General features: G+C 45.9%; 44 protein-coding genes, 1 other RNA gene and 2 pseudogenes (2 of these 47 cut by a window edge). 31 read left to right on the forward strand and 16 right to left on the reverse strand.

The window, feature by feature from the left end; translation table 11 throughout:
- From COU47_03430 to COU47_03445, 4 genes are all read left to right on the forward strand, one after another.
- Positions 1-1,538: the 3' portion of an oligoendopeptidase gene (locus COU47_03430; GenBank protein ID PIR69395.1), read on the forward strand. It extends 280 nt beyond the left edge of the window; 1,538 of the gene's 1,818 nt are visible here — the last part of the coding sequence; the start codon falls outside the window, past its left edge; the stop codon is at positions 1,536-1,538.
- 76 nt (positions 1,539-1,614) lie between these two features.
- The gene (locus tag COU47_03435; GenBank protein PIR69396.1) at positions 1,615-2,136 is read left to right on the forward strand and encodes a hypothetical protein; all 522 of its coding nucleotides are present in this window, start codon (positions 1,615-1,617) and stop codon (positions 2,134-2,136) included.
- 22 nt (positions 2,137-2,158) lie between these two features.
- The gene (locus COU47_03440; GenBank protein PIR69397.1) at positions 2,159-2,395 is read left to right on the forward strand and encodes a hypothetical protein; all 237 of its coding nucleotides are present in this window, start codon (positions 2,159-2,161) and stop codon (positions 2,393-2,395) included.
- Positions 2,392-3,582 carry an oxidoreductase gene (locus COU47_03445; protein PIR69398.1) on the forward strand — a complete coding sequence of 397 codons (1,191 nt, stop codon included), beginning with the start codon at positions 2,392-2,394 and terminating at the stop codon, positions 3,580-3,582. The genes COU47_03440 and COU47_03445 overlap by 4 nt, the downstream gene beginning before the upstream one ends.
- 35 nt (positions 3,583-3,617) lie before the next feature.
- Here COU47_03445 and COU47_03450 read toward each other — a convergent pair whose 3' ends face one another.
- A complete protein-coding gene (locus tag COU47_03450) occupies positions 3,618-4,055 on the reverse strand; it encodes a hypothetical protein (protein ID PIR69399.1) in 438 nt (145 codons plus the stop codon).
- Between the two features lie 96 nt (positions 4,056-4,151).
- On the opposite strand from COU47_03450, the gene COU47_03455 reads away from it, so the two are divergent.
- The gene (locus tag COU47_03455) at positions 4,152-4,985 is read left to right on the forward strand and encodes an amino acid aminotransferase (GenBank protein PIR69400.1); all 834 of its coding nucleotides are present in this window, start codon (positions 4,152-4,154) and stop codon (positions 4,983-4,985) included.
- A gap of 180 nt (positions 4,986-5,165) precedes the next feature.
- Here the strand turns inward: COU47_03455 and COU47_03460 are convergent, their stop codons facing one another.
- Positions 5,166-5,414, reverse strand: coding sequence for a hypothetical protein (locus tag COU47_03460; protein ID PIR69401.1), 249 nt, complete (start codon positions 5,412-5,414; stop codon positions 5,166-5,168).
- A 20-nt stretch (positions 5,415-5,434) separates the two neighbouring features.
- On the opposite strand from COU47_03460, the gene COU47_03465 reads away from it, so the two are divergent.
- The 3 genes from COU47_03465 to COU47_03475 all read left to right on the forward strand — a co-directional run bounded on the left by COU47_03465 (position 5,435) and on the right by COU47_03475 (position 10,535).
- On the forward strand, positions 5,435-8,452 hold the full coding sequence (locus tag COU47_03465; protein ID PIR69402.1) for a hypothetical protein: 3,018 nt from the start codon (positions 5,435-5,437) through the stop codon (positions 8,450-8,452).
- A gap of 71 nt (positions 8,453-8,523) precedes the next feature.
- Complete coding sequence (locus tag COU47_03470) at positions 8,524-9,624, forward strand: endolytic transglycosylase MltG (protein ID PIR69403.1); 1,101 nt, start codon at positions 8,524-8,526, stop codon at positions 9,622-9,624.
- Positions 9,625-9,626: 2 nt separating this feature from the next.
- Positions 9,627-10,535, forward strand: coding sequence for a hypothetical protein (locus tag COU47_03475; GenBank protein PIR69404.1), 909 nt, complete (start codon positions 9,627-9,629; stop codon positions 10,533-10,535).
- Positions 10,536-10,565: 30 nt separating this feature from the next.
- On the opposite strand, the gene COU47_03480 is transcribed toward COU47_03475, so the two are convergent.
- On the reverse strand, positions 10,566-10,784 hold the full coding sequence (locus COU47_03480) for a hypothetical protein (protein ID PIR69405.1): 219 nt from the start codon (positions 10,782-10,784) through the stop codon (positions 10,566-10,568).
- 53 nt (positions 10,785-10,837) lie between these two features.
- Between COU47_03480 and COU47_03485 the strand changes: the two genes are divergently transcribed.
- Entirely contained in the window at positions 10,838-11,920 is a 1,083-nt protein-coding gene (locus COU47_03485) for a tRNA 2-thiouridine(34) synthase MnmA (protein ID PIR69406.1), read from the forward strand.
- Here COU47_03485 and COU47_03490 read toward each other — a convergent pair.
- Genes COU47_03490 through COU47_03500 form a run of 3 tightly spaced genes read right to left on the reverse strand, consistent with a single transcriptional unit; the run spans position 11,910 to position 16,652 of the window.
- Positions 11,910-12,872: a D-alanine--D-alanine ligase gene (locus COU47_03490; GenBank protein ID PIR69407.1), complete on the reverse strand. Its 963-nt coding sequence runs from the start codon at positions 12,870-12,872 to the stop codon at positions 11,910-11,912. The two genes, COU47_03485 and COU47_03490, sit on opposite strands and share 11 nt — an antisense overlap.
- 2 nt (positions 12,873-12,874) lie before the next feature.
- On the reverse strand, positions 12,875-14,725 hold the full coding sequence (locus COU47_03495; protein ID PIR69408.1) for a hypothetical protein: 1,851 nt from the start codon (positions 14,723-14,725) through the stop codon (positions 12,875-12,877).
- A 1-nt stretch (position 14,726) separates the two neighbouring features.
- Positions 14,727-16,652 (reverse strand): hypothetical protein, encoded by a 1,926-nt coding sequence (locus COU47_03500; GenBank protein ID PIR69409.1) that lies wholly within the window; start codon positions 16,650-16,652, stop codon positions 14,727-14,729.
- Between the two features lie 142 nt (positions 16,653-16,794).
- On the opposite strand from COU47_03500, the gene COU47_03505 reads away from it, so the two are divergent.
- The 9 genes from COU47_03505 to COU47_03545 all read left to right on the forward strand — a co-directional run bounded on the left by COU47_03505 (position 16,795) and on the right by COU47_03545 (position 28,184).
- On the forward strand, positions 16,795-19,218 hold the full coding sequence (locus COU47_03505) for a hypothetical protein (GenBank protein PIR69410.1): 2,424 nt from the start codon (positions 16,795-16,797) through the stop codon (positions 19,216-19,218).
- Positions 19,219-19,226: 8 nt separating this feature from the next.
- A complete protein-coding gene (locus COU47_03510; protein PIR69411.1) occupies positions 19,227-19,784 on the forward strand; it encodes a hypothetical protein in 558 nt (185 codons plus the stop codon).
- A gap of 6 nt (positions 19,785-19,790) precedes the next feature.
- Positions 19,791-20,438, forward strand: coding sequence for a hypothetical protein (locus tag COU47_03515; protein PIR69412.1), 648 nt, complete (start codon positions 19,791-19,793; stop codon positions 20,436-20,438).
- On the forward strand, positions 20,332-21,141 hold the full coding sequence (locus COU47_03520; protein PIR69413.1) for a hypothetical protein: 810 nt from the start codon (positions 20,332-20,334) through the stop codon (positions 21,139-21,141). The genes COU47_03515 and COU47_03520 overlap by 107 nt, the downstream gene beginning before the upstream one ends.
- A 44-nt stretch (positions 21,142-21,185) precedes the next feature.
- On the forward strand, positions 21,186-23,660 hold the full coding sequence (locus tag COU47_03525; protein PIR69414.1) for a leucine--tRNA ligase: 2,475 nt from the start codon (positions 21,186-21,188) through the stop codon (positions 23,658-23,660).
- Between the two features lie 30 nt (positions 23,661-23,690).
- Positions 23,691-24,293 (forward strand): hypothetical protein, encoded by a 603-nt coding sequence (locus COU47_03530; protein ID PIR69415.1) that lies wholly within the window; start codon positions 23,691-23,693, stop codon positions 24,291-24,293.
- 262 nt (positions 24,294-24,555) lie between these two features.
- Positions 24,556-25,311, forward strand: a complete 756-nt coding sequence (locus COU47_03535) for a hypothetical protein (protein PIR69416.1) — start codon at positions 24,556-24,558, stop codon at positions 25,309-25,311.
- Positions 25,312-25,314: 3 nt separating this feature from the next.
- Positions 25,315-27,165 carry a glutamine--fructose-6-phosphate transaminase (isomerizing) gene (glmS, locus tag COU47_03540; protein PIR69417.1) on the forward strand — a complete coding sequence of 617 codons (1,851 nt, stop codon included), beginning with the start codon at positions 25,315-25,317 and terminating at the stop codon, positions 27,163-27,165.
- A 26-nt stretch (positions 27,166-27,191) separates the two neighbouring features.
- Complete coding sequence (locus tag COU47_03545; protein ID PIR69418.1) at positions 27,192-28,184, forward strand: hypothetical protein; 993 nt, start codon at positions 27,192-27,194, stop codon at positions 28,182-28,184.
- 36 nt (positions 28,185-28,220) lie between these two features.
- Here the strand turns inward: COU47_03545 and COU47_03550 are convergent, their stop codons facing one another.
- The 4 genes from COU47_03550 to COU47_03565 form a co-directional block, all read right to left on the reverse strand.
- Complete coding sequence (locus tag COU47_03550) at positions 28,221-28,679, reverse strand: hypothetical protein (GenBank protein PIR69419.1); 459 nt, start codon at positions 28,677-28,679, stop codon at positions 28,221-28,223.
- Positions 28,676-29,386: a hypothetical protein gene (locus tag COU47_03555; protein ID PIR69420.1), complete on the reverse strand. Its 711-nt coding sequence runs from the start codon at positions 29,384-29,386 to the stop codon at positions 28,676-28,678. Before COU47_03555 ends, COU47_03550 begins: the two co-directional genes overlap by 4 nt.
- 58 nt (positions 29,387-29,444) lie before the next feature.
- The gene (locus COU47_03560) at positions 29,445-30,053 is read right to left on the reverse strand and encodes a hypothetical protein (protein PIR69421.1); all 609 of its coding nucleotides are present in this window, start codon (positions 30,051-30,053) and stop codon (positions 29,445-29,447) included.
- A 66-nt stretch (positions 30,054-30,119) separates the two neighbouring features.
- A complete protein-coding gene (locus COU47_03565) occupies positions 30,120-32,021 on the reverse strand; it encodes a cell division protein FtsH (protein ID PIR69422.1) in 1,902 nt (633 codons plus the stop codon).
- A gap of 136 nt (positions 32,022-32,157) precedes the next feature.
- Here COU47_03565 and COU47_03570 point away from each other — a divergent pair, with 136 nt between their 5' ends.
- The 8 genes from COU47_03570 (at position 32,158) to COU47_03605 (ending at position 40,328) form a co-directional block, all read left to right on the forward strand.
- Positions 32,158-32,841, forward strand: coding sequence for a threonylcarbamoyl-AMP synthase (locus COU47_03570; GenBank protein ID PIR69441.1), 684 nt, complete (start codon positions 32,158-32,160; stop codon positions 32,839-32,841).
- On the forward strand, positions 32,838-34,067 hold the full coding sequence (gene glyA / locus COU47_03575; protein ID PIR69442.1) for a serine hydroxymethyltransferase: 1,230 nt from the start codon (positions 32,838-32,840) through the stop codon (positions 34,065-34,067). Before COU47_03570 ends, glyA begins: the two co-directional genes overlap by 4 nt.
- 63 nt (positions 34,068-34,130) lie before the next feature.
- Entirely contained in the window at positions 34,131-35,000 is an 870-nt protein-coding gene (locus COU47_03580) for a hypothetical protein (GenBank protein PIR69423.1), read from the forward strand.
- Positions 35,001-35,267: 267 nt separating this feature from the next.
- The gene (locus tag COU47_03585; GenBank protein PIR69424.1) at positions 35,268-36,338 is read left to right on the forward strand and encodes a hypothetical protein; all 1,071 of its coding nucleotides are present in this window, start codon (positions 35,268-35,270) and stop codon (positions 36,336-36,338) included.
- A 61-nt stretch (positions 36,339-36,399) separates the two neighbouring features.
- Positions 36,400-37,566, forward strand: a complete 1,167-nt coding sequence (locus COU47_03590; GenBank protein PIR69425.1) for a hypothetical protein — start codon at positions 36,400-36,402, stop codon at positions 37,564-37,566.
- Positions 37,567-37,574: 8 nt separating this feature from the next.
- Entirely contained in the window at positions 37,575-37,805 is a 231-nt protein-coding gene (locus COU47_03595) for a hypothetical protein (protein ID PIR69426.1), read from the forward strand.
- Positions 37,802-38,332 (forward strand): hypothetical protein, encoded by a 531-nt coding sequence (locus COU47_03600; protein PIR69427.1) that lies wholly within the window; start codon positions 37,802-37,804, stop codon positions 38,330-38,332. The genes COU47_03595 and COU47_03600 overlap by 4 nt, the downstream gene beginning before the upstream one ends.
- 280 nt (positions 38,333-38,612) lie before the next feature.
- Positions 38,613-40,328, forward strand: coding sequence for a DNA polymerase III (locus COU47_03605; protein PIR69428.1), 1,716 nt, complete (start codon positions 38,613-38,615; stop codon positions 40,326-40,328).
- Positions 40,329-40,516: 188 nt separating this feature from the next.
- On the opposite strand, the gene COU47_03610 is transcribed toward COU47_03605, so the two are convergent.
- The 3 genes from COU47_03610 to COU47_03620 form a co-directional block, all read right to left on the reverse strand.
- The gene (locus COU47_03610; GenBank protein ID PIR69429.1) at positions 40,517-42,370 is read right to left on the reverse strand and encodes a hypothetical protein; all 1,854 of its coding nucleotides are present in this window, start codon (positions 42,368-42,370) and stop codon (positions 40,517-40,519) included.
- Positions 42,371-42,373: 3 nt separating this feature from the next.
- Positions 42,374-43,597: a hypothetical protein gene (locus tag COU47_03615; protein PIR69430.1), complete on the reverse strand. Its 1,224-nt coding sequence runs from the start codon at positions 43,595-43,597 to the stop codon at positions 42,374-42,376.
- Between the two features lie 70 nt (positions 43,598-43,667).
- A complete protein-coding gene (locus tag COU47_03620) occupies positions 43,668-44,687 on the reverse strand; it encodes a hypothetical protein (protein ID PIR69443.1) in 1,020 nt (339 codons plus the stop codon).
- Positions 44,688-44,942: 255 nt separating this feature from the next.
- Here COU47_03620 and COU47_03625 point away from each other — a divergent pair, with 255 nt between their 5' ends.
- Complete coding sequence (locus tag COU47_03625) at positions 44,943-45,788, forward strand: phenylalanine 4-monooxygenase (protein PIR69444.1); 846 nt, start codon at positions 44,943-44,945, stop codon at positions 45,786-45,788.
- A 74-nt stretch (positions 45,789-45,862) separates the two neighbouring features.
- Here COU47_03625 and COU47_03630 read toward each other — a convergent pair whose 3' ends face one another.
- A complete protein-coding gene (locus COU47_03630) occupies positions 45,863-47,443 on the reverse strand; it encodes an arginine--tRNA ligase (GenBank protein ID PIR69431.1) in 1,581 nt (526 codons plus the stop codon).
- Positions 47,444-47,545: 102 nt separating this feature from the next.
- Between COU47_03630 and COU47_03635 the strand changes: the two genes are divergently transcribed.
- From COU47_03635 to ssrA, 3 genes are all read left to right on the forward strand, one after another.
- On the forward strand, positions 47,546-48,865 hold the full coding sequence (locus tag COU47_03635; protein PIR69432.1) for a hypothetical protein: 1,320 nt from the start codon (positions 47,546-47,548) through the stop codon (positions 48,863-48,865).
- 79 nt (positions 48,866-48,944) lie between these two features.
- A complete protein-coding gene (locus COU47_03640) occupies positions 48,945-49,394 on the forward strand; it encodes an SsrA-binding protein (protein PIR69433.1) in 450 nt (149 codons plus the stop codon).
- Between the two features lie 41 nt (positions 49,395-49,435).
- Positions 49,436-49,785, forward strand: a transfer-messenger RNA (tmRNA) gene (ssrA, locus tag COU47_03645).
- 1,036 nt (positions 49,786-50,821) lie between these two features.
- On the opposite strand, the pseudogene COU47_03650 reads toward ssrA, so the two are convergent.
- Both COU47_03650 and COU47_03655 read right to left on the reverse strand, forming a co-directional pair.
- Positions 50,822-51,280 (reverse strand): annotated as a pseudogene (locus COU47_03650) (resolvase).
- A gap of 7 nt (positions 51,281-51,287) precedes the next feature.
- On the reverse strand, positions 51,288-51,485 hold the full coding sequence (locus COU47_03655) for a hypothetical protein (protein ID PIR69434.1): 198 nt from the start codon (positions 51,483-51,485) through the stop codon (positions 51,288-51,290).
- A 368-nt stretch (positions 51,486-51,853) separates the two neighbouring features.
- Between COU47_03655 and COU47_03660 the strand changes: the two are divergent.
- A pseudogene (locus COU47_03660) lies at positions 51,854-51,868 on the forward strand (hypothetical protein) (it continues 255 nt past the right edge of the window).

A 51,868-nucleotide genomic window follows, 5' to 3' on the forward strand; every position in this document is an offset into this window, starting at 1 on the left:
ACGGCGCGTTCCACGAAAAGATCAAAGAAAAGAATACGGATATCCGAAAACATATCTTATTTTTTGAACTGGAGTGGGTGCAGGTTTCCGATGCGGATGCCGAAGCGCTTCTTCAGGAAGAAGCATTGTCGCGCTACAAGCACTCGCTTGAGAATGAACGAATATTCAAGCCGCACAAATTGAGCGAGCCCGAAGAGAAGATCATGGATGAAAAAAATAATGTCGGACCCTTAGCATTCCAGCGTCTTTTCGATGAGATTATAAACAACATCGTTTTCCGTATGGAAGTCGACGGAGAGAAGAAAGAACTTAGTGAGTCCGAGCTTCTTAAGTTTTTATACGATGAAAGCAGAGACATCCGGAAAGCGGCGGCGCGGTCGCTCACAGAGGGACTTGTTGCGAACGGGAAGACCATTACATTTATATTCAATACGCTTCTTAAGAACAGCGCTGTTGAAGACAGCATTCGTTCGTATCCGAGCGTCATGGCTGCGCAGAATCTCTCAAACGAGATAGATCAGAGCACGGTAGACGCATTTTTGAATGCGGTAGAGGCAGGGTATGACATTTCGCATGATTATTACCGTCTCAAAAAGAAGGTGCTCAAAGTAAAGGAGCTCTACGACTACGACCGCTACGCTCCGATTGTGTTAGAGGAAGAGGTTTCTTTCCCGGAGGCGCAGGATATGGCGCTTCAGGCGTACGGCGCATTTTCTCCGCGCGTGTCTTCTATCGTAGAAAAATTTTTTGCTCATAAATGGATTGATGCAAAGATGCAGCCGGGCAAGCGGGGGGGCGCATTTAGCCATGGGGCAGTGCCGAGTGTGCATCCGTATATTCTTATGAACTATGCGGGGACGCTTCGGGATGTTTCTACGCTTGTGCACGAGCTTGGACATGGCGTGCATCAATACCTTTCGCGCAAGCAGGGGATGTTCCATTCAAATACTCCGCTTACCACCGCAGAAACCGCAAGCGTATTCGGAGAGATACTCCTGTTTGATTATTTGAAGAAGCGAGAGTCAGACCCAAGGAAACGGCTTGCACTCATTATGGGAAAATGCGAAGAAATGTACGCAACGGTATTCCGCCAGGTCATTTTCACCCGGTTTGAGGAAGCGATACACACTGAACGGAGAGAAAAAGGCGAACTGGAACAGAAACGGTATGACGAGATATGGATGGAGCAGAACAAGAAAATGTTTGGCGATACGTTAACCCTTACTGATGATTATGCGCATTGGTGGCTCTATATCCCGCATTTTGTTCATGTTCCGTTTTACTGCTACGCATACGCGTTCGGACAGCTTCTTGTGCTTGCGCTCTACCAAAAGTATCTGGAAGACGGAAAATCATTCGTCCCGGGGTATATCGACCTACTTTCAGCCGGTGGGAGTGATGCACCGCATGTGCTTCTGCATAAGCATGTTGGAGTGGATATTACAGACCCTGCGTTTTGGCAGAAGGGTATGAATATCCTTCGGGATATGCTTGCCGAAGCGGTAGACATAGAAGCTTCCTTAGATAAAAATAAATAACGCACACGGCGCCTTGTCAAGAAACAAGGCGCCTTTTTTTGTCTCCAGGAATGATTTATAATTGTAGGGATTACATATGGAAACGGACATCAAAAAACGACCATTGCTTATACCTGTTATTCTTCCGCTGCTCACCTTTGTGCTGGGATTTGGATTCGCGTGGCTTGTATTTTCTGGGGGTGGTGCTGACGATACAACCAATAACGAATCCAATACTGCGTCGGATGCGTTTTCCATTCCATTGGGGCATAGCTCTGTTTCTGTTGATGACCAGCGTGCGGGTGAGAGCGTATTTATAGCACTTGCGACACTTTCCCGAGGCGCGTGGGTTGCCATACACGAAGACCAGGATGGCATGCCAGCGAATATATTAGGAGCACGGTATTTCCCCGGAGGAAAAACCGCAGGGACCGTAGAATTGCTTCGCGGCACTGTTCCCGAGCGTGCGTATTACGCAGTTATTCACGCGGATGACGGAGATAGGGAATTCGATTTCCGGAGAGACGAAGCGCTGCAAGATCCGTTTGGTAATCTTATCATGAGTGCTTTCCGGACATTTTCTGAGGAGGCGCCTAATGGGAGCGGCACCGGACAATAGTGTGTTATAATAATTGTGTACGATGATAGGCGGAATATCACAACCTCTTTTTATCTTCACCATTCTTCTTGCGCTCTGGACATTGCCATGGAAAGGGTTTGCGTTGTGGCGTGCGGCGCACCGGAACGACAAGTGGTGGTTTGTCGTATTTTTGATAGTAAATACGGCAGGCATTCTTGAGATTGTCTATCTTATTGTGACGCGCAAAAAAAATGACGTGCATGCAGATGCATCCTCCATGCCGTCTTCTCGTATATGAAAAAAGGGATTTTTATAGGAATTGGTATCGGTATTATTGTGTGCGGCAGCGTATGGGCCGCATTTTTTTATTGGAATAATTTGCGTGGGGCGGGCCCTGCAATAAAGCCGCCAGTAGATGATGTCGCGGAAGTTCTTGAGCGTGGCGGTATGCCGTTTATGGTGCCGGATGGCTTTTCACTTTCTTTGTTTGCGGATAATATGTCCGGCGCGCGCGTTATTGCGTTTGATGCCCTCGGTAACATGTGGGTATCCCGCACCTCGGAAGGAGTAATATCACTCATTGAGCTTGATGAATCGGGGGATGTTTTGCATATAAGTAATATTTTCAGAAATCTGAACCATCCTCACGGGATTGCGTTTGACCCGGATGACCCGCAGGTGCTTTATTTTGCGGAAGAAAACAGTATATCGCGGGTCCGCGTATATTCTGACGGGCAGCCGGAGAAAATAGCAGATCTCCCATCCGGGGGCGGGCATAGCACGCGGACAATAGCATTCGGTCCCGATGGGCGGCTGTATGTGTCTATCGGGTCATCGTGTAATGTGTGCAGGGAAGAAGACCCGATGCGCGCAAAAATATTTTCATTGCATAAAGACGGAAGCGATATGAGAGAATACGCCTCCGGATTACGAAATGCCGTATTTTTTGGCTGGAGTCCGTTTGATGGACGGATGTGGGCGACGGAAATGGGACGAGATGAATTAGGGGATAACACGCCACCAGACGAAATTAATATCATTGTTGAGGGGGGAAACTATGGCTGGCCCGTCTGTTACGGGGGAAACACTCATGATACGGAATTTGATAAAAATACATATGTGCGAAATCCGTGCATGGAGCCGTTTGAGCTCCCGTCATATATTGATCTGCAGGCGCATTCAGCGCCTTTGGGATTTGCATTCATACCCCAGAACTCTTCATGGCCAGAAGAGTATTGGCATGATTTGATAGTTGCGTATCATGGATCCTGGAACCGGAGCGTACCGACCGGGTACAAGCTTGTTCGTCTAGAACTTGATACATTTGGAAATGTATTAGGTATGGGTGATTTTGCTACCGGATGGCTTCAAGACAACGGAGCGCTCGGCAGGCCGGTTGATGTTGTGTTTGGTCCTGACAGCTCCTTGTATGTATCAGATGATAAGGCGGGGGTGGTGTATAGAATTACATACAAAGATATATAAAAAAGAAGGCAGACGGTAAACCGTCTGCCTTTTTATTAGGGAGTAATTATGTCTTGGAACGTCATATCTTCGGAAGGAAATTTTCCTGTATACATAAAATAAAAAATTTTCTCCAGAAGATTGAGCGTGTGTTCGGGGTGTTCTAAGGCGCTCGTTCCGTTTGTAATGTTCGTAATAATGTAGGGTGTTTTGAATCTTTTTTTCTCTTCCCTGATTTTTCTTAAAAGGGACGGATGAACGGCGCGTCCGTACTCTTTCATTTTTATGGCCAACATATCCTCCCTGATGTATATGTCAGGGATGACTGTAATCAGGGAGAGATGACAGCCGTCGATTTTTATGGGCATCCCTTTTAATTTCGACGAAAGTCTGGTGTTGAATTTGTGTGAGTTTTTGTCCTCACGGAATACTCCATAATAATGTTCCCGGAGTATTTTTAGCTGTTCGCGATACACATCCAACAGTGTTTCCATAAAGACTCCTCCTTGCTTTTCTCGCATGATAGCATATTTATTTTATTATGTCAAGGATTATGCTGCCTTACCACTTTCTTCTATAATGAGGGTACGATGATGGGAGCATATTGTTTTTTGAACGGACGCATAGTTCTTTGTAAACGCGCAGGAATGCCGCTGAACGACCTGGGAGTGCTTCGCGGGTATGGCGTATTTGATTTTTTGCGGACCTATAATAAAAAGCCCTTTTTGATGAAAGAGCATCTTGATAGGCTCGAGCAGTCTGCACGGCGCTTGCACCTTGCTATTCCGGTGCCGCGTGAAGACATAGAAAAAGCAGTCTATACGCTTATTCGCAAGAATGCTTTTCCGGAAACGAGCCTTCGTTTTGTGCTTACCGGAGGCATAAGTGCTACCGGATTTTTCCCCGAAGAAAAGCCGACATTTTTTATTCTCGCCGAAAAGTCAGAAGCAATGCCCGAATATATGTATCAGAGAGGCATTTCGGTTGTGACGCACGAATATCTCCGAGATATCCCCGAAGCAAAGACCAACAATTATATGATCGCGGTAAAGATGCGGAATTTGAAAAAGAACAAACGGTTCGTAGAAATGCTCTATATGTATCAAGGTAATATTCTTGAAGCAACCACGAGCAACATATTTTTTGTAAAAGGGAATACGCTTATTACGCCGAAAAAAAACATACTTGTGGGTACGACGCGGAATTTTGTTATCCGGCTCGCAAGAAAGGATTTTCGCATTGAGGAGCGGGATGTCCATATAGACGAGATTAAACAAGTATCCGAAGCATTCCTTACCGCAACGAATAAAGAAATTCTCCCCGTGGTACGCATAAACAAATATGTGATCGGGGATGGAAAAGTGGGGCTGCATACAAAAGAGCTCATGAGCAGATTCCGAGCACACACCGCCTCACTGAAATAAAAAACCGAGGATATTCTCGGTTTTTTTGATTTAATTGCTTGCTTGTTCGGGGTAGAACCCTTCCGGAATTGGCAGTGTTGCCGTATGCGCGGAAATATACGGACGTTTTTGGATTGGACGCGTATACTCCTCCAATCTCAATAATTTCGTGCCATGGCGATAGCATATTATTGACCAGCATCAGTGGCTGATGTTCCGTTGTTTCAATATCAAGGAATAAAAACGGAAATGATGAAGACATTGACAGCCCCCCTGTTTGCGTGTTTTTGTTTTTAAAAGTGCGCTTGAGATTATAGTATCATATTTCTTCATGCGTCCACGGTTGCACACATCTTTTTTTTGTCTTCTAATGAGGATTTTGTGGAAAAAGATTTTCTTTTCCGTATTTGCGTCGTGATATAATTGTATAAAGTGTCTGTTTTTTGACATAAAAAAAGAGGAGGTTCACTATGACCGAGTGGAGTTCAATAATTCCTCGTTTATTGAAGGTAATAATGTCGATATCGTACCGGGATGATTTGTTGGACGCGATACGGAACGATGCGGCGCTCAATTCCGCATTACAGGCAACTCCGTATGTAGCGTTTTTAAGCAAGCTGAATGCAGAGGAAAGAAAAGGATCTGACATAGGCAAGCAGTGGGCGAGCCTACCCAAGCGGGAGCCAAAAAAGGCAAAAAAGAAAGCAAGGCTATCGTCCGAAGCAGCAGCACTTGAAAAACGCATCAAATTAGAACTCGCTCAGTTTGTCCATAGTGGAAATATAAAAAGCGAGGACGATGTAGATGCGTTATACGAACAGATTCGGTCTTCCTTTGGGAAAGACATCAAGATAACGCAGTATCGTTTCGGAAAAAGGAAGTATAAATCGCTCATCGATGATCTTTTATGGACGGGCGGGAAAGACGGAACATTTACGGCGCTGAAAGAGATAGTCCGCAAGGATCTCCCTATTGAAAAGTTTTCCGAATATCATCCGCATATTCCTGTTTCATTGGTAGAAAAAAAGAAGCAGGAAATCTCTGGAGTGACGCAGACATCGCTTCCGGTGAAGCTATTGCCAGGAGTGGGGAGACTGACTGACGACATCCGCCATGCAGATGCCAATTTCAGCTTTCCCGGTAATTCGTATCATGAGCCGTTTGTGATATCGGGAGGAAAATCAGATTTTTCCTTTATCGTTATCAATGGCCCTCAGGTCGGCATGCAGTATAGCAAGGTTATTGCAGAGAATCCTGTTCGCTGTGCGCTTGCGCAGGCGGAACGGGACAAGTGCGATGCGGTGCTTCTTACGGGAACTATCGATGTGGATACGAAAAAGGCTGCGGGCCCCACAAAAGCGCTTCGCGCGCTCTTTTCGGGGAGAAATACGAATGTAGACATGTTAAATCCCATCTACCAGAAAGAGGCAAAGAGCATTTTAAGTGAGGCGATGGGGCGAGATATCGTCTATGAAACGACTGCGGAAATCTTCTCCAACCTGTTAAGCGGATGGAGAAAGATAACTATTCAGCCCGATGAGCAGCCAGAATTTAACGGTGATGTGTTTATCGTATTCGGTCCGAAAGAAGAAGAGATTATCTTGGCAGGTGCGTATTGGGAACTGCATTACAATACCATGCGCAAGATTGATCTTATCTTGGCGGAGATTAGCGTTGCCCGCAGCGGTCTTGCACGTGCGAAAAAAAACGGCAATACCCGGGAAGAACGTAAGTTGGAAAACAAACTTCTCGAACTTCAGGATCTGCGTACGCGTACGCGTATGACAAATGTGAGCGTTGAAGACTGGAAAAAGATGTACCGTAAGATGCTTGCGTTTGTTGTCCGCAGCTTTGAACAGACAATTCCGAACGCAAAAGTTATCAATAAAGGGACGACCTATCTGAAGGTAAATGGGTCAGTGTTTGAGATGCATATCCCGAGCACGCTCCAGGTAACTGACGCACTGCTTTCAAAATTCGTAGGGTCGTATGCACATGCGACATTGCGAAAGAGCTTTGCTGACACTGTTGTGATATGCCATCCGTATGCGATAAACCACCGGGTAACAGCGCGCGAAATAGATGCTGAGGGCAAACGCCGTTCGGCAGAGATTCATGTAGCGCCTATCTGTGTTGACGGTGTGATATTGCGCGACCGGATAAAGACCATAACAAAGAGTGTTCACGCAATACAGCGGGCAGTGTTCCATCCGTTGTTCAACCCCGGGGTGCTGAAGTTCCGTTGCGCCAAGGGGCTCATCACGACAAGCATGTTCGGTATTGATGCGCTTCGCAAGCATCTTCGTATTCTTTCCGGCGCGGAAAGCAAAACCAAAATAGCAGATAAATATATTTATCTGTTTGTGGGGACTGATCCGCACTGGGGGAGCAGAAGCAAAGAATTTATCTGGTGCGACGAAAGGCGCGAGTATCTCGGCATGACCGAATGCGCGTTTCATCTGCTCCGGAAATACCGCAATATGAAATCTTTGGGTGTTCACATGTTCGTTTCTAATGACGACATTACCCAGGGACATCATTTCCCTTCGCAAAAACAGCCGCACCAAAACCAGATGCCGTATGACTTCTTTGAAAAGAAATGGGGTGAGGCGATTGCTGAGGCTGAAAAAGTAGCGGAGAATAACGATCCGAAAGCGTTGTTCAAATTGCTTCGGGATATGAGAGATCTTTCGCTAGACCAGATTCGCGTGCGCGGTATTGATTGGGTGCGTGACCAGCTTGAAGAGGTCCTATACCGCCACCTAAAACCGAATGTCGATATATTTGACGGCATTCTTTCATCGGGAACGCGCGCAGGGCTTATAGTGAAAGGCGCGTCTCATTATCTGCAGACGCAGTTTGACCGGAGGGATATTGGTCTCATTAATTTCGGCGACGGAAACCATTTTTCAAAGACGACAGACAGGAATCTTATGGAAAATACCATCGTTGCGCAGTACCTGCGGCTCCTGCTGGGTCAGATGAAAAAATGGGAAAAAGAAAAAGATCTTCTCGATGCCCTTGTCCGCGATCCGATACACGGCAATCAGTTTATCGGCTGGGGAACGGTAGAAGCGCCTGGCGGATATGTATGGGCGTTCGATCTCCGGAGCTCTCCTACGGGACTGGGAATTGATTGGAATGATCCGTTCCTGAAAATGTCACGCAATGACATGAAGCGCGGAAACTTTACGCGGTTTTTTGAGAACAAGTATACGGTCAAGGTGGTAGGTGATAAGCATTTCTACACGACACAATGCACCGCTCAGGCACTGTATCTCATGGGACCGCCGGGGACATCTACGGATGTATACGGTGAGCTTGGTTTTCCGCCGAATAATACGGGAATTCTTTTTGTAGGACTTCCGGCGGAAGGTCCTGATGCCGGGCCAATTCTTTTCCGGCCGCTCCTGTATGATCGTCTGCGCGAATATATAGAAGAGAAAAAACCATTTGATTGGGATTCATTCCTCCCCAATCCGTTATAAAACTGTAAAGCAGGATTTCCTGTGATATAGTAAAGAGAGTCCCACCGGACTCTCTTTTTATATATGCGTCTATGGATATCGTAGCGAAGATGAAACGAGAATACCGCATTTATGAACGGTTGCGCCACAAGCGTACGCTGTGGATTGCCGGTAGCGCGCTATTTGTTCTCTGGTTTGTGATTACATCAATCACGCTTTTTTTGCCTCCGTATGATTTTCCGAGCGATAAGATATTTGATGTGGAAGACGGAAAGGGGTTGCAGCAGATCTCAAAAGAATTAAAAGAAAACGACGTTATCCGTTCTGCGTCGCTTTTTTCTTTTTTAATAAAACTATTCGGGCATGAGCGGAGTATTAAAGCGGGTCTCTACTATTTTGAACAGCCGCTTTCTTTGGTAGACATTATGTACCGTCTTACGGACGGCAATTATGAAGTCACGCCGTTTCGGGCAACGATTAAAGAGGGGGCGACTATTTATGGGATGGGTCTTTTTTTTGAAGAGCGCGGTTTTTTTTCTGCTAACGCATTCTGGCATGCGGCAGGCCTGCATCCCGATCATTACGGTAATGACGGCGAATATCTACCGCTAGAAAATGATTATAGTATGAAATCAGATCTCGTAAGCAAGCGGCCCACAGGAGAGGGGCTTGAGGGATTTTTGTTTCCGGACACATATTTTTTCCCGCCCGGCGTAACGCCGGAAGGGGTTGTGCATGCCATGCTTGAAAATTTTGATAGAAAGATAGTGCCCGATATTCGTGCAGAAATAGATCAACAGGGGAAGTCATTTTATGATGTTCTGATTATGGCGTCTATTATTGAGCGGGAAGCGCTGAACGGGGACGACGGGAAGATTATCTCAGGTATTCTATGGAAACGTCTTGCGAGCGACTACCCGTTGCAGGTGGATGCAGTTCTTTCGTATATTACGGGGCGCGGTTCGTTTGCTTTGAGTGCGGATGATCTTGATATTGATTCTCCATATAATGTATATAGGCGGATTGGTTTGCCGCCCACTCCCATATCAAATCCCGGGATAGAGGCAATAGAAGCGGCGCTCTACCCGGAAGAAACGGATTACTGGTATTATTTGCATGATGCGGAGGGGCGTGCGCATTACGCGCGTACATTTGATGAACATAAAGAAAATAAAATAAAATATTTGAGATAAATATGAGTGTATTCAAGCAGCACGGCGTTACCATAGGACTTGTGTGCGTTACTCTTCTAGCGCTTTTGTTTGCGTATCAAGGCAGAACAGGAGCAAAAAACGCATTATTGGAGTTAGAACACATTTCACTTGCGCTTACCGGGCGCATAGCAGACCTGGACGCACTGATTGAAATGCAGGGCTATCAAATCCGTTCACTAAGAGAAGAGGGTTTTATAGAAGGGGATAGCTTCCCTGCGCATGCTGAAACAGTTTCTAGAGCAACTGTCATTATCATTGATGAAGGGAGTGATATCGGTTCAGGATTTTTTATTGATTCAGGGGGCGTTATTGTAACCGCAGCGCATGTTATTGACGCTGCAGGAGATGGTTTTCAGGTACAAACATATGATGGCAGGACATTCGCAGGGAAAACGATAGCAAAAGATAGTAGCGTAGACATTGCGCTTGTGCGTATTGCAGGAGAAGATTTTCCTTCGGTGGCATTGGGCTATTTTCAAAATATTGAAATTGGAGAAGAAATAGGTATCGCGGGGTTTAATCGCGGGCTTTCGCGCATCCTCGTCCACAGAGGCGTTGTGTCTTCAAAGGATGAAGAGGGAGGCACAAAGCAGATAAGTATCAATGCATTTGTGAATAAGGGAAACAGCGGAGGTCCAATTTTTTCTGCGCTCACCGGGCGCGTGATAGGCATGGTGCAGGCGCGCCAAATTGATATTCCCAGCGAGAAACTTATCATACTTCCCCCGAACTATTCCTCGGGATTTGCGATTGGGGGGCTTGATCCGGTAAAGTTCAATGTAGAGCTCTATAATGAAACAGTGGCGCTTGTAGGCGATGTCTCGCAGGTAGGCATAGGATTTGGAGTAGCAAGCGAGCATATACGCGCCCTCGAGCAAAAAATAAAATAGGACGCACGTGTGTGTCCTATTTTTTCTTATTTATCTTGGGAATCTCCCGAGTTGTCCGCATTGGTTGAAAAAATGGAAGAGCAGTATTGGGAGCCATCCCAAAAACCATTTTCTTAAAAGTTTTCTTTGCTCTTCAACGGGTGTCGTTTTGCGTTTTTTTCTTTTTGCGATAGCGATGCCTGTAGTAATAATGATTCCTACAAAGAGGTAAAGGACGATGCCTATAAGTATTTTATCCGCGAAGCTCATTATGCTATCTCCTTGAATTTATTTGGTTTTTACCGTATCATGAGTGCACTAATATGTCAATGAATGCAGTAAAGAAAAAGGTGTTTGTGGCGCTTTCCGGCGGAGTAGATTCGTCGGTCGCGGCTTTGCTGCTTGCGCAAAGCGGGAAATATGAAGTGATTGGTGCGCATATGAAATGTTGGAGTGAGGGCGCGTATTGTACATCGGAGCAGGATGCTGAAGATGCGCGGCGTGTCGCCGAAATATTGAATATCCCGTTTTACGCATTTGATCTTGAGAAAGAATACCGTGCATCAGTATACGAATATATGGTGCGTGAATACAAGGCGGGGCGCACACCAAACCCTGATGTTATGTGCAATAAAGAGATTAAATTCGGCATATTTTTACAAAAAGCGCTGTCTTTGGGGGCGGATTATATTGCTACCGGACACTATGTACGGGGAGACGAACATAATGGCGTGCATACGCTTTCTATCGCCGGAGACCAACACAAGGACCAAAGTTATTTTTTATGGACATTAACGCAAGAACAATTACGTCACGCACTTTTTCCACTGGGGGAGCACACAAAAGACAAAGTGCGGGAGAAGGCGCGTGAATTCGGATTGCCGACTCATGCAAAGAAAGATTCGCAAGGGCTTTGTTTCGTGGGCGATATTGATTTTCGTTCATTTATGCAGGAAATTTTGCCGAAGCGCGAGGGGCAGGTTCTTACTGCCGCAGGAAAAGAGATTGGGACGCATGAAGGAGCGGAATTTTATACGATAGGACAGCGGCATGGCATAGGTATCGGCGGAGGTATCCCATACTATGTTATTTCTACGGATGTACGGACAAATACGATAACAGTGGCGGAGGGTCCGTATGAAGAAGCGTTATTTGCATCAGAGACATATGTAGCCGATATTCATTGGATTGCCGGACGCGCCCCCGTGTTGCCTTTGAAGTGTGATGTGCGCATACGATACAGGCAACCGCTTCAAAAAGCGACAATAGTCCATGATGGAGATCGTATCAAAGTAGAATTTGAGAGTCCGCAGAGAGCTGTAACACCCGGCCAGTCCGTTGTTTTATATGCAACGGAAGAATCGTCTGTCGGCAGACAGATGCTCGGAGGAGGAGTTATTTCTTAATGGCGAGACGCACAATATGATCTAGGAGAGCGGGGAATGAAAGCCCTATTGCTTCTGCAGATTTTGGCAATAGTGACTCTGATGTTAGTCCCGGAAGAGTGTTTATTTCTAATACCCACACGGTGTCGTTTGCGAGCATCATGTCGGTCCGCGAATAATGCCTGCACCCAAGCGCTTTGTGCGCACGGATAGCCGCATCTTGTATGTGTGTTTTTTCGCGCGGGGAAAATCTCCCCGGGCATATTTCCTGCGTTGAGCCGTCGTATTTGCATTGATAATCAAAAAATTTTCCTTTTGGAGGGATTATTTCTATGACGGGAAGCGCATAATATGTTTCTTCCCGGAAGTTTTCAAGCACACCGCATGTTGCCTCTCTCCCGTTAATGTATTTTTCTACCAGTGCTGCTGAATCAATGCGGAGTGCTTCGGTGAGGGCGTCCGCAAGATTTGGGAGCGTGCGCACGATACTGACTCCTACTGATGAGCCTTTCCCTGCGGGCTTAACTACCCAGGGAGGAGCCATTGCCCTATGCACTACGCGGCAGGTGTCTTCAACATCGTCTTCTGGTTTTACTAGGATTGACGGCAGTACTTTGAGTCCCGCACGCGAGAGCAGTTCTTTTGCCACGTTTTTTTTCATGGCAAATCGGGACGCGATAGCGTCCGAACCGGTATACGGAATGGCGTGCCGTTCAAGAATTTTTTGCACTGTTCCGTCTTCCCCATATTCGCCGTGCATCGCATTGAATGCGACATCAACATGCCGGAGAATTGTTTCAGGGGAGCGGACAATCCCTTTGTGGTGCCATTCTCCGTCGCGGGAAATGAATATATCTATGCCTTTATACATCCCTTCAGGGAGGCTTCTCAAAACATTTTCGCCGGTTTTCAGCGAAACATCATATTCGGAAGACGGCCCTCCCCGTAGTATGCCGACGGTTATTTTTGCCATGGTTAGTTATCAAGATTATAAATGAATATCGATTTTCCTGCACGAGCGATGGGGGTTTTACCGCGAAGCCAATCATAGCGGTCTTGTTTCGGGATATCGAATCCCTTTACTGTGGTGCCCCATGCGGTTTGCCGGAGCGTTATTGAAATTGCAAACCACCCTCCGTCCGGTTCTCCTTTTGCCGAATACCATTCCTCGTACGCATCGCCTAGGTAATACCGCGGCGAGCCGCCCCCGAAGTAATTTAGGCGTATATGACTAATTTCTTGTTCGTCCACAAATGCTTTGAGCCGTTTTAAGTCCTGCCCCCAGTCATAGTTGGAATCGACAATATAGGAGTATCCATTGTCAGTACCTCCTGCAAGCGCGTTGTAATAAGAAAGATAATTCGGGAAGGCAAAAAGAACAGTGCCCGCCATCCATAGTAATAAGATGGAAACACACAGGAACTTAGGAATGCGCTTCATCATCATTTCATATAATGATATGAGCCACTCTCTTATCGTCTGCGGGTCGGTAAAGGTGACATGATGGGTCCAGCGGACAATTTCACGCGCTACGATAAGAAAGATAAATGGAAATGTCGGCAAAACATGGCGTACGCCGATATTCAGGGGGCTTGCAATAGAACTTATCCAATAGATAACAACGAATAGTCCGCTTCCGGTAAGTACAAAGTTGTCGCGCATCCATTCAAGAGTAGAGGAAACTGCTTTTTCATGGCTCCGCGCAACCATAACCAAGAATAATATAAGCGCAAGTACTGTCAGGAGATGGAACGCAAGCTGTTCTTTTAGAAGATATGCGACCGGAAAATAATCAAGCCAGCCGTTATTGGTAACTTCGCCCAAAAAGTATGTGGTATTCCCGTGCGTGCCGCGATTAACAACCATAAGGAGACCATGAGCGTATTGCGTGAGCGGGCGCAGCAGCGGGACTTCGCTTAATTGTATGAGCGTTTGTGCAACCGGCTGGAAGCGGACATCTTTTAAGTTAGACTGCATATCCCGTATCTGTATGTCTGGGGGGTAGTGCCAAACATGGAACGCGTATACCGCGTATATAAGCACAAGGCCAATCAGCCCTATCAGAATGAGATTGCCAAGCAGCCGGGCTTCGTGTTTCAAAAAATGCACAAGCCGTTTTGGGAAAGAAGATAAGGAGCGCATATGGTCAAGGTGTGCTAGCAATATCCAGAGCGTCCCTAGAACCACAAATAACGGGATGAGGAGCACGAGGGAGAATTTAAGCAATTGAGCTACCCCAAAAGCAACACCGGCAATGCAGAGGTTTTTTTTGGTGGAGGATGAGAGATATCTAAAAAATGATGCGAGCCCTATAAAAAATGCAAAGGCCGCTGCAAGATCAGTAGTGACATATCGGGCATGCGCGATAATGGTTGGCGAAGTGACGAAAAAGAATAGTGAGAGCAAACCCACCTTCTCGCCATACAAGCTTGAAGCCCAGCGATAGAACAGCCATCCAAACAGCATGGCTAGAAGCATGAGTGGGAGACGGGCCCAAAAAAGAATTTGATCGGGGTTATTTCCTGATTCGTACAAGAACACGGATCCCATTATCCATTGGCCGTTTACATCTGTTTCCCAGGCGGGAATATCAGTGGGGAAGTTTAAATGCAAAAATAAAAGCGGGATTCCTGCGAGGTCTTTTGCAAGCGGAGGATGTTCGGGATTGAGCCGGTAGTCTTGCTCGGCTATATACGAATATGACGCAGGAATATGCGCCAACTCATCCATGATTGCTGATTCCGGGAGTGCAGAAAAGAGCGTCACGACAAAAAGTGCCGCAAGCATGAAAAGAGCTATTGAGTGTGATATGCGATGATTAATCATATTATTTTCTCATGATGAGGTATCCAGTTTCCGGAGAAATGCTAAGTCCCGGGATCTGCTCTCGCAAGCGGAGACGTAGCATTTCATCTTTCTCAAGCATGGCGACAATACAGCTATCGGCGCACGCGATATCCCCGATATCTTCCGGATATAGATAGGTAATGTGTTTTTCAGTTTGTTTTTCTTTACTCCAGCTGTCAGTAACGAACATGATTGACTGAGAAGGCATCGGGAGACTGCGGGTGTCGCCGGGGACGGGTATGCGTACTCCGTCTGCGTTTATTATAATATATTTTTCTATTTCTTGAGGCTGAGCATTCAGCCATCGTCCAATCTCAGTATAGTTAGTGCTAAATGCGTCATATACCTCAACATTCGAGCCCCATCGAAGGACATATTGATTGAATGCCTGCAACGCGCCTGCCAGAAAAAACACAATAAGGAGAAACACCAATTCTTTGCGAATTCTGTGAAGCTGGCGTGCCGCGTGCGGGACCGCGCGTTCTTTTTGGGCAAGCCATCCGCCGATATTATGCATGACTGATGAGAGTGCGTGCGCAGAAATCATCATAACAGGCGGGATGACAAGCAGGGCGCGGAGCGCATGTGGGATGCCCTCGTTAGAAAATATAACCGGAAGCAGCCCCAATATAATCCACCCAAAAAGAAAAAGAGATATCTGCCAGTGTTTTTTTCTGCGCAAGGAAGATGCGTGCATCACAATGCCTAATGCAAATAATATTCCCACAGGGAACCATAGCTCCGGAGCGCCCGAAACATTATGTCTCCAATTGCCGTCACCCTGAAACCAAAACATGCCAAATGTCTGTAATGTATTTTCGATGATGGTGCTGATGGGGGAGGGCGTGTCAAAAACGGAAATTTGTGCCGTGCGTCCCAAAAAGTCCGTTGGGTGGTTTAAGAAATATACGCCGAGCGGAAGCGCTGCGATAACAGCGAAGAACAAAAAAAGAGCAAACGAACACCACATGCATCCTTGTTTCCCAAAACCCCGGAGCCCTTGTTCTTTCCATATCTTGATAAATGGGATAGCTAATAAGAGCGGCATGACACGGTAAGCGATGTATGAATGAAATCCTCCTCCGAAAAAGATGCCGCCTGCGGCAGCAGCGAGTGTCTTTTTTGTGTCAGAAAGGTCTTTTCTAAATGTGAGCCACAAGAAATAAAACCCGAATGTCAGAAAGAACGGAGCCATAATTGCACGAAATCCGATGCGCGAAAAATTAATATGCCAGAATGATGTTGCAAGGAAGAATGCGGCGATGAGCGCTATGAGTTCCGCCCGTTCTTTATGCGTTTCGCGGAACAGCTCTTTTGTAAGGAGATATGTGCCAAGAACGGTAAGAATGCCAAAGAGCGCTGATAGCAGGTGAAGCACCCATATATTGTTTCCGAACAACGAAAATATTCCTGCGGCAAGTATAATGTAAAGCCCTTCTCTTCCGTTGTTCTCGCTATAGAACATTTGAGGGGATCCGGTGTCTAATGTCTGGATTGCATTATTGCCGTTCATCGCTTCGTCCGGGTATATGCCGGGCGGTATGTCGGCCAGATCAAATGTCCGTAAAAAAACAGCAACCAGGAGGACGCAGAGGAGCAATATAATGTGTAACTTTTGCATATATCTATTATAATAGAGAAATATGAATACTACACCGGAACGGCCCTTCTCTTCTCCGCAGGAAGAAATCCAGTGGCTGAGAGGCCAGCTTGAATCAAAAACCAGCCCTGAACAGAATGAACCCACCCTCTCCAAGGAAGCGGCTAAGGAAATATTGCATGAAGTGGTAGAAAAAGCATCACAGCCGTCGGAGTCATACGCATTGCCCGATAGCGATATTAAAAAAAAGGCAGAAAGCATGGAGCAAGAGGAGCACCATGAACAAATAGATGAACTTATGGCCATTGCTCAAGAAAAAGGCATTATATCTGCCTTGAAGGTTGCCCGCAGCATTGGCAATCCTCATATTCTTGATGATTTTCATGATCATTTGATAGAGATTCTGTTGTTTCAGGATGATTCACAGTCATCTTCATCATAAAAACATATGATGCTTATATATGGCATTGTTGCATATCTTCCATTCCTCATAGTAGGCGTTATCGCCATCGGAGTTGTGCTTTATTTTGTAAATCATATGCGCACTCGGCGCCAGCTGGAGCGTTCGTTACAGTTTGTGTTGTATGAGGTCACATTCTCGGAAGAGGAATCTCCCGTAGGGGAGGGGGGCTTTAAGAATTTCATTTCTGTGATGGAGCAGTTTTATAGCGGCATGAGCGCGATCAGCGAAGCAAAAGTCCCATGGGGCATTGGAAAAAATTTTTATGTGCTGGAACTTGCGTTACCCGACATAGGGGAGGAGACCACATTTTATGTCGGCATGCAGCATGCCCATCGGCGTATTTTCGAAAAGCAGCTCGAAAGTCTTTTCCCGCATGCTCGGGCGGAAGTCGTCCAGCATGATTACAATATTTTTAACGCGGAAGGCGCAAGCAAGGGCGCGGTCATAACGCTGTCGAAAAATTTTGCGCTTCCGGTGCGCACCTACGACAAACTGGAAGCCGACCCGCTGGAGGTGCTTGCAAATGCTTTTTCTAAATTGAAGAAAAAGGGAGAAGGAGCGGCTCTTCAAATTATTGTAGAGCCCGCAGAAAAAGAAGTGGTCCGGAAAATACACAAAGCGCGCGAAATGCTTTTAGAGGGCAATTCTCTTTCGCAAAGCGAGGCGAGCGGATGGATGGGAGAGCTTTCAAGAACATTTCGTATATTTTCCAGCTCATCATCTTCAGTAAAGAAAAAAGAAGACCCAAAACAGCGGGTGTATGAGGAGGCGGTAAAATTGGTGGAAGAAAAAATGAATTCCCCCCTCTTTAAAGTAAACATACGCATCATCACTTCTGCCCCCACCGAAGAAGAAGCAGGCGGCATTTTAAAAGAGATATCGTCAGCGTTTCTTCAGTTTTCGGAACCCCAAGGAAATCAATTTATGGTACAAGACATAAAACGATCGAAATTGCAGGAATTCTTTTATCTGTTTTCGTTTCGTATGTTTTCGGGGGCGTCGGCTTCATATATAAACGCTCGTGAGCTTACGAGCGTTTATCACTTTCCGTACGGCGCGGTTTCTGCACCAAGGTTAAAAACTCTTAAGTCAAAAGATGCGCCCGCTCCGGCAAATCTTCCCCAGGAAGGGATTCTTTTGGGCACAAATTCATTCCGTGGAGAGTATCTCCCGGTGCGCATGAAGCTTGATGACCGCAGGCGGCATCAGTATATCATCGGGCAGACAGGAACCGGAAAGTCCGAATTTATGAAAAACATGATCCGCCAGGATATCGAGATCGGGCAGGGGATTTGCGTTATCGATCCGCACGGAGATATGGTGAGCGATATTTTAGGGCAGATTCCTGAAGAGCGTGTTCAGGATGTGATTTATTTTGATCCGGGGAATGTAGATATGCCTATGGGACTTAATTTTCTTGAATATGACGAGCGTTATCCCGAACAAAAAACATTTGTTGTTGATGAACTTCTGGCTATATTTAATAAACTCTACAATATGGAGCTTGCGGGTGGGCCAATGTTTGAGCAATATTTCAGGAATGCCGCACACTTGGTTCTTGAAGACCCGTCATCCGGCAATACCTTATTAGAAATTATCCGTGTGCTTTCTGATAAAGCATTCCGGGATTACAAACTCTCCCGGTCAAAAAATCCTTTGGTGAATGCGTTTTGGAAAGAGATTGCTGAAAAGGCAGGAGGGGAGCACGCGCTTCAGAATATGATCCCGTATATCACTTCAAAATTTGATACATTCCTTTCAAACGAGATTATGCGCCCTATTATTGCGCAACAGCACTCCGCGTTCCAGATGCGCGATGTAATGGATAACGGCAAGATACTACTAGTAAATCTTTCCAAGGGCCGTGTGGGTGAGACAAACTCTGCCTTATTGGGGTTGGTTATCGTCGGCAAAATTCTTATGGCGGCATTTTCCCGGGCAAGCGAAACGCATCAGGAACAGCGGCGGGATTTTTTCTTGTACTTGGATGAGTTTCAAAGCATTACTACGCCCTCTATCGCAACCATTCTTTCGGAAGCACGCAAATATAAGCTCAATCTCATTATGGCGCATCAATTTATCGGCCAGCTATCCGAAGATATACGGAAATCCGTCTTCGGCAATGTCGGGACAATGGTCTCATTCCGCATCGGAAGAGAAGACGCCGAAATCATTGAGAAGCAGTTTGAGCCGGTATTTTCGGCGCACGATCTCACAAACATAGAGAATTTTCAGGCATATATTAAAATGCTTATAGGCGGGCAAACAGCAAAGCCGTTCAATATTCGGACATTCCCTCCGAAAGAAAGCAATGCGGTTGAGGCTGAAGCAATCAAAGAATTGTCCTCCCAGAAATATGGTCGTCCCCGGAAAGAGATAGAGGAGGAAGTTATGAGGCGATACCAATAATCAGCACTATGTTTGTTCCATCATTATTGCAGGCGTTTTCTAATATTAGGGGCGTTTTGACTGCGGATGTCTCAATCTGGCTTTTGCTTACACCGCTTGTTGTGCTGTGGGTTGCTACCGAATTTTACTATGGAGAATACAAGCGTGAGCAGTTTGGATTTTCATCCGCGTTAACATCAGGCATGTCTCTGGTGTGGGTGAGCCTTGTTGCTGTGCGGGTGCTTTTTCTCTTTGATAGAGAAGGAGGCATATTTGCTTTGTTTGAGACATGGATACTTCTGGCATTCGTGCTGTACGGATTATTTATTGTGTATGCATCCTTCACGCATATTGTTACGCTTCGGGCGATGGGGAAGGTTGCGGCACCCTCCCTTTTGTATTTTCTTTCCATTGTTGCGGTTATCTTGGGGGAAGGAACGCTTGCGCTTAACTATTATATCCTTCTCGCGTTTAGCATTGTTTTTATTGTATTAGTTGCATTCTTTTTTATTATTAAACGATATTTTTTGGGACTGCGCGGCGATATTGAGCGGGTCAAAGAAGCCGGCAGCAAACCAAAGATGTAAATATTTATGGAGCAGCGATTTTTAGCGAAGGATTACATATTAGCATTTTTTTCTGGGCTTTTAACCGGACTTTTACTCTTGCCGGTGCTCCGGAATCTTGATGCCGGTATCCCATACCAGTCATGGGTTCTTCTTGTCGGGTTCCCGTTTTTGATGATATTCGGCCTTTTTGTGGGAGGGGTGCTGTCGCGGTGGGTGCGTATCTTTTTTCAGGCAAGCAAGTTTGCGGTAACTGGGTTTTTGAATATGGCGGTTGATTTTGGGGTGTTGAACCTTCTTATATCGTTTACCGGCATAAGTATGGGGGCATATTTTTCAGTATTCAAAGGCGCATCGTTTATCGTTGCAAATATCAATAGTTATTTCTGGAACAAATTTTGGACATTCCGGAAAAAGATTCCGGCGCATTTGGAATCTCTCGAATCGGTTCCCGGCGCGCAGAAGCAGGCGCCAAAAGAATATGCCCAGTTCTTCATCGTGAGCGTTATCGGTCTTTTGATAAATGTCGGTGCGGCAACACTGGTGGTCAATGTTGTCGGTGCGCAATTTGACTTGGGCGCAAACGCATGGGCAAATGTCGGTGCGGTTGCCGGTTCTGCTGCAGGACTTTTGTGGAACTTTATCGGCTACAAACTCATCGTATTTAAATCATAATGTTTCTTTTTGGTGTGTGATTGAGGCGCATCCTATAACTACAAAATCCTGTGTTCGCTGCGAGGATGAGTTTTTGGGTGAGGCGTGGAGAAACGCGTGCTGGGACTGTTACGAATATGTTGTAGAGGGGCAGGAATTTTTTACGGAACGCATTATCTCTGACGACGCTCCCCGCCATTACGAGAACGGATTTTTCCTTTGGGAGAAAGAAGACAAGGGCTATTACTGGTTCTCTCCCGATGAGCGCTGCGTATTGGTGCCTGAAAAATTTCACGAGTCAAAAACGCTTAAGCAGGTGATGCGTAAGCGCGCGTTACGATACACCGAAAACGAGCACTTTGATAAGGTTATGCTTTTGTGCAGAAACGCGCACATAAAAGACGGCGTGTGGCTTACGAATGAATTTATCCATCTGTTCTCCGATTTGTTCGGGAAGGGGTGCGCGTATTCAATTGAGGTGTGGGACGGTGACGATATTATCGGGGGGCTATTCGGGCTTCGCATGCCGTCATATCGTTCCGTAGAATCTATGTTCAGCATACAAAATGATATGTCAAAACTCGCCTTACGCCATGTATGTAGCCTTGAGCGGGGGCATAGGAGCATTATTGATCTTCAGATGGCCTCCAGGCACCTATTATCACTTGGTGCTGATGTTATTTCTCGTGATGAGTTTTTGTATCACATCAAAAAAACACCATAAACGGCTTTATTGAGTATGGGTACAAAATACGATATTCTAAGGACATGCAACGGTATAATCCGAAAAAAATAGAAAAGAAATGGGCAGAAAAGTGGGAGCAGGAAGCGGTGTACGAGCCAGACATGAAAAAGGCAAAAAGGCCTTTTTATAATTTAATGATGTTCCCGTACCCGTCGGCAGAAGGTCTGCATGTGGGCAATATGTACGCATTCGTGGGTGCTGACATTTATGGGCGTAAAAAACGGATGGAGGGCAATGATGTGTTTGAGCCCATTGGCCTTGATGGATTTGGGATACACTCAGAAAATTATGCACTCAAGATCGGTGCGCATCCGATGAAGCTTGCCGAAAAAAGTGAAAAGAATTTTTATAAGCAATTACAGATGATCGGAAACGGGTTTGCGTGGAACGAGCGGCTCGAAACATACAATCCCGAATATTACCGCTGGACGCAGTGGGTTTTCGTGCAGATGTTCAAGCAGGGGCTTGCGTATCGTAAAAAAGCAAAGGTAAACTGGTGCCCGGGATGCAAGACCGTGCTTTCGGATGAGCAGGTGATTGCGGGTGCGTGCGAACGGTGCGATAGCATTGTTATTAAAAAAGAACTTGAGCAATGGTTTTTTAAGATTACGGATTACGCAAAGCGCTTGCTCGGTGATCTTGAAAAGATAGATTGGTCTGAAAAAGTAAAAATTGCGCAAAAAAACTGGATAGGCGAGAGTGAGGGTGCGCGCATCACATTTGCGCTCCGAGGCGTTCCAGGCCATGCAGACAACAAACACAGTGTAGAGGTTTTTACGACGCGTCCCGATACGCTTTTTGGTGTAACATTTATAGCGATTTCGGCGGAGCTTGCAAAAAGATGGATAGATGCTGGCTGGCAAGCAAGCCCTGAAGTTGGTAAGTATATTGAAAAGACTCTTGCTGGGCAGGCAATGCCGCATGGCGTTACCGAAAAAGAAGACAAGACAGGGATAGACGCCGGTTTTAAGGCGATCCACCCTATTACTGGTGAAGCAATTCCCGTCTGGGTTGTAAATTATGTATTGGGCGATGTGGGGACAGGCGCTATTATGGCGGTTCCCGCACACGACCAGCGCGACTTTGAGTTTGCAAAGAAGTTTAATCTTCCTGCAATCATGGTGGTGTGCCCTCATTATCCTGCCAAGACTTGTCCGGTGCTGGACGAAGCATACACGGGGGAAGGGCATATGATTGCCTCTGGCGAGTTCAACGGGCAACAAAACGAACAAGTAAAATGGGGTATTACAAAAAAAGTCGGAGGCGAACGGATAACGACATATCGTCTCCGAGATTGGCTTATATCGCGCCAGCGCTACTGGGGTCCGCCGATTCCCATGGTTTTTTGCGAGGCATGCAAAGAGCAGGGAAGGGGCGAACGGGACGACATGCCGGGGTGGTATACAGTTCCTGTGGGTGAATTGCCGGTAGAGCTTCCATATGTAAAAAACTTTAAACCGACGGGGGAGGCAACATCTCCGCTTGCGGCGGTGTCATCATTTTACGAAGTGGATTGCCCAGCGTGTGGCACAAAGGCACAACGCGAAACGGATGTATCCGACACTTTTTTGGATTCAGCATGGTATTATCTGCGCTACCCTTCAGTAACCGAAAAAAATGCTCCATGGAACGCGGATATTACAAAGAATTGGCTTCCGGTAGATATGTATATCGGGGGTGCGGAACACGCAGTGCTCCATCTTTTGTATACCCGGTTTTTAGCGAAAGCATTTTTTGACTGGAAACTCATTGATTTTGATGAACCGTTTGTGCGGTTTCGTGCGCATGGTCTTTTGATAAAGGACGGTGCGAAGATGTCGAAATCGCGCGGGAATGTTATCAATCCCGATGTATACATAAAAGCGTACGGCGCGGATGCGTTCCGGATGTATCTTATGTTTTTGGGCCCCTTTGAGCAGGGGGGGGATTTTCGCGATGAGGGGATTAAGGGTGTTACGCGTTTTTTGGAACGCATGTGGAATCTTGCCCATACCGTAGCAGGAAATGACGAAGTGGGCACAGTTCCGGAGCGCGGCGCTGTGGAAAAAATACTTCACCAGACTATTAAAAAGGTTACTGAAGACATTGAGTTGCTCAACTATAATACGGCAATATCGCAGCTCATGATACTGCTCCGTGAGTACGAGAATAATACATCAGCAGTCGCCAAAGAAGACATGAGGGTGTGCGCACAGCTCCTGGCGCCCTTTGCGCCGTTTCTTGCGGAAGAGCTATGGTATATGTTCGGCGGAGACGGACCTGTGCATGTTTCTTCGTGGCCGTTGTTTGAGGAATCAAAGATACAAGAGGACGCCTTTGAGCTTGTGGTCCAGATAAACGGAAAAATGCGCGACAAGTTTCAGGCGCCAAGCACAATCTCAAAAGAGGACATGGAAAAAGAAGCGCTTTCCCGTCCGCGCGTGCAAGAATTGCTCGCAGGAAAACAGCCGAAAAAAGTTATCATCATTCCAAAGCGGCTCGTAAATATTGTACTATAAAATAAACAGTTGCTTTGATAGGGGTGAGGAATGAAAAAAATCGTCATCGTTTTGTACATGGGCTGCCTGTATGCCGTGTTCGCGTTTTCTCTATTTTGTGCGAATACATCATTTCGGGGAGATGCAAAAACTGCCGTTATCTTTATTGATAAAGAGCTGACATTTCAAGGATATGTGCCTGCGTTTCTGCGCGCGCAATATGAACTGTATTATTTTTATGCACAAGGATACCGTGCGCGCATCGTATTTCGTGCCGATGAGACGATCATCAAAGAATTTTTGTTGGATAACAAAATACACGCACTTTCTTATTTCGGGCATGCAAGTTTTCCGGCAATAGCAGGACTGGGAGCGGGAGACTGGCAAGCGGCACTATATAATGGGTATGTCGAAAAGTACGAACATCTCGGTCTTGCGTCTGATGATGCAGAACGCCTGGCAGATGTGCAGAGTAGGAATTTCGGTTTAGACATAGTGAGGAACAACTCATGCTATTCGCTTGCGGGGACGGCTCTCGCCCGGTTATTTGTACAGTCTGGCGGCGTCTATTATGGCTCAAAAGGGTACTATTTCCCTACGCCCACATACCGCTCGGACACGAGCATGTTTTTGGAACAATACAATGTTCCATAAATAAAAAGCCCTGTGAAAGGGGCTTTTTTATGGAAATAAACGGCTCACACCCCCGTGTGAGCCGTTTATTTGGAAGCTTCGGCGCCTTATTTTATAGGGCGTAAAGGTATTGAATCAATGATTCTCTAATTATTAAAAAATAAGTCTATATTTTGTCAAAAATATATGCTTTTTTTATTTAAAAATAAGGCATTTTTATACTTATCCACAGTTTATGCAGAGAATTTATTGACAAAAATACTGGTACATATACCATAAAGTTATGGTTCCAGAGCTCCAAACAGTCCTTAAGAGCATAGGATTGAACGATAAAGAAATATCAGTGTATGACGCCCTCCTGCCTCTCGGACGAGGCACGGTGCGTGAGCTGTCTACTCGGACCGGTATAAACAGGGGGACTGTTCACGACATTCTGGAGATTCTTCTCGAAAAAGGTCTTTTAGTATCTGAGCGCCAGGGTTCGCGGCGGCGTTTTCTACTCGCACCTCCCGAAAATATTATTTCGGTGTTGGAAGAAAAAAAACGATCCCTTCATGATCAGGCAAAGAAATTTGAAGAAGCAATGCCGCAACTCAAATCATTGTATGCCAAGCAAGGCGGGCGGCCCCGGGTAGAGTATTTTGATTCTGATGAGGGTATTAAAAAGATCCTTGAAGATGTGCTGGAAACACTGCATACCCATGCAGACAAAAAAGAATATGTGCTCTATTCGTCAAAGTCCGTACGCAATTATTTGTACAAACTCTTCCCGAATTTTACAAAAGAAAAAGTGAAGCGGAACATTTTCACAAAAGTTATCGGGCTGGGGGAGGGAGCAGATCCGAAACACATAACTATGGCTGAACGAAAAACTATCAATCATGATGCTCCTGCCTATATGATCGTATACGGACCGAAGATAGCCTTGATATCAGTAGCGGAGGACGATATGCCGTTTGGTGTTCTTATTGATGATGAAAAAATATCAGGAACGCAACGATTACTATTTGATGAACTCTGGGAGAGGCTTGAACAGTAATATATGTGTGGCATCGTTGGATACATAGGAAAGAAAGATGGACTAGCAGTCGTTACTAAAGGCCTTGAGCGCCTTGAGTATCGCGGATATGATTCTGCGGGTGTAGCATTCTTAGGAAAGCGAAGTCCTCATTTGCGCGTGGTAAAAACAGTAGGCCGTCTTCAGGCGCTTACCAGGGCGCTTTCAGGAAATGCATCGAAAGAACAGACGGCAGTCATCGGGCATACCCGTTGGGCAACACATGGCGTTCCTACGAAACAAAATGCGCATCCGCACATAGGATGCAAAAAGGAGATAGCAGTCGTGCATAACGGCATCATAGAGAATCATGATGTGTTGCGCGAAGCGCTTGTTCGCGAAGGTCATACATTCCGCTCCCATACTGATTCAGAAGTATTGGTGCACCTCATTGAGCGGATGCTCTTATTCGGCGCCCCGTCTCTCGAAGATGCTCTGCGCCAAGCGCTGCATCATGTGCGCGGCACATTTGGGATAGCGGCATTCTCTTCGCGTTGGCCGGATACGATTGTTGCTGCGCGCCGGGGTTCTCCGCTTCTTGTTGGAATAGGGAAAGATGGAGAATACGTGGTGGCGTCAGACGCAAGCGCTATTGCGGAGCACACAAAACAGGTGTTGTATCTTAATGACAACGAAATGGTATCTTTGTCGCCGGCGGGGCATCGGGTGTTTGACATCGCAAATAATACACTTACAAAATCCGCGACTGTTGTTGATTGGACTATAGAGGAATCTCAAAAAGGAGGCTTCCCGCATTTTATGCTGAAAGAAATACATGAAATACCCGAAGTGATACAGAATGCGCTGCGGGGGCGCGTGCTTGCTAAAGAAAATAGCGTAAAGCTCGGGGGACTTGAGCCAATCCAAAAAAAATTAGCGTCAATACAGCGCGTTATCATCGTTGCATGCGGGACTTCGTATTATGCGGGCTTGATAGGCAAGTATCTCATAGAACGCATGGCGAAATTGCCGGTTGAAGTAGTCTATGCATCTGAGTTCCGATATGCGCCGCATGTGATAGATAGGCATGTGTTAGTGATTGCTATTTCGCAGTCGGGAGAAACAGCCGATACGCTTGAAGCGGTGAAAGAAGCAAAGCGGGAGCGTGCGCTTACTCTTGGTATTGTGAATGTCGTCGGGTCTTCTATCGCGCGCGAGGTGCATGCGGGGATATATAATCACGCGGGCCCCGAGATAGCGGTGGCCTCAACAAAGGCGTTTGTCTCGCAGCTTGCGGTGCTTGCGCTTTTTTCAGCGTACATAGGAGAGATGAGAAATACATTTTCAGAGGAAGAGCGTAAAGCATTCTTAAAAGATTTGCTGTCCCTTCCTCACAAATGCAAGCTTGTGCTGAAAGAAAGTAATACGGTAAAAAAAATAGCAAAAAAATTCCATACTGTGGGCGATGTTATGTTCTTGGGAAGGAAATATAATTGGCCGACAGCGCTTGAAGGTTCTTTGAAGCTGAAAGAAATATCCTATATCCACGCGGAAGGATATCCGGCGGGAGAAATAAAGCACGGCCCTATTGCATTGATTGATGCGAATATTCCTACGATTGTAATAGCGCTCAAGGATAGCGTGTATGAAAAGACAGTCTCCGCTATTCAGGAGATACGCGCCCGCAAGGGGCCGGTTATTGCCGTTGCTTCGGTAGGCGATGACGCAATTTTGAAATATACACAGTATGTTATGTTTATTCCGCAGATACGGGAGTCGCTTAGTCCTATGCTTGCGGTTATTCCGTTGCAGCTTTTTGCATATTATGTTTCTGTATTCCGGGGGACTGATGTCGACAAACCTAGGAATCTTGCGAAGAGCGTTACGGTGGAATAGATTTTTATTACCCTAACCCAGTTTTTATGAAAAAAGACCCATCAAAGAAGAAGAACATTGTTGTCATCGGTGGAGGAACAGGCACCTATACTGTTCTTTCGGGGCTTAAAAAATATCCGGTCACGCTTTCGGCTATTATCTCTATGGCTGATGACGGCGGCTCTACGGGGCTCCTGCGCGAGGAATTCGGTATGCTTCCTGCAGGGGATGTGCGCCGTGCGCTTGTCGCTCTCTCTCCTCAAGAGAATGAATTTTTGGCACGTCTCTTTACCTATCGCTTTAAAGAAGGAGGCATGAATGGTCATAGTTTTGGTAATCTTATTTTGACTGCGCTTGAGCGTACCACTGGCAGTTTTGAAAGTGCGGTTGAAAAGGCGGCAGAGCTATTAGATGTGCACGATAATTATGTTATTCCGGTAACACTTTCCAATGTCCGGCTGTTTGCCGAACTTGAAGATGGGTCAGTCATACAGGGAGAGACAAATATAGACATTCCGAAGCATGACGGAACGCTCAAAATAACGCGCGTGTGGCTTGAGCCGAAAGCGCGGGCGAATATCAAGGCTGTACGTGCCATTAAACGCGCGGACCTTATTGTGATAGGCCCGGGCGATCTTTATACAAGCATCATTCCGAATCTCCTTGTGTCGGGGGTGCAAAAAGCACTCTTGGAGTCAAAGGCACGCAAGATCTATGTCATGAATTTGATGACAAAATTCGGGGAGACGCATGGATTTGTAGCACAGGACTTTATACACACTATTGAGTCGTATCTTGAACCGGGATTTTTTGATGCGATCCTTGTAAATACAGGAAAGCCTCAGGAAAAAGTTTTGAAAAAATACCGCACAGAGCAGGCATACATGGTAGATAATTATTTTGAGCGCACAAAGCCCGGTTACCGCGGAAAATCTAAATTGATAAAAGCGCCATTTATCCGCGGGAGCGATCTCGTGCGGCATGATACAAAAAAACTTGCTGAGACCATCTATAAATTATCCGAAAAGGCGAGGTGGTAAAATAAATTGCCACACTATAATAGTGTGGCAATTGTTTTATGTTCTTTGTGTTGCAATCCACCGTTTACATGCGGTGAATGCCGCTTCGTAGGTCTCGTTTTCAAAAAAGAATGTGTACTGCTCTGCGCTCGCGGGAATTTTTATCTCTATTTTTTCATTTTCCCAGAGCACTACCAGGGATGATTCTTTGTTTGCGATAAGAGACACCGGAATCTCTTTCCATGGTTTGAATGTTGGGCTGTTTTTTGCGATGATCATTTTTTTATCTGTGCAGACAACCCATGCGAGGAAAAAAGTATTGCCGTCTACCCAGCGGGATGCGTCGTACTTCACCCGTGAGAGCTGCCAGACATTCTGAGCGCGATCAGAGCCTTCGAGTGTGTTTTTTTTAAGATATGTTTCTGCGGCCGTGCGCATCTCTTCTTTGGATGGATTCGGGAACGGGTTTATTTTTTTTATAAAACGAACGAATACTACAGCGAATTTTTTTATCATTCGTATACCTCCCGGATTTGTATTATATTGTTGAGTCCAACCACTACTGCTCCTGCGGGTACATCTTGCGTGATAATCGCGTTAGCTCCGATAATGGCACCGTCCCCGATACGCAATGCACCTTTGTTATTTTTTTGCGTTGAGACGAGGTTGGAGTGTATGCCCGTTTTAACATGTTCGCCGATAACAGTTTTATTTTTTTGAATGCCGTCGTAATTCGCGGTAATAGTACTTGCGCCGATATTGGTATGTCTGCCAATCTTCGTATCCCCGAGATAACAGAAATGCTTTGCGGTGACATGCTCCATGATGGTACTCCGTGTTATTTCTGTATTGGGTCCCGTGGCAACATCACTACCGATGCATGCATCAATAATATGTCCTCCTATGTTGCATCGGGAGCCTATCGTGCTTCGGGTGAGCCGGGTGCCCGGCTGTATCATGGTGTGTTCGCCGATATGCGTTTCTCCAAAAAAATACACATGCGGTCCGATAACACTGCCTGCACCGATATGAAGGCTATCGAGTCCGCTCGGGAGCCACACATAGACGGTCTCCCAGTCGACAAAAACGACATTTTTGAATCTTTTATTGATGAAATCTATATCAACCAGGTCATATAACTTTTTGCCTTCTCTGTATAAAGAGAGGGATTGCTCATGATCCATTATACGCTCCTTTTTCAAATAATATGCTGCAGATACCATACTTGAAAAATTTGATTTTGTCTAGATAAAAACCCCGGGGATGCCGGGGTTGTTTTTTTTATGTCATATGATTGATAAGGAACGGGAGTGATGTCAGGGGCGCTATAATGAGGAGTGCTTCTCCTGTCTGGTATAACATGATCTCTATCTGCGTGCTTCGAAGGGACTTTTTTTCATAGTCTTTTTCGCGCTCTTGTACTAACCCCGCGTATTGTTCTGCCACCACATACATAGCCGTGACAATGATAGCTACAGGACCAATAAATATAACCCATGGCAATATTGTCACCGACGGATGTATTATGTTGTCGATAATACCGAATCCTGTTGCTATAGAAACAGCAGGGAGAATCATCTGCATGCCGCGCATGAGCTGTACGCGCTTATCTTTGTCGCGCAGAGCAAATCCGGACGAGAAGCCCACAATAATGGCCGATAAAAACATAGGATCCATAGCGGTCTTTTTTGTTGTCATAAGTATTGCTATCGCCGGACTTGCATATAATGTAAGCGTTTTTTCGGGGACGGGCATGATATCAAATGCTACAAGGGCTACCGTAACTGCAAAGATGAACCAGAGCGTCGCTATGCTGAAGAGCATGTTTATTTTTAAATTTCCCATTTCGCACACCTCGTGCTTTGTTTTTTTCCGTTCCAACCATATCATATATGTGATGGCTGTTCAAGTATAAAAAAATCCGCCCTCTATACGGGGGCGGATACTATGTATGTGCTATTCTGCGCCTTTTTGCCTTCGTTTATTTTTTTCTATGATAGTGAGAAATGTTCCACGGTCTATCTGCTCTTCGCGAAGAAGTGTTTCCTTTAGATCAAGCAGTGTGTCCTCATTGTCGCTGATAATTTTCTCCGCTTGCGTCCGCAGATCTTGCAGTATGGCATCTATCTCTAAATCTATTTTTTGCAGCAGTGCCTCAGAATTTGCCTGTTGGCCTTCGGGCATGCCGTACTGTGCCTGGTGCGGTGCGGTAATGCAGCGGGGGCCGATTGCTTTGGACATACCCCATTTAGTGACCATGTTATAAGCAAGCCCAGTGACTTGTTCCAGGTCCGCAGAAACGCCTCTGCAGTTATCCCCGTAAACTTTATGTTCCGCTACATAGCTTCCCAGCCCCATCGCGATATCTGCTTCTATTTGTTCTCGGGAAAAAAGCTGAATATCTTCCTCGGCTATGGTCCTGACATACCCTCCCGCAGTGCGGCGTGGAACAATGGAGACTATTTCTACCCGTTTGCCGCCTCGTCCCTCAAAGTGGTAGCCGACAAGGGCGTGGCCTGCTTCGTGTGTCGCTATGCGGTCTCTTTGTTTGTGGGAAACAGTGATGCTTTTTCTTCTTGCTCCGAGATGCACTTTATCGATTGCTTCATCAAAGTGCTTTTGCTGTACTGAATTCGCTTTTTCCCGTATAGCAAGGAGCGTTGCATCGTTGACTATATTTTCGAGTTCTGCGCCTGAGTGTTGGAATGTTTTTTCCGCTATCGTTTTCAGGTCGAGATCATCGCCCCGTTTGATCTTCTGCGCGTATAGTTCAAGTATTGCGAGCCGGTCTTTTTTCAGAGGAAGCTCGAAATATACTTTTCTGTCGAATCGCCCGGGCCGGACAAGCGCTGGGTCAAGGACATCGTCCCGGTTTGTAGCACCGATAACGATTATGCTTTCGTTATTTTCGAACCCGTCCATTTCGGTGAGAAGCTGCCCCAGGGTTTGTTCGTATTCATCATGCCCGCCGATTTTGACATTGCTTCGGGCTTTTCCTACTGCGTCAAGCTCATCGATAAAAAGTATAACCTTCCCGCCCTTTTCTACGATTTTTCGTGCACGCCCGAATAGATCTCGTATCTTGCTTGCGCCCGCACCAACGAACAACTCAACATTTTCGGATGCCGAGCCGTGAATGAACGAAACGCCCGCTTCGCCGGCTATCGCTTTTGCAAGAAGTGTTTTTCCTGTTCCCGGGGGCCCGATAAAAAGAGCACCGTTTGGCATGCGCCCCCCCATATCCTTAAACCGTTCGGGTTCTTTTAAGGAGTCGATAAGTTCTTGTGCTTCGATCTTTGCGTCTTCAAGCCCCGCGACATCCTTGAATGTGAGCTTTCCTTTTTCGGGGTCGTAGAGTTTCGCTTTGCTTTTCATAAAGCTAAATAGCGTAGCACCTCCTCCGGCATTCCGCTTCACCATATAGAGGAATAACAGGATGAGCATGCCCCAGAAAATGAATTGGCTATACTTTTGTACCATGTAGCCTATTCCTGTTGAGCGAAGATCGGTAAAATCAACCTTTGTCAGGTCGCCTCCTTTTTGAGCCAGGAGCGTGCTTATGGTATCCAGTGCGGCACCTTCCTGGATGGGCATTGAATATATTTTAGAGGTATCGTCGGCGGTCGTTTTTATGACGATCTCAAGATATGTTTCTCGGACATTAATAGTTGCTTCTGCTGTCTCGGCGTCATTTATCATAAGCACAAGATCGTTGTAGCTGATATTGCTCTGGGATTTGCGGGCGTCTATGGTGTTTACCAAAAGAAAAACGCCGGCAACAACCACGACAAGCAGTACCGGAGCTAGTCGTTTCAGCCACTTCATAAGCGGAGTCGGATTCTTGTTATTCTTGAACATGATATCTCCTTTCCGTAAGAATCATTTTTTTTCAATGAAATATCCCTGAAATTATACGGAATTTTTTTTTATAAATCAATACCTTATCAATGTAGGTATAATATGGTATAGTAGCCTCATATTTTTTACTGTGCATATGGAAATCGTTCAACTCACACAAGAAACGGAACAGGCCTGTTTATTCCAGGCGGTGAAGATATTAAAAAGCGGAGGTGTTGTCGTCTTCCCGACTGACACTGTATATGGCCTTGCGGCGGGCATAGATAACGAAAGCGCTTTGGAAAAAATATTTGTTATCAAGAGCCGTCCGAAAGAAAAGCCGCTTTCCGTATTTGCTCCTTCCGTTGAGGGCGTTAATTCAATTGCATATGTGGCTGACTCTCGGGTGCAGAAATTTCTGCAAGAAATTTGGCCAGGAAAGATAACCTGTGTTCTGCCTGCACGCGGGTGGGTTTCGCAATCAATACTCTCCCGGCCGAATAATGATATCCTGCACGCAAAACAGGGGTATGGGATAGGGGTGCGTATCCCAGAGCATCCGTTTACCCTCCAGGTAGTCCGTGCCTACAACGCAGGCATTACCGGGACGTCCGCGAATGTTACCGGGCGGGGACCGTATACTGATAGTAAGGATGTCATTCGTGAATTTTCAAAATTTCCTTTCCAGCCCGATCTTATTATTGATGCGGGCAAGCTGCCTGATTCTATTCCGTCGACGGTCATTGATTGTACCACATGGCCTCCAGTGACGCTTCGCGAAGGAGCGGTAAAGAAGGAGGAGTACCAGCCGTTCTTGTATGCAGGCGGAAGGAATGCATAAATATGAAAGATAAAGAAATTAGAATACTCATACAGAAAGAAGCAAAACGCCAGCAGGATACGATTGATCTTATTGCATCAGAAAATTATGTTTCCTGGGATGTTCGCGAAGCTGCGGCATCTGTATTTACAAATAAATATTCCGAAGGATACCCGGGGGAGCGGTACTATGCAGGAAATCGCGTTGTAGATGAGCTCGAAACTCTTGTTATGAAGCGGGCGCTTAAGCTTTTTGGTGCGTCCCCCAATACATGGGGAGTGAACGTCCAGGCGCTTTCCGGAGCTCCCGCGAATTTTTGGGCGTATTTTGCGCTTGCTCGTCCGGGAGAAAAAATACTCGCGCAGGCGATTGACCAGGGGGGGCATTTAACACATGGCGCTTCCGTAAGCCATACTGCTGCCATCTGGAAATGGGCGCATTACGGCGTTGATGCACACACGCACCGGCTTGATTACGATGTCGTAAGAAAGATAGCAAAAAAAGAAAAGCCAAAAGTTATTGTGGCGGGCGCTTCAGCATATTCGCGGACAATCAACTTTAAGCGCTTCCGGGAGATAGCCGATGAGGTGGGCGCGTATCTTCTCGTTGACATGTCTCATATAGCGGGACTCGTTGCAGGCAATGCCCACCCATCGCCGTTTCCGTTTGCTGATGTCGTTACTTCAACAACGCACAAAACATTACGCGGTCCGCGGGGAGCGCTTGTGTTTTTCCGGAAAGAGTTTGAAAAAAGCATAAATGCTTCAGTCTTCCCAAAGGGGCAAGGCGGGCCGCATCAGCACCAAACCGCATCAATCGGCGTTGCGCTCTATGAAGCGATGCAGCCGTCATTTAAAGCATATGTCCGTCAAACCATTAACAATGCTCAGGCGCTTGCAGAGGCTTTCAAAAAACTCGGGCATGTCATCATTTCTGGCGGTACGGATAACCATCTTTTTTTAATTGATCTTTCCGGCGTTGGCGTATTCGGGAAAGAGGCGCAGGAACTCCTTGAGCGCGCACATATTATCGTGAATATGAATAGTACCCCGGGCGATACGCGTAAACCCCGTGATCCTTCAGGCATCCGCCTGGGAACGCCTGCGGTGACTACGCGTGGCATGAAAGAGGCGGACATGCGGGTTCTTGCCGGTTACATGGATGCGGTTCTCAAAAAAAAGAAGAAGCCGGAGCTGGTGCAGAAAGAAGTAAAAAAAATATCGTTATGCTTTCCGGTTCTGCGTTGACGAGTGTTTTATTTTCTTGTATTCTATAGAAAAATATTTCTTTAATATAATGATGGAGCAAATATGCCCATATTACTTGATGGAAAAAAATTAGCAGATGCCGTATTGGCTGATGTAAAAGAGCAGATAGCAAAACTCCCGCGCAAGCCGAAGCTTGTTATTTTTTTTGTAGCGAGCGGCAAACCGGAAACGGACGGTCCGACACAGAGCTTTATCGCCCAAAAAAAGAAGTCAGGCGAAAGACTGGGGGTTGAGATTGAGATTCGTGAGTTCGGGTATGTAGGAAGAGATGAATTGGGAGAAGAAGTCCAGAAGGCGGGAGGCGACCCATCCATAGATGGCATCATAGTCCAATTGCCGATCCCCGGGTTAAGTTACCAAGACAGGCAGAAAGTATTAGATTATATTCCCATAGAAAAAGATGTTGATTTGTTGTCAGGGCAAGCAATGGGACAAGGTTTTCGGCATATGAATGAGCTTGTGTGGCCACCGATTGTATCTGCCGTAAAGCATTTTTTTAAGGCATATGGGATAGCATACAAGAAGAAACGAATTGCCATCGTGGCGCGGGGGAAATTAGTGGGTAGCGCGATAGATACCTGGTTTAAGCGACCGGATGAAGATATTGGTCCCATTGTTATCACAAAACACACCGAACGCCCTGAAGAATTACTGCGTATGGCGGACATTGTTATTGCAGGAATCCCGAATGCGCCAAATACCATTACGGGGGATATGGTGAAAGATGGCGTAGTAGTTGTTGATGCCGGCAGTTTCAAGGTAGGCGGCGTGCTTCTAGGAAATGTAGATTTTGAAAGTGTTTCTAAAAAGGCGTCTTACATCACGCCGGTTCCCGGGGGAGTAGGGCCTCTAATGGTCGCGTATGTCTATAAGAACCTATACGAGCTGGCTGCAAAAAAGCTTCGCATATAAGCTCTGGACACTATCGTCCAGAGCTTTTTATTTGATGGAGAAGCATTGACTCCGTTAGGCAAAAATCAAAGCGTCTTATTACCGCAGCCGCTAATCGTCTTCAAGGATATGTGTAGAAGGTCTATTGTTTCTCTTGGTATTGTTTTTCTTCCGTAAGATGCGGGTGCAGTTTTTGATTTTAGCTAAACGGGGTTGACTTCTTCTAAATTTTTATGTATCATATTTTGATTAGAAGTACTCTTAAAAAATAAAAAAAGGAGATGCCGTATGGCAGACATATCCATGTACAATGAGGATGACGAATTTCTGGAAGATATTTTTGGTTATGATGACGACGCGGACAAAGACGAAGTAGACAGCGCATTTAAGGCTTTTCGTGTTGATGCGCGCAAAGAGGGGAATGAGCTTTCTCCTTATCTTTCCGGCAGCGTTCACAGAGGCACGCTCTACATGTATGTTGCTGAGGTATCTGTACACCAGCCGTTTGGCTCATACAAAGAAGAGTTGCGGTGTGCTGCACTTATCGCAGCGTGCAAGAAGCAGGCGCAGAGATACCGGCATGAACATAAGAACATGCGCTATGCTGTGCTTATGCAGAGGCAATACCGTATGTATTGCCATACTTTTACAAAGAAGAATCTTCGGCTGGTCTTATACATTGCCCGAAGGTGCGCACTCAAGGGACTTCCGTGGCAGGATGCTATCCAGGCCGGAAATATCGGCCTCATGAAAGCAGTTGAAAGATTTGATCACAAGCGGGGGTATAAATTTTCAACATATGCCAGCTGGTGGATACTCCAGGCTATAACGCGCGAAATAGCATCGGATAAGTTAGTAAAGGTTCCTGTATACATTATTGAGAGAAGAAGCCGTGTTTTTGCTGCAATAAAGACATTTCGTGCCGAACACGGACGCCGCCCAACAGTGCAAGAGCTTGTCGAAAAGACTGGCATACGACCTTCTGTTGCGTTTGCTATTCTGGATTCGCAGATGTTTCATGTATCTCTGGATGATGTCACGTACAGTGAAGACGGGAAGCCGCAATCGCTCATAGAAACCGTTGAGGATGAGTCCGCATGCAATCAGGAGTCTTCTCTTGCGGAGCGCGATATGAAGATACTTCTTCACGAAGCACTTGATACTCTGGATTCTCGGGAACGTAAGATAATAGAAAAAAGGTTTGGCATGGACGGCGATAAAGCACAGACATTAGATGCTATCGGGGCCTCGTTCAAGCTTACGCGTGAGCGCATACGCCAGATAGAAAGGAGAGCCCTTGAAAAACTGGCAAAGAGCCCGTTAGCCTCACGCCTGAAGGACTTTTTGTATATCCAATAAATAAAAGCCGCAGCAATGCGGCTTTTTATTATAATAGTTGTGCGTTATGTATTAGCGAAAGATGTCTTTGGTGTGTAAAATAAATAGTATGAAGTTCTCTCTATATAGTAAGGGCATAGGCATGATGGTCGGCCTTATTTTGGGTGCGGGTATTTTTGCAATGCCTGCGGCAGTCGCACGCGCAGGTATTTGGTGGGGTATGGGGCATTTTATCATTGCGTTCACGCTGATGCTGATGTTGCAGTTATGGTTTGCTGAAATTGCGTTTCTTGCGCGAACGCCCGAGCGATTTACGGGGTTTGTCCGTGAGTGGCTCGGGAAAGGCGCTGAACGAATAGCGTTCATATCCGTTGTGGTTGGATATTACGGCGGGCTCCTCGCATATGGCGTACTTGCTGGCATTTTTCTTTCCGCACTTTTCCCCATGCTTTCAGCGCTTGTGTGGACATGGATATTTTTTGCTGTGGCCGGCCTTTTGGTGCTTGTGAATTTCCGTGAGATTGGAGTTATTAATTTTTATCTCACCGTGCCTTTAGTGCTTTTTATCGCGGTTCTTGCGTGGATGGCTTCTCCAAACATTTCGCTTGAGAACTTTTCCGGCGGAATGTCTGTATTATGGTTTCTGCCGTATGGCATCTTTATTTTTGCGTTCGGAGGAATCGCCGCAATTCCTGAAACGAGCGATATTCTTCGGAGTCTTTCCATTAAAGATGTGAGGAATGTCATTTTCATCAGCATGGGGGTGGTCGCAATACTTTATCTTGTGTTTATATTCTCGGTTGTTGGTGTGAGCGGGGGAGGCACGACCGATGATGCGCTCACCGGACTCGCAGCACTTTTAGGGCGGGGAGTGATTGCGGTGGGGGCGATTATTGGATTTCTTGCGATCATTACATCATATCTTGCGCTTGCTGCAGATATGAAAAATATTTTTTTCCTTGATTATAAGATTCCGTCTGTGCCGGCGTGGGTAATGACCGTATTGCCTGCTCCTGTGCTTTTCTTTCTTGGGTTTGCCGCATTTCTTGAGATCCTAAGTTTTGTTGGCGCTGTGGTGTTTGGTATATCGGGGGTGCTTATTTTTCTTATGGCGCGGAATTTTCATAGGGCGCATCCGAAGCACAGCCACCCGTTTTTATCTACTAAGAATCCGACATCTATCCTTGCGCTTTTATTTCTTGTTGCCGGTGTTGTTCTTGAATTGTTACGCCTGGGCGGGGTATTATAAAAGGTAATATGCAAACGGTTCCTAAAATTATTATTGACTTATTGCCAGCAACACTTGATGTTATTGGGAAGGTTATGGTTGCATATACTGCTATCCGTGTTCATTTCCGGTTTTGGCAGGAGCACAAAGTTGATGAAGTTGTATTCCGTGCTATGCGAAAAGAAAGGAAGATAGGTATCATTGGCATATCGTTTATTGTATTGGGGTATATGGTGCATGTTATCGCACGATTTATATGACACGGAACCCGTATCGGCAAAGCTCAAAAGCATCGTATCGAAAAGGATACAAAGCTTCTAATAGCGCTATGGAAGAATTTGGCGGAGGTAAGCGCGATATTGCGCTTTGTTCTTCATGCGGTGCCGCATATTACTATAAATCATGGCATCATAATTTATTGCATCACAAAAATCTTGGGACCAAAGAAGAGGTTCATGTGATGCTCTGCCCCGCGTGCGCTATGTGGAAGGCCCGGCAGTGGGAGGGAGAGCTGCAGATTGCCCGCGTTCCGGAGCGGATGAAAAAACAGGTCACGCATACTATTTTTTCCGTTGCTGATGAGGCATACAACCGTGACCCTATGCATCGCGTGTTCTCAATAGAAGTAAAGAGGGGAAAGATAACCGCATATTTTTCTGAAAATCAGCTTGCAAGCCGTACTGCGCGCAAGATTTTCTCTTCACTGAAAAAACACTTCACAAAACCCCTTATTCATCGTGGGAAAGGAGGTGATGCAGTGCTCGTTACGATGGATTGGATGGGGTGATTGCCGCGCACTTATCCACAGCCCTTTCGTTGCATCTTCTGCGCTATGCTCTAGAATGGGATGTAGAAAGGCATTCACAATGCTTAAGCAGAAGGGAGCAAATCCGCTCAAAGAAACACTTGGCCTAGAGGATATAGGCACCCAATAACAAAGTATCTGGTATTTTCCTCCTTGCTGCTTAAGCGCCAATGTTCATTCATAATATTTTCTATTCTTCAAAAAAGTCCTAACTACGGTTAGGACTTCTTTTTTTATGCGAATCCGAGCATAATAATGAGTAATGACAAATCAAGAGCTCGCAAAGATATTTTATGAAATGAGCGTTCTTCTCGGGATGAAGGGCATAGCTTTTAAGCCCCGCGCGTATGAAGAGGCGGCGTCTTCTTTGGAAGCGCTCGAGGAAGATGTGCGGAGTATTTATAAGCGGGAGGGGCTTTCGGGTCTGGATAATATACCCGCCGTCGGGAAAGGCATCGCGCGGGATATTGAACATTTTATTATCAAAGGAACGGTGCCGGAGTACAACCGTCTCAAGCGCGAGTTTCCCATAGATATCACCGGACTTTCGGCGGTAGAAGGCATTGGGCCGAAGCTCATGCTGATGCTGTATCAGGAACGAAAAATAAAAACAGTCGCTGATCTTGAGAAATCGGCACGCGCAGGAAGGCTCAAGGGGCTTCCGCATATGGGGGAAAAACTTGAACAGAAAATATTGAAGAGTATCGCTTTTCTAAAATCGTCACACGGCCGCATGGGGATTGGGGAGGCGCGTCCGCTTGCGCTCCACATAGAAGAACGGCTAAAGCGCATTCCGTCGGTAAAGCGCGTGGAGCTGGCAGGGTCGCTCCGTCGCTGGCAAGAAACGATAGGCGATCTTGATTTTTTAGTGATTGCCGATGATCCCGAAAAAGTAATGAATGTATTTAAAAAAATGCCGGAGGTAGTAAGCGTTACGGGAAGCGGAGGAACAAAAATGTCTGTCCGTATGCGTCAGGGGATAGATGCGGATCTCCGTGTACTTCCGGAAGAATCCATCGGGGCGGCGCTTCAATATTTTACGGGCTCAAAAGAACATAATGTTGTGCTGCGTAAGATTGCTATCAAAAAAGGATACAAGCTGAATGAATACGGCCTCTATAAAGGAAAAAAGTTAATAGAAGGCGAGGATGAAAAGAGAATATATAAGTTGCTGGGATTGGATTGGATGCCTCCTGAGATGAGAACGCATACGGGGGAGATAGAAGCGGCAGCATCACATACACTGCCCTCGCTTGTTGGATTTGATGACCTAAAAGGCGACTTGCAGACACAGACAGATTGGACTGACGGTGCAGATTCTATTGAGGCAATGGCGAAAGAAGCAAAAAAGATAGGCCATGAATACATATTGATCACTGACCATACAAAATCACTTGCAATGACCGGCGGAGCTGATGAGAAAAAACTTCTGAGACAGATGAAAGAGATAGATGCATTAAATAAAAAGATGCGAGGCATCACAATCCTCAAAGGGGCAGAGGTAAATATTATGAAAGACGGTTCTCTTGATATTAAAGATGGGGTGCTTGCAAAATTAGATATCGTGGGCGCTTCTATTCATTCGCATTTTACTCTTCCTGAAAAAGAACAAACGGAACGCCTCGTACGTGCGATGAATAACCCCCATGTAGATATTATTTTGCATCCCACGAGCCGCTCGCTCTTAAAACGCGAGCCGATAACGCTTAATCTTGATACGATATTCCGCACCGCGAAAGCAACACGGACAGCGCTTGAAATAAATGCCCACCCGAAACGGCTTGATTTGAACGGGGAACTTGCGCACCGCGCAAAGGGATATGGAGTGAAATTTGCTATAAGCACTGATGCGCATGCAGTACATGAGCTTCATTATTTGGAGTATGGTATTGCGCAGGCGCGAAGGGGGTGGGTTGAGAAAAAAGATGTCATAAACGCGTGGCCGCTCAAAAAAATGATGTCATTTCTTAAAAAATAAAAAGACGGTTTTTGTTCCGTCTTTTTATGGGTTTAGTATCCATTTTTATTGGTGAGGTAAAATACCCTAGCGAGATGCATGGTGCGTAAATAGGCTTTAGTATCGCCTTTCTTCTCTTCCTTGGTTAAAAAATTTACGACAACATCTCCGAGTACGGTCAACGCCCCGAGGAACATGGGGCGTTGATTTTAAAATCGCAATGTATCTCCGGGACGCATCACATTATCGGATCGTTTTTCTTCGGGCGGAGGAGGGGGAGTGTGTTTTTCCTCAGTGTCTTTGGTGTCTTCTATTGCATCGTCTAAGTCTTCTAATGCTTCTTCCTCCTCCTCATCATCATCATCTTCTAATATCTTTCTCAATCCCTCAATGTCCGGACCCCGAGAAGAAGCTTTTTTAGGTTCAAGCTCTTTTAACGAAATAGTGTTTTTGTCTTCATCGTCCGTCTTTAATACAGCGCTTCCTTCGCGGATAGGCGGTACGCCTCCTTGGGAAAATGGAGCTTGTTTGTTGCGGGGTGTAGGCGGGTGTTCACCGCGGTCCTCCCGCGGCTGCTGTTGTTGCTTTTGGTCTTTATTGCGGTGCTGTTTACAAAATATAGGGCGCTTCCCGTCAGGGAGGAATGGTACAAGCGTTTTTTTGCCGCACACGCTGCATACTGCTTCGTACACGGTAATGCCTTGCGCGTTTTCTGTTTTGCGCGGCTGTTCTTGATATCCGCTGTCAGATGTCCCCGAGCTCTTCTCTTCCTCTGGTTTTTCTCGTATCGTGTCAGCAATGATATCCTCAATGTCTTTTCGCGGGATGCCGTATTTTTGCTCTGACATTTCTGTTATTTCGTCCCGGTATGATGCGCGGGGAGAATGGAGCGGAGGTAGGGTTGATGCTGAAAACGGACGGGATGCAACGCCGTCTATCATAAGTTTGAGATAAATATGAGCGAAAGAAAGATTTACGATATCGTTCATGGTAAACTCGGGAGCAAATTCTTTTTCCATAAATTCGGCGTCCGCCGCACCCACCCGGAAGGTAATCATGGTCCCGACGTTTCCGAATACGGCATCACGAACGCTTTCATCCATTTGCGCGATGTATTGGTGCGCGAGCGTAAGATTCAACCGGTATTTCCGCGCTTCTGAAAGGATGTTCGCGAATGATTCGGTGGCAAAGTTCTGAAATTCGTCAACATACAGATAAAAGTCAGGCCGGTCTTTCTCTTGTGCGATCTCTACCCTGCTCATCGCGGCAAGATAGAGGCGCGTAATAAGCATTGCGCCGAGCAGGCGGGAGTTCTCCTCGCCAATCTTTCCCTTTGAGAGGTTCATGATGAGAATTCTGCGTTCGTCCATAACCCTACGCATATCAAATGAGGACTTTGCTTGTCCCACGATGTTGCGGATAAGCGGGTTTGATGTAAATTGCCCAATTTTGTTTTGAATTGCAGGGAGCGCCTCTTGTGTGTACCGATCTGTATATTTTGCGAATTCTTCAACCCAGAATGAGCGCACAACCGGATCAGAAATATTATCCACCACCTTTTTACGGAAATCTTTATTCGCAAGCATCCGGTTGATGCTCAAAAGCGTTGCTCCCGGGTATTCTAAAAGAGCGAGCACGGTGTTCCCGAGAATGTACTCCATGCGTGCCGACCAGACATCCACCCATATTTTTTTAAATACGCCCATAAGTCCCGCGGCAACAAGGTGGCGTTTGTCAGGGTCCACATTCTCCATAATGTTGAAGCCTATAGGGTAGCGGAGGTTTGACGGGTCAAAGTAAATAACATCTTTTATCCGGTCCGGCGGCACAAAATCGAGCATCTTTTGGGCAAATTCTCCGTGCGGGTCTACAACGCCGACACCGTCGCCATTCTGAATATCCTGAATAACCATATTTTCAAGAAGCGTCGTCTTTCCCATGCCGGTTTTTCCTATGACATAGACATGCTTGCTCCGGTCGTTTCGTTTTATGCCAAAGCGCTTCCGTTGGTTACGGAAGTTTGCTTCTGCAAAATATACTCTGTCTTGTTGTTCTTCGGGCATATATTAAATAGGTAAGTTTGGGGGCGGTTCGCCTTTCCGCGCTTCTAATCGCTGGAATGTCGGGGTTTCTGCAGTGTAGCCGGGGAGATGGAATATTGTTGCGAGTTCCTCGGTGTTCAGTATGAAGGGAGGGACGCGCCCGGCATTTTCACGGAGAAAGCTCCCATACGGGGGGTAGAAGTAGCTTCGGCTCCGAAACATCCGTACAAGGCGTTTCTGCCGTTTTATTGAGCGCCACTCAGGAAAAAAATAATCAATTGATGTTGAGTTTGTGGGGGCGAGTCCGTTGAGCTGGAGGCTGTTGAATTGTTTTAATATACCAAGAAATGCGGAAAATGAAGCGGGTGTGTACACATCCTTCTTTGCCACATACACCAAACGCATTCCTGTTTTGTATCCTGTTTTTGATATGCTTCGTTCTATCGCTTTCAGCACATCAGATTCGCCGGGCGAGGGGACGGGCATAAATACTTCGCCCTTTGTTTGCATGTCGAATTTTTTTCTGCCCAGCAATTTTTCTATGAGCTTTTCTCCCTCAGCCTGCCAATCGTTGCCTGCTCCCCGAATCAGTATTTGGAACCAAATCTGCTCGCCGGGCTTGAGTGAACCCAAAAACTCAATAAGAGAAGAAAGCGGGTCCGTTTTTTCCTCTTCTTCGAGTCCGTCATCAAGTTTGAAATCAACATATGTCTTGATGGGGTATGCATCGGGTTTTGTGAGTTTAAACTCAGTACCCCATATCTTCCAGGTATCATTAGGGAGCTCTTTCGGAATGGCTTTTGTGTAATCATCCACCTCTGTTATTTCGATGTCGGGATACTGGGCATACAGCTGGGATTCTATGAGGTTTCGGGAAAATGTCGTGGTGCGCACGAAAAAATGCACATCGCCATTGATGCCCGCGATTTCGAGGCTGTACCACATGGACACAAATCCATTCCAAAATTGTTCGATTAAATTCCCTTTGCGATAACTATGGAGCGAATTAAAAACCAGCTCCATGGCCCGCGGGCTTTTTGCAATTTCTCGCGGAGGTTTTATTTCGAGAAGTACCCAGCTGTTTCCTTCCATCCATCGGGTTCGTACATAAACTATCCAGACATCCCAGAATATAAACACCAGCATAAGTGGGAGCCAGACAAACCAAAGTTTCCCCACAATGCGGAGTATGTCGTATGCTGGACCGGTGGTAAACAGCGAAAAAAAGTTTCCAATTATTCCTTCCATATGCTTACTTCTTATTGTAAAGAAAAATCATCCCCTGGGGAATGGACCAGGGGATGATGTGTATTAGTGCTTATGCAAGTGCGTACTTTCCGTTCTCGGTTTTTTTGAAGTACTTCTTGTTTTGCAGATTGATGACAATGGTGTTGTCTTTGACGTGGCGTTCTTTCAACACACGTTTTACCAGCTCATCTCGGGTCATTGGGCCGTGTTGTTTTAGTATCGCCTGGATGACATTCCGGACAATACCTGGTTGGTATCCCCATTCTGTAAGTGCGTAGAGACCGCGCCCGACAAGGACGAATCGATTGTCTTTGATGAGCTCGTTATGTACGGTTTGCGGGTGCGCGCTGTGTTTAAGAGTGCTGGTGATGCCCGCAGCAACTTCGCGGAAGTGCATAGGGGATCCGTGTTTGCGCATAAAGAGATACGCCAAATCTCTGATACCGCGCGGGCGGATGTATGGAGAATCAGCAAGACCCCACTCGCCGAACGGGTTTCTGGTGATTCTCTTGGAAATGCGGAGCCAGGACGCGAGTGTTGCTTCCGGTAATGAATCTTTTTCCGGCAGGCAGTCCATAAATGTTGCTGTCATCTCTTTTTCAGAAAGGGGATTTTCATCAAGTTTTTTGTGGAGCTGTAACACCGCTTGTTCCACTTTCTTTTGTGACGCAGTATCAGTAGTCCATCGGTTGTGAAATTCATTGTTTTCCCGCACACGCGAAAATCCGCTCGCAAGCATTAATAGAAAGTATATGTGGTTTTTCTGTGTATCATTTTCAGCAAGATTATCGAGAAGCGTATGCTCCTCTGCTACATGCCCATGTTCTGCGAGAGTTTCTTTTAGATGGTCGGAGACTGTCTTTACTTCCGCTGAAGACAGCTGGTCTTTCAGTTTTCCGAGCGCGTGGTTTTCTATCTGACGGACGCGTTCACGCGTTATGCCGTAGTCTTGCCCAATCGCTTCAAGGGTTTCTTTTTCCGTGCCCTTGCCAATACCATAACGGCGTTCGAGGATTTGACGTGAACGCTCGGGGAGTTGTTTGAGGAGGCCCCTGGTAACCGCTTCCGGCTTTATCGGCAATTTTTTCATAAGATATTTAAACGTAACATAATAGTAAAATATAGTCAAGTCTTTTGAAAAACATTCTTTTATGGCTTAAACAAGCTCCCAAGATTTATAGCAGAATAGCTCCTTTTTGGCAAGATATGTCTTGAACGAAGGCGCATTGCGTGGTAGGATAGCGACAGAAATAGCAATATTTTGGGGAGGTCTTTGACAGTGGAAGAGAAAGGACTCACTACGGGAAGAGCGCCTTTTATTGAAGGCGCAAAGAGCAGAAATGAGATGTTTATCCATCAGCCGTACGAATTGTACACCGAAGAAAACCACGATGCTTGGCGAGATTTATATAAAAGAATATGGAATCGCTGGGAAAAGTATGCGAACCCCGCATTCTTAGAAGGTATTCAGTTGCTTCATTTAAACCCTGACCGCATTCCGAATCTTACGGATGTAAATGCATTTCTTGAGCCACTTACTGGGTTCCAGGCAAAGCCGGTGTCGGGGTATGTCCCTGCGGGTATTTTTTTTGATTGTTTGCGGAGGCGTGAATTTCCGACAACTATTACCATCCGGGATAAGAACCGGCTGGATTATCTTCCGGAGCCGGATATTTTCCACGATGTGGGCGGCCATGTTCCAATGCATACGAATAAAGAATTTGCCGATGTGCTAGTTCGCTTTGGTGAGTGCGCGCGCGCTTCGGTGCAGCGGGGCATTTCTTCTCTTGCAGATATCGAGAATCGTCGCAGATATCTTGGGAATATCATCAAAGCAATGGCCCGCTTTTTTTGGTTTACCGTTGAGTTTGGGCTCATGAAGGATAGCGGGGGTGCGCTTAAAGCATATGGGAGTGGATTACTTTCCAGTCATGGCGAGTTAGAGCATTGCATTGTATCGCCCGCAGTGCAGCGGTTCCCGGCGCAGATTGAATGGATGATAAATCAATACTTTGAGATAGATCATTACCAGCCACTATTGTTTGTTGTTGAGGGCTTTGATCATTTGTTCTCATTGGTAGACGACTTGGAGCATTGGATGCGTGATGGCAAGTTGGACAATGTTGCTCCGGGAGAGCCGAATATTTCCGATTCCGATATCGATAGCTTTTTGGAAGCTATCCAAAAATAAAAAATAAGGAAGGCGCAATGCCTTCCTTTTTATTTTTTCCCGCTGAATAGCTGAGGTTTTCATACAATCCTCCGTTACATATGTTCAGGCGCATGAATGCCGAGAATGTGTAGTGTGTTTTGCAGCACAGTCTGAACTCCTTCTACAAGCGCAGCACGCGCGGCTTCAAGCTCTTTGTTTTCCTGGATGACATGATGTTCTTCGTAGAAATCATGGAATGCGTGCGCGAGCTCATATGCGTACCGGGGGATGTGATGCACCTGGAATGTGCGCGCAGCATCCTCAATAACATCAGGGAATTGCGCCATATGTTTTATGAGCGCCAATTCCTTTTGTTCGGTGAGCAGTGCGTAGTCAGGATGTTTTTGCGATTGTGCTTCGTTGAGAATTGAAGCAATGCGCGCGTGCGCGTACTGGATGTAATAGACGGGATTTTTTGCAGAGTGCTCCCGCGCAATACCGAGATCAAAGTCCATATGCGTATCGGGGGATTTTTCCAAAAAGAAATAGCGGGCGGCATCAATGCCGATATCGTTTACAAAATCCGCAAGTGTTTCGAATTGCCCCGTTCGTTTTGACATGCGCACCTCCTTGCCATTTTCGGTAAGCCGTACGAGTTGCGTGATGATGACGCGGAACTGTTCATCGCGTATGCCAAGCGCGCGGAGGGCTGCTTGCAGGCGGGGAGCGTATCCGTGGTGGTCTGCGCCCCAGATGTCAATTACTGTGTTAAATTTTCTATCTGTGAATTTATTGAGGTGATAGGCGAGATCAGTCAAAAAATATGTCGGCTCCCCAGTGTTCCGGATGATTACGCGGTCCTCGGTATCTCCGTGTGCGCTTGTGCGCAGCCATAGTGCGCCGTCCTTTTCGTAATCCAAATTATGTTTTTTGAGCAGGTCTACAGCGGCGCGAACTTTTTTCTTATCAAACAATTCTTGCTCATGGAAGAAGACATCGGTATGAATGCCAATATCCTGTAATGTTTTCTCATTCTCTTTTTGTATGAATTGGGCAAGCGTGTGCCCCGCTTCTGCGGCAGTCATTCCCTCTATCTCCTTTTTTATATTCGGGTGCTCCTGCAGGTAGAGCTCTTCAATGTAGGGATATGCAGATTCTTCGCCGAGTGCAGTTTTTCCCAGGTCGCTTATCTGCTTGCTTGCCTTTGCGTCATTTACATAATACTCCGTTTCTACCGTAAAGCCCGCGTGTTTCAATGCGCGCGCAAGCGTGTCTCCTAAAAACGCTCCTCTGCCGTTCCCAAGCGTTATGGGCCCTGTCGGGTTTGCGGAAATGCATTCAACTTGTATTTTTTTCTGCTTTTTTTCTCCCGTGCCGTAGGACAACTTTTCTTTACGTATGGTTTCCAGCTCGCCGTACAGCAGTTCTTTTTTGAGGAAGAAATTAATAAACCCCGCGCCTGCGATGTCTATTTTCTCAAAAAGAGCGGAATCTATGTTTTGCACTAGATTTTGTGCGGCGTCTTTGCTGGATATGCTTTTTTGGGTGAGCAGAAAAGCGGCATTGGTTGCGTAGTCGCCATGTTCCGGGCGTTGTGGTACCTCTACTGTAACATCAATGCCCGGCGCTGCCTTTTCGATGGATTTTTGTATGCGTGTGCGGAGTGACATTACTATATTATAGGCGGATTTCATGTAAAAGAAAAAGAACTGCTATGTTTCTTTCTTTTTTGCCGAGCCTCAGGTATAGTACGAGGTAGTTTGTTCTATACAATATTATGCTAGGGAGGCTATGTAATGCGGAAGCGTATTGGGGTTTTTGCATGGATTTTCGCTGCGTGTATTCTCATCTTTGGCGGGTGCGCAAGCACGCACCAGAGCACAACAGAGGGCGTCGCTCAGCAGGCATCTGCGGGTAGCAGTTTGTCGCCGGGAGTTTCTTTACTAGGATTTGCAAAGCGCAGCCTGATGTTCGAGGAAGTAGAGAAGCTTGTTCTCAGAGATTCGTACTATCTTCCTAAAGACGCCGGACAGAAACGAAGAGTATTTTCTACATGCATGGATCGGTACAAAAACGCAGGCACGGATGATCCGACGCGCACTAATGAACTCACAGAAGCGCTCAATGCGTGCAATGCGGAAGATAAATGGGACGCATATTTTTCTCCAGATGCTTGGCAGGATTTTCAGATAGGAATGGGAACATCGTTCGGAGGGATAGGCGTTGAGATAGGATGGGATGGTAACAAAACCGGACTGCTTATCTCAAATATATTGCCCGGCTCGCCGCTGGAACAGTTACAGGTCCATGTGGGCGATGTCATTCGCTCCATACGCCAGGAAAACGAGACTGATCCCGTGTGTGTTGAGGGGAGAGAGCTAAAAGATCTCATCCGTCTCATACGAGGACCCATCGGCACAAAAGTATTTTTAGAGATTTGGCGGGGCCAGGAATGCATAGGTACATTTTCCGTAGAACGGCAAGAGGTAGACCCGCGGCACATTGTTACCAAGACATTTAATAATGGTACGGTCGGATATATTCAGTTTTCCGGATTTGAGCAGGATTTATTCAGGGAAAAGATACGGCCGGCTATTGAGTCATTTATTGCTTCGGGGGTTCGTAAGATTATCTTTGATGTGCGGGGCAACCCCGGAGGGTTGATAGAGGAACCGCTCTATCTTTCCGTGGGATTTATGGAGCCGCGTGCAATGATGCTGAGCGTTTGCAGAAGAGACAGTTGCAAGAATTATATAGCGCCGGAGGGAAGAGCGCTTTTCCGGGATGTCGCTGTTGTAATTCTGATCGATAAGAAATCCGCCTCCGCATCGGAATTATTTGCAGGCATCATGAAAACGCATAGAAAAGCATTCCTCATTGGCGAAACTACATACGGGAAGGGATGCGTGCAAGTAGTGGAGACTCTCTACAGTTCGCCTGGTTCGGCAGTTAAAATCACCACGGCTCTGTTTTATTTCGATCTTGCGCACACGATTACTCCGGAAGGAAACGGCGTTGCGCCTGATCTTATGGTGATAAATAATGACCCCGGACGGGACGCACAACTTGAGGCGGCGCTTGAGTATTTCCGTCTCATGGAACGTAACGGGCACTAATAAGAAAAACCGCTTGCATGCGCAAGCGGTTTTATTTTTTAATATTTGATTTGGAGCGGGTATTGATTAGGATACATATATGACATTATTGGTGCAAAACAAGAGGGCATCGTTTGATTACGAGATATTAGAGAAATTTGAAGCGGGCATGGAGCTCCGCGGGTTTGAGGCAAAATCATTGCGTATCGGGCGGGGAGCGCTTGCAGGTGCGCGTGTGATTATCCGCGGGGAAGAAGCGTATATCGTCGGCATGGATATCCCGCCGTATCAGGCCGCAAATACACCGAAGGGGCATGAAAGCGACCGTACGCGCCGTCTTCTATTAAAGAAGAGTGAAATAAAATATTTGATAGGAAAAGGGGAGGAAAAAGGATTGACAATTATCCCAATTCGTGTTTATACTAAAGGCCAGCGCGTAAAGCTTGAGATAGCAATCGCACGAGGGAAGAAAAAAGGCGACAAGCGGGAAAAAATTAAACAGCGCGAATCAAAACGGAAAATTGAACGAACATTAAAAGAGCACATGTAGCGCTTGATATCCATCAAGAACTTTTTAAGAAAGTTTTTGCTGGGGATGAAGGGCTTCGACGGGAGTGATAATGATATGCATGCTCAAGCCGAGGATAAAGAGTCACCTCGCAAATCATCTCTTTAACCAATACGTGCAAACAAACAACCTGCACTTGCTTACGCATAAACTGCCGTAGGCCGTTCTGTTCCTTGAGGCCTCATAGGGGAACAAGAATGTCAATTCATGAGACTTGGCTGTCCGCTGTTTCGACGGACAGCGACACACAGAAACACGCCGCTTTTCTGTTTCGCCTTGTTTAAGGGATAGCGGTTACACAAACGAGGCTACGCTTGTAAACCATCTTATCGTTCTCTTTCGGACGGGGGTTCAATTCCCCCCATCTCCACTGCTTGAGAATTAAGTACCATGGAGTGCTCTAAAACCCTTAAAGGAAGGGATAAGTTAGCGGTTCCAAATCCATGTTTTCTGTCATATACTAATGGCTCCTGAAAAACCAGTCTCAAGACCACTCTCTTATTGATTAAATCTCCAATAACCCAAGACATATAAGGGTTTTTGAGATAGTTGATGACCGTATTGAGGGCGGTTTCAAAATCTATATTGGATGGTTGTCTTGAACTATCAATCATTTCCCTAAGTAAAAGCTTTTTTTTAGCCAATCTTTCAATTTGAGTTTCGTAAATTTGAGCTACTCTATCGCTTGTAGCCTTGCATGCACGTTGACTGAGTTCCTCAATTTTTTCTGAAATGGTATCTAATTCGATTCTAGTTCTTCGCGAATTCTGTTCTAATTCATGTAATTTGAGTTTCCAGCGTTTAAGAAATAAGGCTTTAACAAGATTTAATCTGTGTTGCGTGGGCTCTATTTGCCTCAATATTGATTCAAAATCAGCTTCAATTTTTGCTTTATGAATGCTCTTGCCGTAGGCCTCACATCCTTTTGTTTTACAGCGGTAGTAAGCATATTTCTGAAGCCGGCCTCGGCTCCAAGCTGCTGTAAAGGGTTCTCGGCAGAGGGAACATAAGACACATCCTCTCAAAGGAAAATCTTCTCGGATGTCTATACGGGTGCGGGGCATTATCTTTTCTTGAAGCCTATCCTGGATTTTTTGAAATGTTACGAGACTAATAAGTGGCTGGTGATATCCTTTTCTTCTGGCAACTTCCCATTCCGGGTACTCGATATATCCTGTATAAATTATTCTCGTAAGCATTCGTTTTACGGTCTCAAGTGTTGGTCGAGACGAGTAATTTCTTGTAATTAGAAAACGCAAGACATCTATCTGTTCTTGAAATCTTCCCGATGCAAAGCCCTCCAGAACCTCTTTTATGATGCTTCCAGTACGTTTATCTATTGATAACAACTTCCCATGTACCGGGTCCTTTGCATGTTTATAACCAGGTGGAGGATAAAAGGGCCAATACCCTCTTTCTAATCTTGCTTTTTGTTTTTGTATCACCTGTCTTCTATTTTGTTTTCGTTCAAGCTCCCCCTGGGCAGCTAAGATAGTTTCGATAAATTCGCCTTCGGGACTATCATCAAAATTGAAATTTAGGCATTTTGGAGTGGCATTTCGTTTTTTTAGCGCCGTTCGCAATTTCCAGTGAAATTGAACATCTCGAGCGAATCTTTTTAGATCATCAAATATGATGACGTATTGGTTGTAAGGTTTGCTATCCAGATATTTCAAAAGCCGGGACATTGAAGGTCTGTTCATAAAATCTCCTCCGCCCGTAAAATCGTCCAGAAATACCTCTTCTACTTCATAGTTGTTTTGATCTGCGAACTGCCTACAACGATGTTCTTGGCTTTCAAGACCATGACCATCTTTTTTCTGGTTTGTTGAGGATACCCGGCAATAAATTAATGCTTTTTGAGACATATAGAATCTATTGTACTAATCCATCGAAATAGTTGTCCAATATGCCGTCTATAAAGGAACAGATAACATCTCTTAGCTCCATTATCTCCTTATCGGTTAGATCCGTTTCTCCGAGATACTTCTTACATTCTTCAATAGATAATGTATGGGAGCTATTTACAGTCTGGTGAGGTCGATCATCAATTTTGTCATGTTTTACAATCATCACCTTCCAATACTGGTAAGAAGTGCGGAAAATACAAGTCAGGGAAAGTTGTCTATTGTATCAAATAAAAATGTTGTAACAACCTGATGCCATTGACAAATATTGATTATTGTGTTACTATTTTAATAATTCTTAAGCCATATAATCAACAAAAAACTCCTAATCAAAATCCATAAGAAACGCCTAAATAGGTCTAAATAAGAGGAAGAAATTCCTCTTTATTTTTAACTCAAATCAATAACTAGACTGCCCATAAGCAGTTTTTTTATATCCCCGGACTTGCCTTTTCAGGCAAATTTCCCAGACTCCCTGATTTCGCGGAGGCTGATATTCTGCACCCATACGTTTCTTTGGAGAGTACTTGTTTCATGGAGATCAGTTCG

It is taken from the genome of Candidatus Niyogibacteria bacterium CG10_big_fil_rev_8_21_14_0_10_46_36, from assembly GCA_002772995.1.
GTDB lineage: Bacteria > Patescibacteriota > Minisyncoccia > 1-14-0-10-42-19 > 1-14-0-10-42-19 > 1-14-0-10-46-36.

What these genes read in the sequence shown, in the direction of transcription:
- COU47_03435 (PIR69396.1), top strand. Translation starts at nt 1,615, where the DNA reads ATGGAAACGGACATCAAAAAACGACCATTGCTTATACCTGTTATTCTT.
- COU47_03440 (PIR69397.1), top strand. Translation starts at nt 2,159, where the DNA reads ATGATAGGCGGAATATCACAACCTCTTTTTATCTTCACCATTCTTCTT.
- COU47_03445 (PIR69398.1), top strand. Translation starts at nt 2,392, where the DNA reads ATGAAAAAAGGGATTTTTATAGGAATTGGTATCGGTATTATTGTGTGC.
- COU47_03450 (PIR69399.1), bottom strand. Translation starts at nt 4,055, where the DNA reads ATGGAAACACTGTTGGATGTGTATCGCGAACAGCTAAAAATACTCCGG.
- COU47_03455 (PIR69400.1), top strand. Translation starts at nt 4,152, where the DNA reads ATGATGGGAGCATATTGTTTTTTGAACGGACGCATAGTTCTTTGTAAA.
- COU47_03460 (PIR69401.1), bottom strand. Translation starts at nt 5,414, where the DNA reads ATGTCAAAAAACAGACACTTTATACAATTATATCACGACGCAAATACG.
- COU47_03465 (PIR69402.1), top strand. Translation starts at nt 5,435, where the DNA reads ATGACCGAGTGGAGTTCAATAATTCCTCGTTTATTGAAGGTAATAATG.
- COU47_03470 (PIR69403.1), top strand. Translation starts at nt 8,524, where the DNA reads ATGGATATCGTAGCGAAGATGAAACGAGAATACCGCATTTATGAACGG.
- COU47_03475 (PIR69404.1), top strand. Translation starts at nt 9,627, where the DNA reads ATGAGTGTATTCAAGCAGCACGGCGTTACCATAGGACTTGTGTGCGTT.
- COU47_03480 (PIR69405.1), bottom strand. Translation starts at nt 10,784, where the DNA reads ATGAGCTTCGCGGATAAAATACTTATAGGCATCGTCCTTTACCTCTTT.
- COU47_03485 (PIR69406.1), top strand. Translation starts at nt 10,838, where the DNA reads ATGTCAATGAATGCAGTAAAGAAAAAGGTGTTTGTGGCGCTTTCCGGC.
- COU47_03490 (PIR69407.1), bottom strand. Translation starts at nt 12,872, where the DNA reads ATGGCAAAAATAACCGTCGGCATACTACGGGGAGGGCCGTCTTCCGAA.
- COU47_03495 (PIR69408.1), bottom strand. Translation starts at nt 14,725, where the DNA reads ATGATTAATCATCGCATATCACACTCAATAGCTCTTTTCATGCTTGCG.
- COU47_03500 (PIR69409.1), bottom strand. Translation starts at nt 16,652, where the DNA reads ATGGCCATAAGTTCATCTATTTGTTCATGGTGCTCCTCTTGCTCCATG.
- COU47_03505 (PIR69410.1), top strand. Translation starts at nt 16,795, where the DNA reads ATGATGCTTATATATGGCATTGTTGCATATCTTCCATTCCTCATAGTA.
- COU47_03510 (PIR69411.1), top strand. Translation starts at nt 19,227, where the DNA reads ATGTTTGTTCCATCATTATTGCAGGCGTTTTCTAATATTAGGGGCGTT.
- COU47_03515 (PIR69412.1), top strand. Translation starts at nt 19,791, where the DNA reads ATGGAGCAGCGATTTTTAGCGAAGGATTACATATTAGCATTTTTTTCT.
- COU47_03525 (PIR69414.1), top strand. Translation starts at nt 21,186, where the DNA reads ATGCAACGGTATAATCCGAAAAAAATAGAAAAGAAATGGGCAGAAAAG.
- COU47_03530 (PIR69415.1), top strand. Translation starts at nt 23,691, where the DNA reads ATGAAAAAAATCGTCATCGTTTTGTACATGGGCTGCCTGTATGCCGTG.
- COU47_03535 (PIR69416.1), top strand. Translation starts at nt 24,556, where the DNA reads ATGGTTCCAGAGCTCCAAACAGTCCTTAAGAGCATAGGATTGAACGAT.
- glmS (PIR69417.1), top strand. Translation starts at nt 25,315, where the DNA reads ATGTGTGGCATCGTTGGATACATAGGAAAGAAAGATGGACTAGCAGTC.
- COU47_03545 (PIR69418.1), top strand. Translation starts at nt 27,192, where the DNA reads ATGAAAAAAGACCCATCAAAGAAGAAGAACATTGTTGTCATCGGTGGA.
- COU47_03550 (PIR69419.1), bottom strand. Translation starts at nt 28,679, where the DNA reads ATGATAAAAAAATTCGCTGTAGTATTCGTTCGTTTTATAAAAAAAATA.
- COU47_03555 (PIR69420.1), bottom strand. Translation starts at nt 29,386, where the DNA reads ATGGTATCTGCAGCATATTATTTGAAAAAGGAGCGTATAATGGATCAT.
- COU47_03560 (PIR69421.1), bottom strand. Translation starts at nt 30,053, where the DNA reads ATGATATGGTTGGAACGGAAAAAAACAAAGCACGAGGTGTGCGAAATG.
- COU47_03565 (PIR69422.1), bottom strand. Translation starts at nt 32,021, where the DNA reads ATGTTCAAGAATAACAAGAATCCGACTCCGCTTATGAAGTGGCTGAAA.
- COU47_03570 (PIR69441.1), top strand. Translation starts at nt 32,158, where the DNA reads ATGGAAATCGTTCAACTCACACAAGAAACGGAACAGGCCTGTTTATTC.
- COU47_03580 (PIR69423.1), top strand. Translation starts at nt 34,131, where the DNA reads ATGCCCATATTACTTGATGGAAAAAAATTAGCAGATGCCGTATTGGCT.
- COU47_03585 (PIR69424.1), top strand. Translation starts at nt 35,268, where the DNA reads ATGGCAGACATATCCATGTACAATGAGGATGACGAATTTCTGGAAGAT.
- COU47_03590 (PIR69425.1), top strand. Translation starts at nt 36,400, where the DNA reads ATGTCTTTGGTGTGTAAAATAAATAGTATGAAGTTCTCTCTATATAGT.
- COU47_03595 (PIR69426.1), top strand. Translation starts at nt 37,575, where the DNA reads ATGCAAACGGTTCCTAAAATTATTATTGACTTATTGCCAGCAACACTT.
- COU47_03600 (PIR69427.1), top strand. Translation starts at nt 37,802, where the DNA reads ATGACACGGAACCCGTATCGGCAAAGCTCAAAAGCATCGTATCGAAAA.
- COU47_03605 (PIR69428.1), top strand. Translation starts at nt 38,613, where the DNA reads ATGACAAATCAAGAGCTCGCAAAGATATTTTATGAAATGAGCGTTCTT.
- COU47_03610 (PIR69429.1), bottom strand. Translation starts at nt 42,370, where the DNA reads ATGCCCGAAGAACAACAAGACAGAGTATATTTTGCAGAAGCAAACTTC.
- COU47_03615 (PIR69430.1), bottom strand. Translation starts at nt 43,597, where the DNA reads ATGGAAGGAATAATTGGAAACTTTTTTTCGCTGTTTACCACCGGTCCA.
- COU47_03620 (PIR69443.1), bottom strand. Translation starts at nt 44,687, where the DNA reads ATGAAAAAATTGCCGATAAAGCCGGAAGCGGTTACCAGGGGCCTCCTC.
- COU47_03625 (PIR69444.1), top strand. Translation starts at nt 44,943, where the DNA reads ATGTTTATCCATCAGCCGTACGAATTGTACACCGAAGAAAACCACGAT.
- COU47_03630 (PIR69431.1), bottom strand. Translation starts at nt 47,443, where the DNA reads ATGAAATCCGCCTATAATATAGTAATGTCACTCCGCACACGCATACAA.
- COU47_03635 (PIR69432.1), top strand. Translation starts at nt 47,546, where the DNA reads ATGCGGAAGCGTATTGGGGTTTTTGCATGGATTTTCGCTGCGTGTATT.
- COU47_03640 (PIR69433.1), top strand. Translation starts at nt 48,945, where the DNA reads ATGACATTATTGGTGCAAAACAAGAGGGCATCGTTTGATTACGAGATA.
- COU47_03655 (PIR69434.1), bottom strand. Translation starts at nt 51,485, where the DNA reads ATGATTGTAAAACATGACAAAATTGATGATCGACCTCACCAGACTGTA.